This is a genomic window from Nostoc sp. (assembly GCF_036917155.1).
Lineage (GTDB): Bacteria > Cyanobacteriota > Cyanobacteriia > Cyanobacteriales > Nostocaceae > Nostoc.
Genome location: NZ_JBALDZ010000113.1, coordinates 1 through 57671 on the forward strand (window position 1 = coordinate 1; position 57671 = coordinate 57671).

At 42.6% G+C, this 57671-nt stretch carries 51 protein-coding genes, 1 tRNA gene and 2 pseudogenes (1 of these 54 running past the window's edge); 27 read left to right on the top strand and 27 right to left on the bottom strand.

Annotated features, from left to right (window positions below):
- Nucleotides 1-666 (bottom strand): Rpn family recombination-promoting nuclease/putative transposase (locus V7K67_RS15905; RefSeq protein ID WP_335167358.1); only part of this gene is annotated, 666 nt, incomplete at its 3' end.
- Between the two features lie 527 nt (nt 667-1193).
- Between V7K67_RS15905 and V7K67_RS15910 the strand changes: the two genes are divergently transcribed.
- Together V7K67_RS15910 and V7K67_RS15915 are read left to right on the top strand one after the other, a co-directional pair.
- Nucleotides 1194-1466 (top strand): toxin HicA, encoded by a 273-nt coding sequence (locus V7K67_RS15910; protein WP_334729231.1) that lies wholly within the window; start codon nt 1194-1196, stop codon nt 1464-1466.
- A complete protein-coding gene (locus V7K67_RS15915; protein ID WP_334729232.1) occupies nt 1459-1785 on the top strand; it encodes a type II toxin-antitoxin system HicB family antitoxin in 327 nt (108 codons plus the stop codon). The genes V7K67_RS15910 and V7K67_RS15915 overlap by 8 nt, the downstream gene beginning before the upstream one ends.
- Nucleotides 1786-2058: 273 nt before the next feature.
- Here the strand turns inward: V7K67_RS15915 and V7K67_RS15920 are convergent, their stop codons facing one another.
- Together V7K67_RS15920 and V7K67_RS15925 are read right to left on the bottom strand one after the other, a co-directional pair.
- A complete protein-coding gene (locus tag V7K67_RS15920) occupies nt 2059-3783 on the bottom strand; it encodes a serine/threonine-protein kinase (RefSeq protein ID WP_335167424.1) in 1725 nt (574 codons plus the stop codon).
- Between the two features lie 207 nt (nt 3784-3990).
- Nucleotides 3991-4827 carry an alpha/beta fold hydrolase gene (locus V7K67_RS15925; RefSeq protein ID WP_334711979.1) on the bottom strand — a complete coding sequence of 279 codons (837 nt, stop codon included), beginning with the start codon at nt 4825-4827 and terminating at the stop codon, nt 3991-3993.
- A 312-nt stretch (nt 4828-5139) separates the two neighbouring features.
- On the opposite strand from V7K67_RS15925, the gene V7K67_RS15930 reads away from it, so the two are divergent.
- The 3 genes from V7K67_RS15930 (at nt 5140) to V7K67_RS15940 (ending at nt 11156) form a co-directional block, all read left to right on the top strand.
- Entirely contained in the window at nt 5140-6672 is a 1533-nt protein-coding gene (locus V7K67_RS15930) for a SagB/ThcOx family dehydrogenase (protein WP_335167425.1), read from the top strand.
- A gap of 625 nt (nt 6673-7297) precedes the next feature.
- Nucleotides 7298-9622 carry a PAS domain S-box protein gene (locus V7K67_RS15935; protein WP_334729234.1) on the top strand — a complete coding sequence of 775 codons (2325 nt, stop codon included), beginning with the start codon at nt 7298-7300 and terminating at the stop codon, nt 9620-9622.
- Between the two features lie 10 nt (nt 9623-9632).
- Nucleotides 9633-11156, top strand: a complete 1524-nt coding sequence (locus V7K67_RS15940) for a hybrid sensor histidine kinase/response regulator (RefSeq protein ID WP_334729235.1) — start codon at nt 9633-9635, stop codon at nt 11154-11156.
- Between the two features lie 8 nt (nt 11157-11164).
- Here the strand turns inward: V7K67_RS15940 and trhO are convergent, their stop codons facing one another.
- Complete coding sequence (gene trhO / locus V7K67_RS15945; protein WP_334729236.1) at nt 11165-12079, bottom strand: oxygen-dependent tRNA uridine(34) hydroxylase TrhO; 915 nt, start codon at nt 12077-12079, stop codon at nt 11165-11167.
- 71 nt (nt 12080-12150) lie between these two features.
- On the opposite strand from trhO, the gene V7K67_RS15950 reads away from it, so the two are divergent.
- Nucleotides 12151-12223: transfer RNA gene (locus V7K67_RS15950), tRNA-Ala, on the top strand.
- A 68-nt stretch (nt 12224-12291) separates the two neighbouring features.
- On the opposite strand, the gene V7K67_RS15955 is transcribed toward V7K67_RS15950, so the two are convergent.
- A complete protein-coding gene (locus V7K67_RS15955) occupies nt 12292-13011 on the bottom strand; it encodes a response regulator transcription factor (protein WP_334729237.1) in 720 nt (239 codons plus the stop codon).
- 366 nt (nt 13012-13377) lie between these two features.
- Here V7K67_RS15955 and V7K67_RS15960 point away from each other — a divergent pair, with 366 nt between their 5' ends.
- Both V7K67_RS15960 and V7K67_RS15965 read left to right on the top strand, forming a co-directional pair.
- A complete protein-coding gene (locus V7K67_RS15960; RefSeq protein WP_334729238.1) occupies nt 13378-15741 on the top strand; it encodes an NACHT domain-containing protein in 2364 nt (787 codons plus the stop codon).
- 193 nt (nt 15742-15934) lie between these two features.
- Nucleotides 15935-16381 (top strand): annotated as a pseudogene (locus V7K67_RS15965) (rhodanese-like domain-containing protein); the annotation flags it as partial.
- Between the two features lie 629 nt (nt 16382-17010).
- On the opposite strand, the gene V7K67_RS15970 reads toward V7K67_RS15965, so the two are convergent.
- A complete protein-coding gene (locus V7K67_RS15970) occupies nt 17011-17640 on the bottom strand; it encodes a ribonuclease H-like domain-containing protein (protein ID WP_334729239.1) in 630 nt (209 codons plus the stop codon).
- 70 nt (nt 17641-17710) lie between these two features.
- Here V7K67_RS15970 and V7K67_RS15975 point away from each other — a divergent pair, with 70 nt between their 5' ends.
- Nucleotides 17711-17833: a hypothetical protein gene (locus V7K67_RS15975; protein WP_334711952.1), complete on the top strand. Its 123-nt coding sequence runs from the start codon at nt 17711-17713 to the stop codon at nt 17831-17833.
- 2 nt (nt 17834-17835) lie between these two features.
- Here the strand turns inward: V7K67_RS15975 and V7K67_RS15980 are convergent, their stop codons facing one another.
- The 5 genes and pseudogenes from V7K67_RS15980 to trpB form a co-directional block, all read right to left on the bottom strand.
- Nucleotides 17836-18384, bottom strand: a complete 549-nt coding sequence (locus V7K67_RS15980; protein ID WP_335167362.1) for a CAP domain-containing protein — start codon at nt 18382-18384, stop codon at nt 17836-17838.
- A 293-nt stretch (nt 18385-18677) separates the two neighbouring features.
- Nucleotides 18678-19052 (bottom strand): annotated as a pseudogene (locus tag V7K67_RS15985) (CAP domain-containing protein); the annotation flags it as partial.
- A gap of 32 nt (nt 19053-19084) precedes the next feature.
- A complete protein-coding gene (locus tag V7K67_RS15990) occupies nt 19085-19372 on the bottom strand; it encodes a hypothetical protein (protein ID WP_335167364.1) in 288 nt (95 codons plus the stop codon).
- A 116-nt stretch (nt 19373-19488) separates the two neighbouring features.
- Nucleotides 19489-20646, bottom strand: coding sequence for a class I SAM-dependent methyltransferase (locus V7K67_RS15995; RefSeq protein ID WP_335167366.1), 1158 nt, complete (start codon nt 20644-20646; stop codon nt 19489-19491).
- Nucleotides 20647-20678: 32 nt separating this feature from the next.
- The gene (gene trpB / locus V7K67_RS16000; RefSeq protein ID WP_334711957.1) at nt 20679-21914 is read right to left on the bottom strand and encodes a tryptophan synthase subunit beta; all 1236 of its coding nucleotides are present in this window, start codon (nt 21912-21914) and stop codon (nt 20679-20681) included.
- Nucleotides 21915-22125: 211 nt separating this feature from the next.
- Here trpB and V7K67_RS16005 point away from each other — a divergent pair, with 211 nt between their 5' ends.
- Nucleotides 22126-22473, top strand: coding sequence for a translation initiation factor (locus V7K67_RS16005; RefSeq protein WP_334696878.1), 348 nt, complete (start codon nt 22126-22128; stop codon nt 22471-22473).
- Between the two features lie 141 nt (nt 22474-22614).
- Nucleotides 22615-22773, top strand: coding sequence for a YqaE/Pmp3 family membrane protein (locus V7K67_RS16010; protein ID WP_179065728.1), 159 nt, complete (start codon nt 22615-22617; stop codon nt 22771-22773).
- Nucleotides 22774-23133: 360 nt separating this feature from the next.
- Here the strand turns inward: V7K67_RS16010 and V7K67_RS16015 are convergent, their stop codons facing one another.
- From V7K67_RS16015 to lpdA, 4 genes are all read right to left on the bottom strand, one after another.
- Complete coding sequence (locus tag V7K67_RS16015; protein WP_334711958.1) at nt 23134-23802, bottom strand: carbonic anhydrase; 669 nt, start codon at nt 23800-23802, stop codon at nt 23134-23136.
- Nucleotides 23803-24058: 256 nt separating this feature from the next.
- A complete protein-coding gene (locus tag V7K67_RS16020) occupies nt 24059-24310 on the bottom strand; it encodes a DUF5340 domain-containing protein (protein WP_179069134.1) in 252 nt (83 codons plus the stop codon).
- Between the two features lie 243 nt (nt 24311-24553).
- Complete coding sequence (trpC, locus tag V7K67_RS16025) at nt 24554-25444, bottom strand: indole-3-glycerol phosphate synthase TrpC (RefSeq protein WP_334729243.1); 891 nt, start codon at nt 25442-25444, stop codon at nt 24554-24556.
- Between the two features lie 258 nt (nt 25445-25702).
- On the bottom strand, nt 25703-27133 hold the full coding sequence (gene lpdA / locus V7K67_RS16030; RefSeq protein ID WP_334729244.1) for a dihydrolipoyl dehydrogenase: 1431 nt from the start codon (nt 27131-27133) through the stop codon (nt 25703-25705).
- A gap of 536 nt (nt 27134-27669) precedes the next feature.
- Here lpdA and V7K67_RS16035 point away from each other — a divergent pair.
- Nucleotides 27670-29445, top strand: a complete 1776-nt coding sequence (locus V7K67_RS16035) for an SWIM zinc finger family protein (protein ID WP_334729245.1) — start codon at nt 27670-27672, stop codon at nt 29443-29445.
- Between the two features lie 214 nt (nt 29446-29659).
- On the opposite strand, the gene V7K67_RS16040 is transcribed toward V7K67_RS16035, so the two are convergent.
- The gene (locus V7K67_RS16040) at nt 29660-30046 is read right to left on the bottom strand and encodes a WG repeat-containing protein (protein ID WP_334729246.1); all 387 of its coding nucleotides are present in this window, start codon (nt 30044-30046) and stop codon (nt 29660-29662) included.
- 515 nt (nt 30047-30561) lie between these two features.
- On the opposite strand from V7K67_RS16040, the gene V7K67_RS16045 reads away from it, so the two are divergent.
- Both V7K67_RS16045 and V7K67_RS16050 read left to right on the top strand, forming a co-directional pair.
- Nucleotides 30562-32349 carry a ShlB/FhaC/HecB family hemolysin secretion/activation protein gene (locus V7K67_RS16045; RefSeq protein WP_334729269.1) on the top strand — a complete coding sequence of 596 codons (1788 nt, stop codon included), beginning with the start codon at nt 30562-30564 and terminating at the stop codon, nt 32347-32349.
- A 600-nt stretch (nt 32350-32949) separates the two neighbouring features.
- The gene (locus tag V7K67_RS16050; protein ID WP_334729249.1) at nt 32950-35586 is read left to right on the top strand and encodes an EAL domain-containing protein; all 2637 of its coding nucleotides are present in this window, start codon (nt 32950-32952) and stop codon (nt 35584-35586) included.
- 109 nt (nt 35587-35695) lie between these two features.
- Here V7K67_RS16050 and V7K67_RS16055 read toward each other — a convergent pair whose 3' ends face one another.
- On the bottom strand, nt 35696-36658 hold the full coding sequence (locus tag V7K67_RS16055) for an SGNH/GDSL hydrolase family protein (RefSeq protein ID WP_335167370.1): 963 nt from the start codon (nt 36656-36658) through the stop codon (nt 35696-35698).
- 1363 nt (nt 36659-38021) lie between these two features.
- Between V7K67_RS16055 and V7K67_RS16060 the strand changes: the two genes are divergently transcribed.
- Nucleotides 38022-40925, top strand: a complete 2904-nt coding sequence (locus V7K67_RS16060) for a glycerol-3-phosphate acyltransferase (RefSeq protein ID WP_335167372.1) — start codon at nt 38022-38024, stop codon at nt 40923-40925.
- An 82-nt stretch (nt 40926-41007) separates the two neighbouring features.
- Entirely contained in the window at nt 41008-41394 is a 387-nt protein-coding gene (locus V7K67_RS16065; RefSeq protein ID WP_335167374.1) for a hypothetical protein, read from the top strand.
- A gap of 221 nt (nt 41395-41615) precedes the next feature.
- On the opposite strand, the gene V7K67_RS16070 is transcribed toward V7K67_RS16065, so the two are convergent.
- The 8 genes from V7K67_RS16070 to V7K67_RS16105 all read right to left on the bottom strand — a co-directional run bounded on the left by V7K67_RS16070 (nt 41616) and on the right by V7K67_RS16105 (nt 48896).
- Nucleotides 41616-43841 carry an FdhF/YdeP family oxidoreductase gene (locus tag V7K67_RS16070; protein WP_335167376.1) on the bottom strand — a complete coding sequence of 742 codons (2226 nt, stop codon included), beginning with the start codon at nt 43839-43841 and terminating at the stop codon, nt 41616-41618.
- A gap of 75 nt (nt 43842-43916) precedes the next feature.
- Nucleotides 43917-45131, bottom strand: a complete 1215-nt coding sequence (locus V7K67_RS16075) for a tyrosine-type recombinase/integrase (RefSeq protein ID WP_335167379.1) — start codon at nt 45129-45131, stop codon at nt 43917-43919.
- Nucleotides 45091-45486, bottom strand: coding sequence for a hypothetical protein (locus V7K67_RS16080; RefSeq protein ID WP_335167381.1), 396 nt, complete (start codon nt 45484-45486; stop codon nt 45091-45093). Before V7K67_RS16080 ends, V7K67_RS16075 begins: the two co-directional genes overlap by 41 nt.
- 610 nt (nt 45487-46096) lie before the next feature.
- Nucleotides 46097-47344, bottom strand: coding sequence for a hypothetical protein (locus V7K67_RS16085; RefSeq protein ID WP_335167383.1), 1248 nt, complete (start codon nt 47342-47344; stop codon nt 46097-46099).
- Nucleotides 47341-47703 (bottom strand): hypothetical protein, encoded by a 363-nt coding sequence (locus tag V7K67_RS16090; protein ID WP_335167385.1) that lies wholly within the window; start codon nt 47701-47703, stop codon nt 47341-47343. The genes V7K67_RS16085 and V7K67_RS16090 overlap by 4 nt, the downstream gene beginning before the upstream one ends.
- A gap of 111 nt (nt 47704-47814) precedes the next feature.
- A complete protein-coding gene (locus tag V7K67_RS16095; protein WP_335167387.1) occupies nt 47815-48069 on the bottom strand; it encodes a hypothetical protein in 255 nt (84 codons plus the stop codon).
- Between the two features lie 24 nt (nt 48070-48093).
- Nucleotides 48094-48462 carry a hypothetical protein gene (locus tag V7K67_RS16100; protein ID WP_335167389.1) on the bottom strand — a complete coding sequence of 123 codons (369 nt, stop codon included), beginning with the start codon at nt 48460-48462 and terminating at the stop codon, nt 48094-48096.
- An 83-nt stretch (nt 48463-48545) separates the two neighbouring features.
- Entirely contained in the window at nt 48546-48896 is a 351-nt protein-coding gene (locus V7K67_RS16105; protein ID WP_335167391.1) for a hypothetical protein, read from the bottom strand.
- Between V7K67_RS16105 and V7K67_RS16110 the strand changes: the two genes are divergently transcribed.
- From V7K67_RS16110 to V7K67_RS16130, 6 genes are all read left to right on the top strand, one after another.
- Complete coding sequence (locus tag V7K67_RS16110) at nt 48889-49077, top strand: hypothetical protein (RefSeq protein ID WP_335167394.1); 189 nt, start codon at nt 48889-48891, stop codon at nt 49075-49077. The genes V7K67_RS16105 and V7K67_RS16110 overlap by 8 nt on opposite strands.
- A 251-nt stretch (nt 49078-49328) precedes the next feature.
- A complete protein-coding gene (locus V7K67_RS34415) occupies nt 49329-49520 on the top strand; it encodes a CopG family transcriptional regulator (RefSeq protein ID WP_100901749.1) in 192 nt (63 codons plus the stop codon).
- Nucleotides 49517-49663, top strand: coding sequence for a hypothetical protein (locus V7K67_RS34420; RefSeq protein WP_442943845.1), 147 nt, complete (start codon nt 49517-49519; stop codon nt 49661-49663). Before V7K67_RS34415 ends, V7K67_RS34420 begins: the two co-directional genes overlap by 4 nt.
- 131 nt (nt 49664-49794) lie before the next feature.
- Nucleotides 49795-49968, top strand: a complete 174-nt coding sequence (locus V7K67_RS16120; RefSeq protein ID WP_335167396.1) for a hypothetical protein — start codon at nt 49795-49797, stop codon at nt 49966-49968.
- A gap of 185 nt (nt 49969-50153) precedes the next feature.
- On the top strand, nt 50154-50441 hold the full coding sequence (locus V7K67_RS16125; protein WP_335167398.1) for a hypothetical protein: 288 nt from the start codon (nt 50154-50156) through the stop codon (nt 50439-50441).
- A gap of 128 nt (nt 50442-50569) precedes the next feature.
- Complete coding sequence (locus V7K67_RS16130; protein WP_335167400.1) at nt 50570-53467, top strand: DUF3854 domain-containing protein; 2898 nt, start codon at nt 50570-50572, stop codon at nt 53465-53467.
- 77 nt (nt 53468-53544) lie between these two features.
- Here V7K67_RS16130 and V7K67_RS16135 read toward each other — a convergent pair whose 3' ends face one another.
- Nucleotides 53545-53748, bottom strand: a complete 204-nt coding sequence (locus tag V7K67_RS16135; protein WP_335167402.1) for a hypothetical protein — start codon at nt 53746-53748, stop codon at nt 53545-53547.
- 184 nt (nt 53749-53932) lie between these two features.
- Nucleotides 53933-54094, bottom strand: coding sequence for a hypothetical protein (locus tag V7K67_RS16140; protein WP_335167404.1), 162 nt, complete (start codon nt 54092-54094; stop codon nt 53933-53935).
- Between the two features lie 63 nt (nt 54095-54157).
- Between V7K67_RS16140 and V7K67_RS16145 the strand changes: the two genes are divergently transcribed.
- The 5 genes in view from V7K67_RS16145 to V7K67_RS16165 are tightly spaced (at most 43 nt apart) and all read left to right on the top strand, a layout consistent with a single transcriptional unit that may run on beyond the window.
- Complete coding sequence (locus V7K67_RS16145) at nt 54158-54487, top strand: hypothetical protein (protein WP_335167406.1); 330 nt, start codon at nt 54158-54160, stop codon at nt 54485-54487.
- A complete protein-coding gene (locus tag V7K67_RS16150) occupies nt 54488-54829 on the top strand; it encodes a hypothetical protein (RefSeq protein WP_335167408.1) in 342 nt (113 codons plus the stop codon).
- Entirely contained in the window at nt 54819-56126 is a 1308-nt protein-coding gene (locus V7K67_RS16155) for a hypothetical protein (protein ID WP_335167410.1), read from the top strand. Before V7K67_RS16150 ends, V7K67_RS16155 begins: the two co-directional genes overlap by 11 nt.
- A gap of 43 nt (nt 56127-56169) precedes the next feature.
- Nucleotides 56170-56745, top strand: a complete 576-nt coding sequence (locus V7K67_RS16160) for a hypothetical protein (protein ID WP_335167411.1) — start codon at nt 56170-56172, stop codon at nt 56743-56745.
- Nucleotides 56738-57671, top strand: partial view of a collagen-like triple helix repeat-containing protein gene (locus V7K67_RS16165; protein ID WP_335167413.1) — the 5' end (the start) only. Its footprint extends 1487 nt past the window's final position; 934 of the gene's 2421 nt are visible here — the first part of the coding sequence; its start codon is at nt 56738-56740; its stop codon lies beyond the right edge, outside the window. Before V7K67_RS16160 ends, V7K67_RS16165 begins: the two co-directional genes overlap by 8 nt.

Genomic DNA, 57671 nt, shown 5'->3' on the forward strand with positions numbered 1-57671 from the left:
TACGTTGGCGCGTAGCGCCAACGTACCGATGCACGCGATCGCATCAATTGAGTGGTAACAAGCACAGATCAGTCGATAACCCGCAACTTGGGTTAATACGAAGGTAGCAAAAAAAGCCATAACGGTTTCTAACTGGCTCAATTGCTCATCGGCGCGGAGAATTTGCAATGCCCGTTGCACAGTCGATTCTTCTGCACCTCCCTTGAGAATTGGAACAAAGGGAAGCAAGCAGGGAACAGGTTGAGTAAAAGCAATTTCCACATCGACTTCCCAGAGGTTAATAACATGGTAGTCTTGACGCGCCTGTAAACCTGCAAATTGCGATTCGTAGCTGGTGGGTATTTCAACATCACTTTCTTTGAGGATGTTAACTAGTACCGGATAGGTAGGCAAATTGTATTTTTCTTCTGCCAGTGCTGTATAAGCCCGCATCCGTTTGGGCATTTCAGGTTTGTAGCGTAATTGTAACTCGTTAAGTACGATAAATTCGCCATATTGGGGACTTGTGGCGCGGACTAATACATCACTCTCACGGCTAATCCACTGGAATTCAGAGTTGAGAATTTCACCAGATACAATATCGGGAATCTGTGTTACCCATTTTACCCAATTTTCGGGTGCGAGGCTAATTAATCGCTTGGTGCTAATATCTGCTGCTTTAGCCATAAGAGAATGTAGATGACTATAGTTGTAGTTTATGGCTCCAGGTTCGCCCATTTTAAATTGAGTTAGAAAAAAGCTGAACTATTTAATAGGGGTTCCACCCTGTAATACTAATGTGCTCTCGTGCTGACTTTGCGCGTAGTTTACCGCCGTAGGCATCGCATAAAAATAGAGTTTTTAGAGCTGGGTGGTAGTTCAAAGTAAATTTAGGGAAATTGCTAAAACCATTACTCCACCTAGATTTTCTGTTTTTCGGCAATTTCTCGAACTCCAAAAAAAATCAGCGAACCGGGAGTAATGAAGTACAAGAAAGCAAAATCTCTCTTTTTCATCAGAGAGTATTTGGCAATGAATAGGCTGAAACCTATATGTAGAAAGGATTTTTCAACCATTGACACTAAAATAGTCATCATGCTTGACATAGTATCAATATTGATACTATTATTAATTTAACGCTAAAACCAAGTTGCTTTTAATCTGTCATTTCGTAGACACGTTCTACTCATTGACTACAACTTGGTATAAAACGTATGTCACAAATAGAAAAACTCGTTGCCAAATTAAAGAAAAATCCTAAGAATGTAAACTTTACCGATTTAATGAAGGTTTGCAATCACTACTTTGGAGAACCCAGACAACAAGGAACGAGCCATTGTGTCTATAAAATGCCCTGGTCTGGAGATCCGCGTATAAACATTCAAGAAAAGAATGGAAAAGCTAAGGATTATCAAGTTAAGCAGGTTATAGACGCAATTGAAAAATTAGAAGCGATTGAAAAATTTGAGGAAACGAAAGATGGTTAACTACGACCACTACACCTATAAAGTTACTTGGTCAAGCGAAGATGAAGAATTTGTAGGATTGTGCGCTGAATTTCCTAGTCTATCTTTTCTCGATAAAAATCGTAATACAGCACTCGAAGGTATTACAGACTTAGTAAAAGATGTAGTAGCTGATATGGGAGCAAATAATGAAACTATTCCAGAACCCATTTCAGAAAAAAATTACAGTGGTAAATTTGTAGTTCGTATATCTCCAGAACATCATCGTAGACTAGCTATAGGAGCAGCAGAGCAAAAAGTTAGCTTAAATCGCTATGTAAGCCTTAAACTTGCGTGTTAAAGTTTTCGCTTTATTTATCCCAACGCCCTACAGCCCGTCATATCCAATCAATCGACCCCAATATGTTGCAAAAAAATTGTAGGTTGGGGAGCCACTGCGTTGCGCGGGTTAAGAGCGTTGTAGCAAGTGGCGTTGGAGGCTTTGCCAAAGCCAACATCCTGATATATGTTGGGTTGCGCTCCGCTCCACCCAACCTACATCTAATGTACAATTTTTTTGCTTGCCATGCCACTACAAGACTACTAAGATTTTTTCAGAAATCAAATATGATTCCTATAGATTGCTCGGTATTGTCTTAAACTTCTGTGCCGAACCCAAAGAATAATCTTCTAGCTTAAAATCAGCAAAAGGCTTCTTTTCTAACCTATTTCGTAGCGCCTCGTCAAGAATCACACCTGCTGATTTTTTTTTGACGCCAATGATTACAACATTTCTCTGATATGCAGTTAAATCCTGACTTGTTTGACAATTACTTCGCTGAAATTGACCCAAATTCAATAAGCGATATTTTTTGACATTTGGTGTATTAGTAAATATTTTTTTCACTAAAAGTTGTATTTGCTTAGAACGTTCTAAAGCTACACGTTCTTGAACTGCTATATCACTTTTACAAGAAGCTGTGCCTACAGAGATGATTTCGCTAGGAGCTTCCATTATTTTTTCTATACCTTCTTGCTCTAGGTTCAATTTTAAAAGGTCAAGACTAATAATTTCATCATTATATTTTATTTGAAAGTTACTATCTAAAAGCCATTTATATTCTGGTGATAAGACTGCTATATTAAACTCAGCTATCCTTCCCTGACTATCTCTACCTTCTTGATAAGAGAAATAATCTATGTTACCTTTTTTTTCTGGATATTGTCTATAATTTGAGGCTTCAGAGCCTTCTGAATCTCGCATTGCTAAAGCTAGTATACTCAGTAATCCTAACACTAATAGCAGTGCTGCAAAAAATGCTATTAGTGACACTTTTTCTGGTTGCTTATTTGGAATTAATAATTTGTTATTAATCGGTACAGGTAAACTTTCAATCTCAGAAAATTCTCGTATATTAGTATTTGTAGGATTATTTTTTATTAGCTGGCTTTCAATTTCTTCTAGGTAATGCAAAATTTCCTGGGCATTAACAGGGCGTTTTTCTATATTAGTTGCTGTTAGCCAATCAATTAAATTCAATAGTAAAGGTGAAATATGGATGGCATGATTTTGCCAGTGTAATAAATTGTGCTGGACATCATACATTTCTAAAGGATGGTATCCTGTAAGCAAAAATACAAAGGTGCGTCCTAAAGCAAAAAAATCTGATTGCGGTACTGCTTGACCATTCATTTGTTCTGGGGCGCTGTAGCCAGATGACATCAGTGCTGTCATCTTGTCGCCGTTGCTAAGTTGGTCTTGGTAGGTTTTAGTAATTTCACTGGCAGTGCCAAAATCAATCAGTACTAGATTTCCCCAACTCTTCTCATGGGAGGATCTAATGATGATGTTAGATGGCTTAATATCTCGATGTAGGTACTGTTTGCTATGTACTACATTCAAAATTTCTATTAACTGTCTTAACCAGTCTATGGCTTGTTCTTGGGATATGGGGCTATTTTGCTGCTGCTTTAGCCACTGTTCTAAGTTGTAGCCATCGATTTTTTCCATTGCGATGCAATGCAGTACTAAACCATTTCGGGTTTGATACTGGAAGTAACTATCTTCTTTGGGAATGCCGGGATGTTGGAATTGTCCCAACACGGTTACTTCTTGCTGAAATAGTTCTACTGCTTTGGCGTCGCCTGATAAATCCTCTTTGAGTATCTTGAGAATTTTGGGGGTATCTTTTTCGTATGCCTCATAAACTTTACTAAAACCTGTTTTGTCACTCAACAGACACGTCACCCGATAACGCCCTAGCAATTCCAGATGGGAACCACAACTTTGACAAAAACGGTTTTGATGATTATTCGGGTGATTTGGTTTGGGGCAAACGGGATTGATACAAAAGCTCATGAGTGGGGAATGGGGATTTGGGAGTGGAGGAGATGGGGGAGATGGGGGAGATGAGGGAGATGAGGGAGATGGGGGAGATGAGGGAGATGGGGGAGATGAGGGAGTGAGAAGAATTAATAATGCCCCATACCCCATACCCCATGCCCAATGCCCCTATTAATTCTTCTGTTGGTGTATGATAATCCCGTCCAATAATGATGAGATTTTTTATCTGTGTTCTGCTAAGAAAGCTGCCACTGTTTGATTAAATGCCTCTGGTTGTGTCAAAAATGGCCAATGATTGCCGGGAACTTGGCAGATACGTAAGTTTTGAAGATAGGTTTTGTAGGGTTGGATTTGCCAATTTTGGCGGTTCAGTCCTTGTTTTGGCTGGACGAATAGGGCAGGGGTGTCAAGGGGAATTGTAAAACCGGGCACTTGCATTACTGCCTCAAAAATCCCGTCGCGGGCGGCTATGGTAAATTTGCTGCCCCAACTCCCATCGGGTTTTTGTTCTATTCCTGCTTGGAAGACTTGCTGCTGTAAGGAACTCCATCCTTCATATTGCTTTAACTGCCGTGCTTGTTGTTCGGCTTCTTCATGACTGGCAAAGGGACCCATGCTTTTGAGAAAAGGCAAGAAGCGATACAACATTGGAAAAGTTACCCTAAGAAGACTGGGCATTTTCCAGATGAAAATCGGATCGACTAGAATTATACTCCGTAAACGCTTTGGGTTTTGTCTTGCCCAGATGGCGGCTAATTTGCCTGTCCACGAGTGACTTACAATGTGAGCAAAATTCCATCCAAGATGATCCATGAGTGCTTCAAGGTCTGCGATCGCACTCTCAAAGCTATAATCTATTTCTGGTTTAGTACTTTGGCCATGTCCGCGCATATCTGGCGCAACGATGTGGTAGTCTGCCGCCAAGTAATCTCCTAAACTAGACCATACCAGAGCATGGTCGCCTAAGCCATGTAACAGCAATAAAGGTTCTTGACCTTGATTCCACTCCAAATAAGAAAGTTGGATATCAGGCTTTGATAAAGTTTGACGTACAGGCATCATTGCACATTTAGCCGTAGATAGTTTTGCGCTTATATGGTACTGCGGAAGATGGGACTGGGAACTGGGGACTGGGGACTGGGGACTGGGGACTTGGAACTTGGAACTTGGAACTTGGAACTTGGGAGTGGGGACTGGGAGACAAGGGAGAATAACTAATCCCCAATCCCCAATCCCTAATCCCCAATCCCCAATCCAATTGTTACCAAATACCACTTTATGACTCTGAGGATTGTACCAATTGACACGAAACAATGAGGCTAATGAATGCCAAGATCAAGAAAAGGATGGCCCAAGGATATTAAAAGTACTATGCCAGAATTACACCAATCAATTGCCCAGCATTATCACGAACGGACTAAATACAACCCTGAGACTCTCGCCTCTAAAAGTCAGCGGTTAGACTGGACTAAGCAGCCAGTGCCCTTTAAAGAGTACAAAATTGGCTCTACTTTTGATCTCAAACCCTATATCCAAGAAAAACCAGAGGCTTATGCTAATAACCCGGATGCTCAATGGTGGCAAAGACTTTCGCGGCTGTTGTTTCGCAGCTATGGATTAACGGCGAAAATGCCTTCTATGGGTAGTGCGGTGTATTTACGTGCTGCTCCCAGTGCAGGCGGATTATACCCTGCTGAGGTGTATGTGGTTTCCCGTGGTACGTCGTTATTGCCACCTGGTCTGTATAACTACCAGTGTCGGACTCATTCTCTCATGCATTATTGGGAAAATGATGTTTGGCAAAATCTCCAAGCAGCTTGTTTCTGGCATCCTTCTTTAGAAAATACCCAATTAGCAATTATTGTGACTGCGGTTTTCTATCGTTCTGCGTGGCGCTATGAAGATCGAGCTTACCGTCGAATTTTTCTGGATACGGGACACCTGTTGGGTAATATCGAATTGGCTGGTGCGATTACTGACTATCGCCCTCATCTAATTGGTGGCTTTGTTGATCAATCAGTCAACGATCTGCTTTATGTTGATCCGCAACAAGAAGGTGCGATCGCTGTCTTACCTCTAGCAGACTTGTTAGATATTAATCAAAATTTACCATTGGGATGTACTGCTTTACCTTCCGCTACCGAAACTAGTTATCCCCAAATCCCCGATGGCGAACTACTAACATATTTCCATCGACACACTCATATCCAATCAGGTGTAACTGGCAATCTCAATCTACCAACTATTAAACAAGAAAAATCTTTGGAGGATAAATACAATTTTCCTTTCTGTTTAAAAATTCCCACCAATACTGCACCTATAGATTGGGGACAAAAGCTGTCAGAACTGGAAATCACTATGTACAAGCGACGCTCTACCCGCGCTTACAATGGTGATGATTTAAACTTCGATGAATTGAAAAGTTTACTCGATTTCACTTACCAGCCACAAAATTACATCGACCAAAGTTTAGATATTTCTCCAGACTACTTTGATCTAAATTTAATCGAAACATTCATTGCTGTTTGCGGAGTCAAAGGATTGGAGGCAGGTTGTTATTATTATGCACCGAAAGCCCAAGAATTACGCCAAATTCGGTTTAAAAACTTTCGCCGAGAGTTACATTTTCTCTGTTTAGGACAAGAATTAGGGCGAGATGCAGCAGCAGTATTGTTTCATACAGCCGATTTGAAATCTGCGATCGCACAATATGGCGATCGCGTTTACCGTTACTTACACATGGATGCCGGTCATTTGGGGCAACGCCTGAATTTAGCAGCAATGCACCTGAATGTAGGCGTTAGTGGCATCGGTGGATTCTTTGACGATCAAGTAAATGAAGTCTTGGGTATTCCTACTGATGAAGCCGTTTTATATATCACTACGTTGGGACGGACTAGATAAAAGATCGCGCAGGCTACCGCAAATAACACAAAGTCCACAAAGATTCTTTGCGTTTTTCTTTGCGAGAAGCTGTGCGTAGCTTCTCCGGAAGAGTATGCGCTATTTGCATTTTTTCAATCGATAAGGTTGCAAAAACTGCCCATAGTTTGCTAAGAATACTGATGATGAATATAATTTTTCTTTAAAACCCACCCTTAAGCAACCCCAAGTACTCATTCAAATGGAGTAAATTTTTCCTACGAAAAAATAAATATCTTAACAATCTCACAGAGTAAAAACATTGGTTAATTTCAGTCTATGCTTTAGAGCAATTCTTTGTGAAACTTTACAATATCAGGCTTGATGAGACAAGTTACTTAAGCAACCTGTTCTATGGAACATCACAGGTAATCGGTACTAGTACAAGAAGGCAAAAGTCAAAAGAAAGAATGCTTATTTTGTAAGCTTTCTGGCTCTTTTGAGTGGGTGGTTTATTTACGCCGTGTTGTACTAGCTAATCTAATGTTGTATTACAAACGTTAAGAGAAATACGATTTTTATTTTGCAGATTTTACAAAAACTCAATTTTTTAAATTTCAACAAATTAAATCTGGCATTTAACAAAAATTTTGTCACAGAATCACCAATGCTATTTCCTGAGAATGAAAGTCAAAAGAGTTTTAATCTTCTTTTCTCTAAAAATCCTAACCCAATGTGGGTATATGACGAGAATAATCTGCAATTTTTAGATGTAAATGAAGCTGCTGTTCTCCATTATGGCTACTCACGAGAAGAGTTTTCGCAAATGCGAATAACTGACATTCGCCCTTCAGAAGATGTCTCTCTCTTGCTGGAATATTTAGGACAAAATCACTCTAACTTACATTTTGCGAAACAATGGCGACATCGGCGAAAAGACGGACAGATTATTGATGTTGAAATTTTCACACAGACAATAGACTATAGCACTTATAATGCTCGTTTAGTTAATATACGAGACATCACAGAACACAAACAAATAGAAAAAACTCTTCAAGAAAGTGAAGCTAGGTTTCGAGTTATTTCTGAAGCTATTCCTGTTCCATTCACTATTTCGCGTGTGTCTGATGGATTGATATTATACGCTAATACACAATTGCTTCAAACATTTCGGCTTTCTCCAGAGTATTTAGTTAATCGTAAATCTTTTTTAGAATTATATCATGATTTGGCAGATTTAGAAGCAGTTTCAAAGATTCTTAATCAACAGGGTTTTATTCATAATTATGAACTCCAATTAAAAAGGGTAGATGGGACTAATTTTTGGGCGATCGCTTCATTACAATATTTAACCTTTAATAATGAATCAGCAATTTTAACAGTATTTAATGATATTAATGACCGCAAAAATGTTGAGACAAAACTCCAAGAGCAAAATGAATTTTTACGGATAATTTTTGAGAGTATACCTTTAATGATTGCCCTTTTTGATGCTAATGGTAAACTTCAGTGGGTAAACCAAGAATGGGAAAATATTCTTGGTTGGAAATTTCAAGATTTCCAAAGCCGTGATGTCTTGGAAGTGTTATATCCTAATCCTGAATATCGACAGTATGTAATTAATTTTATTCAGTCTGCACAACGTAATTGGGGTGACTTTAAAACTCAGGTGCGCGATGGTCGTTTACTAGATACATCTTGGACTAATGTTTACCTTTTAAATGGTCAAATTATCAGTATTGGACAAGATATCACAGAACGTAAGCAAACTGAACTAGCTCTAAAAGCCCAAGCCGAGCGGGAGCAATTGATGCGAACTGTTGCTCAACGAATTCGTCAATCTTTGAATCTTCAAGATATTCTGAATGCAACAGTTCAAGAAGTACGAGATTTACTTGGTGTTGATCGAGTAGTAGTTTATCAATTTGACTCAGAGATGATCGGCACAATTATGGCGGAATCGGTGGAAGATGGATGGACAGTTTCTTTGGGCGTAGAGATTCATGATACGTGTTTTCAGACAGATACAGGAGTAGAGTATTATCAGGGAGGTAAGCGAGCGATCGCTAATATTTATGAAGCTGGACTAACTGATTGCCATATTCGCCTGTTAGAACGGTTTGAGGTGAAAGCAAATTTAGTTGTGCCTATTTTACTAGAAGCAGGCTCTCAAAACCCTGGTTCTCACCTTTGGGGTTTACTGGTTGCTCACCAATGCTCTGGTTTTCGTGAGTGGGAAGAAAATCAATTAGATTTGCTCGATCATCTCACAGTCCAATTAGCGATCGCAATTCAACAATCTAGCATCTTAGAGCAAGCTCAAACTGAACTTGTTCAAAGACAAAAAGCTCAAGTCAAGTTAAAAGCTGCCTTAGCTGAAAAAGAAGTTCTCTTAAAAGAAGTTCATCATCGAGTTAAAAATAATTTGCAAATTGTCTCTAGTTTATTACAGCTTCAGTCACAAACACTCAAAGATCCAGAAGTCATCAAAGTTCTGCGAGAAAGTCAAAATCGAATTGAGTCAATATCTCTAATTCATAAAAATTTGTATACTTCAGCAAATATTGGAAAAATTGATGTTGCTGATTATATCCACAATTTGGCTGCAAGCTTACTAATTTCCTATCAAATATGGCCTAATAGAATTGCTTTAGAAACTGATATAGATCCATTGAGTTTGAATGTTGACCAAGCTATTGCCTGTGGATTGGTGATTAACGAATTAATCTCCAATGCTCTCAAGCACGCTTTTCCCGATCAACAAGTAGGCACAATCAGTATTGCTTTACGTAATGCTGGCAATAGTATCGAAATGACTATCCGAGACAATGGAATTGGTTTACCAGATAATTTAGATTGGAGAAATACTGATTCTTTGGGTCTATCGTTAGTACATGACTTGGTTACAGAACAACTGGAAGGCGATATCACTCTAGAACGCAATCATGGAACAGTATTCAAAATCAAATTCACGCAGTTAACTTTGCATTAGTAAATATCAAATGGGTCAAGCTAGGATTTTAGTCGTTGAAGATGAAGTGATTGTGGCTAGAACTATTGCTAGCCAACTTAGTCAACTAGGATACATTGTTACAGGTACCGCCTCATCTGGAAAAGTTGCCATTGCTAAAGCATCAGAAACTCAACCAGAACTAGTATTAATGGATATTATTCTTAAAGGTGAGATGGATGGGATTGCTACTGCTATTCAGATTCGCGAGCAGTTAGATGTACCTGTAATTTATTTAACTGCTTATGGCGATGAGCATACTTTAGAAAGAGCGAAAATTACCCAACCTTTCGGATACATCGTTAAACCATTTACTACAAAAGATTTAAGAATAGCGATCGAAATCGGTCTTTTAAAACACCAGTTAGAACGCGAACTACGGGAGAATCGAGATCAGTTAGCAACCCTTTTAAACTCAATGAGTGATGCTGTAATTGCCGCAAATGAGCAGGGAAGAGTAACATTTATGAATCCTGCGGCTGAGGCACTGACTGGCTGGCAGCAAAAAGATGCTTTAGGAAATGAGGCAGCGAAAATTTTTCATATTGTCGATGAAGTGACAGAGACTACATTAGAAAGCCCCGTGACAAAAGTGCTGCGCGAGCAACAGGTTGTTTATTTAGGGGAGTTCACATCTCTAATTACAAAAAACGGCAAAAGAGTTCCAATTGGTGATAGTGCTTCACCACTGAAGGGACGATCTGACCAGATAAATGGTGTAGTAGTTGTTTTCTGGGATCTTAGCGAACGACGGCAAACCAAATTGCTAGAGCAAGCATTGCAGAAGGAGCAAGAACTTAACCGTCTCAAGTCCTTGTTTATCTCCACTGTATCTCATGAGTTTCGTAATCCTCTGACTGTTGTTCAAACGGCAGTAGAACTCATAGAAATGCAAGGAGCAAATTTGACCAATGCAAAAAGAGACATTTATTTAAAGCGAATTCAAGGTGCTGTGCAATCTATGGAAAAGCTCATGGAAGAAGTGCTGTTTATGGGTCGAGCGGAAGCAGAAAAACTCATATACAACCCTACTCCCCTTAATTTAGAGCAATTCTGTCTAGACTTAATTGAAGATTTTTCAATTATTGAAAGCAATGTGTATGAAATTATTTTTACCTGTCATAGCGAGAATACGTCCGCTGTCATGGATGAAGTACTCTTACATTACCTGTTTGCAAATCTTCTCTCAAACGCGCTTAAATATTCTCCCAGAGGTGGCAAAATTCAGTTTGATTTAATATGCGACCCAATTGAGAAAGCAGCAATTTTCCATATTCAAGATCAAGGTATGGGAATTCCTGAAGCAGACCAAGCTCGAATTTTTGAATCATTCTACCGAGCATCAAATGTTAAATCAATTAAGGGTACTGGATTAGGATTAGTAATCGTTAAAAGGTGCGTTGATGCCCATAGGGGTCAAATCAGTGTCACCAGTCAAGTTGAAATCGGTACTATATTTACAGTAATTTTGCCTTTAAATTCCGAATTATCCTTGACGGAAACTTCTGAATTATGAATTATTCTTCAACTCAAATCCTGATTTTTGTTACCAATTTGGGTTTGGTAATGACGCCATTTTGCCTGCTGACGCGTTCTTTTCTCTTCGGTGAGACTATCGAAACAATAGGGACAAGAGATACCTTGCTCATATTTGGGAGACGCTTTATCTTCCTCAGAAATCGGACGCCCACAACAGAAGCAGCGCTCACAACTCCCTTCCTCTAACCCATGACTCACAGCTACCCGCTCATCAAAAACAAAACATTCCCCTTCCCATAAACTTTCTTGTGCTGGAACTTCCTCCAAATACTTCAGAATGCCACCTTTGAGATGATAGACTTCTGCAAAACCTTGGGCAAGCATGAAAGATGAGGCTTTTTCACAGCGAATGCCCCCTGTACAAAACAGAGCAACCTTTTTGTGTTTAGTTGGGTCGAGATTATTTAGCACATAATCGGGAAATTCCCGGAATAATTCAGTTTGGGGATTTTCCGCCCCTTGGAAAGTACCGATATTCACCTCATAATCATTGCGGGTGTCAATCACGGTTACTTCTGGGTCAGAAATTAAATCATTCCATTCTTGGGGATTGACATAAATCCCAACTTGCTCATTTGGGTCAATTTCCGGCAACCCCAAAGTCACAATTTCTTGCTTTAACCGCACCTTCATCCGCTCAAAGGGTGGGGTTTCGGTATAGGACTCTTTGGATTCTATATCTGCTAGACGAGGGTCAGAACGCAGAAACCAGAGAACAGAGTCAATGGCCTGACGCGAACCAGCAATTGTACCATTAATTCCCTCCAATGCCAGCAAAATCGTCCCCTTGACACCTTGCCCTTGGCAGTAAGATAGTAGAGGATCTCGTTTCTCGGCAAAATCTGGCAGTTTGACAAATTTATACAGTGTTGCGACAACTTGGATATTTTCTGGCTTCATCCCTTTGGTAATTGCACAATATAAGTTAGAATAGCAACGACAATAAAAGTTATCTACTATTTTAATTTTATGGGGGTTTAGCTCAGTTGGTAGAGCGCCTGCTTTGCAAGCAGGATGTCAGCGGTTCGAGTCCGCTAACCTCCATTGGAAATGTTTGATTCAAATGTGCGGTGCTTGTGCGACAACAAGCATAAGTTGTCCAAGGAGCATCATTACGAATTAGTAATATCATCGGGTGCTTCAAACTTGTAACCATAGCCCCGCACAGTTTTAATAAACTCCGGTACGCTGGTATCGACTTCCATCTTCTTACGCAATTGACCAATATGTACATCAACCACCCGTCCATCTCCTATGTAGTCGCAACCCCAGATTTTTTGGATTAGCTGTGGGCGACTCCAAGCTTGATTAGGATGACTTGCAAGAAAATGTAAGATATTAAATTCCAACGCTGTTAAGGCGAGAGGTTTATCGTTAAGTGTTACCTCCCGACCCTCTGGATTAATTGCTAACTGTTTGAAAATAATGCGTTGTATTGGGGAAGGGTTGATGTAGCGTATCCGCCTCAAAAGAGCTTCGACTCTAACTTCAACTTCTGCAAGACTAAATGGTTTAGTCATGAAGTCATCGGCACCCGCGCTTAAGATTTTAATTTTATCAGCCTCGTCAGTCCTACTAGTTAGTATCAGCACTAAAACATTAGTACGACTCTGCATTTCTTGGCAGAGGCTATAACCAGTAACATCCGGCAAATTCCAATCCAGAATCACTAAAGCTGGGTTAAATTGCTCAAATAACGATAAAGCAGTCTTACCATCTGCTGCCGACTCTATTTGATATTTACGACTTAAAAAACGATAGACGAGATTTCGCACACCGAAGTCGTCATCAACAATCAGAATTTTGGGAGTAGTAGCGGGAACCATAACCATAATGCTGCCTATTGTGGATTCTGCTATTTGCTGTTATGCCAGTTTGGCTTTACGTGTTTTTGTTGAGAGTGTATTCACGCGCATCTCTGCTGAGTGCGAACGCTACTGTAGTACTTGTGTACAATTAATTTTCCATGAAGTTTATAAAAACTTCAGCCATTATAATGCTGATAAAATGTATAACTGTTGTATGATTTTTGTATGATCTTGAATTTATTTTGTATAGCTGTAAAGCTTAATACTTAAGTCTAAGTATAATCATAAACTATCTCCGTAACCGCAAATATTCTAAAGACACATCCAAAAGCGACGGTAATTACTACAACTTTAAAAAAGCAACATAACTACAAATTTCAGCCTGAGACTATGATCAGCCAAGGACTGAGAGCATCACCAGAAGGTATAAGGGCAGCAAAAACAGCTTTAACAGACAAAACTTGGAGTCAGCATAAATTAGCAACAACTTTAGGCATTACACGTCAACCAGTTTCCAAATTTTTTGCAGGTGAGTCGATTTCCCGCTCTTGTTTTGTACAAATTTGCCAACAGCTAGGGTTGTCTTGGCAAAAGGTTGCTGGTTTACCTGAAGATGTGGCATTTGAGACAACTCCTAAAACGCAATTCAAAAGTGCTGATCTTGATACACTGGTGCGGGAAGTGCGTCAAAAACGCCAAGACAAAATTCAAGATCAGTGCAGCACCTTGCAAATATTGGATATTGCCCAGACAGTCCAACTGATAGATATTTACACTGATATTAATGTTTTAGAGAAGATAACTAACCTGCAATGGCGAGAAATTTCTGACCTGTTGAAAGACTTCAAATCTGAATCAAATTTTAATCAACTTCCAGGATACAAGGGTAACAGAAAATTACCAGGCTTAGAAGTGGTATTGCGGCACTCAAAACTAATGGTGCTGGGTAAACCAGGATCGGGTAAAACCACATTTTTACAATATTTAGCGATTGAGTGTAACAAAGGCAAGTTTCAGCCAAACCGCATTGCAATTTTTATTAGGATGAAAGAATTTGCTGAAGATGCTAAAAGTGACAGCCAATTGAATCTATTGAACTACATCATTCAAGAATTTATCAATTGCAGTATTGAACAAGAATCAACCAAAATTCTGCTAGCTGAGGGAAAACTGCTGATTTTGCTAGATGGATTAGATGAAGTACCAGTAGAAAAAGTAGATAAAGTCACAATAGAAATTCGTAGATTGGCTCAGATATTTTACAGAAATCAGTTTGTTATTAGTTGTCGGATTGCTGCCCATAAATACAGATTTCAGGGATTTATTGAAGTTGAGGTGGCAGACTTTGACCAAGAGCAAGTAGAAATTTTTGCCAAAAATTGGTTTGTTGCAGTTGCTTTTAATTCCAGGGAAGATGGGGAAGTCATAGGAAATTTATTTATTAATCAGCTGCATCTACCAGAAAATCAGCATATCCGAGAATTAGCAGTTACTCCAATACTGTTGCATTGGATTTGCCTAGTGTTCCAAGTAAAAGATGGATTCTCCTTAAACTCAGCGAAGTTATATGAACAAGCACTGAACATTTTGATGTTCAGATGGGATGAAATTAGAGGTATTAAACGCGATCGCGTTGGTTATAATTTGACTCTAGTCAGCAAAAAAAAGCTACTTTATCAACTTGCAGCTATAACTTTTGAGCATGGAGATTACTTTTTTGAGAAAGAAAAGATTCTGCAACTTATTGCTGAGTATCTGGATACTTTCGCCGGAATTCATTCAGAAGCAACTCAATTGCAGCTAGTTCAAGATGCAGTTCTGAAAGAGATTGAAGTCCAAAATGGTTTATTAGTGCAAAGGGCACAAGAAATTTACTCCTTTTCTCATTTGACGCTCCAAAAGTATTTTACAGCTAGAAAATTTGTTGAATTTCCTCAAGTCCCAACTTGGAATAATTTGGTTAATCATATAACTGAAAAGCGCTGGCAGGAAGTATTTTTATTAACTGTTGGGATGTTGCCAAATTCTGACGAAATTCTACAGATTATGAAGAAAAAAATTGATTTACTAGTAGCTGAAGACGAGAGATTACAGTATTTTCTAACCTGGCTGCACCAAAAATCTAGTTCTGTATCTACCCAATACAAAGCAGCAGCCGTTCGTGCTTTTTACCTGGTTTGCGTTGAGCAAAGCTCACATCGCGCCTTTGTTTATCCTTCTGGTTATGACCTTGAGTACGCCCTTGTTGGTAACATAGCTTTTGACCCTGATCTTGCTCTTGATGAGTTTCTATTTAGTACTATTGCCTGTATTAACGAACTTGATTTTGCCTTTGAGCATAGTCTCAATGATGCCCTCGATCATGCTCATGCCTTTGCCATTGCCTTTGATGAGACTGTTGATCTTGTTGTTAATCCGAAATTGAAGCAAGTGTTGCAAAAACTTAAAAAACAACTGCCATCTATAGACAGCAATCCAGAGAAGTTTAGGGAATGGTGGCAAGCTAAGGGGAAAGTCTGGGGTGAACAATTAAGAGATATACTGATTAAGTATCGTAATATTGGTTACAATTGGCAATTCAATGAACATCAAAAAGAATTGCTTCAACAATATTACGATGTGAATAAATTGTTGGTAGATTGCCTTAATAGTGCTGCTGATGTAACTTCAAGAGTGCGAGAGGAGATTGAGGAGACATTATTATTAGCGATCGCAGATATTGAAAAGTTACGCAATTCCGATACTAATAGCTGAATATTTTGCATTTCAAACTAATATTTTTCTCAACTCATTAGGCATCTTCAAGAAGTCGGGGATATTTTTGTTCGTAACTCTGCACAGATTGCTATATCTGAGGAAAGGGTTAGAGGAGATTCATACCAGCGAAAGAGCAATTAAATATGTCGAGCCGTTAAATTGCTATTAATATCGTCAGCAAGGAACAATTATGACAAATAATTTAGTAGGCGGCATCATTCCCCCACAGCCACCAATAGCAGCACAATCTGATGCTCATGCCCTGAAGAGTCGGCTGGAATGGGGCGAACCAGCTTTTACAATATTGGATGTGCGCGATCGCACGACCTACAACCAAGGTCACATTCTGGGGGCGATACCAACACCAATAGATGAATTGGTAGAGCGTGCAATATCTTCTTTGGATAAAAGCCGTGATATTTACGTTTACGGCGCTAATGAGCAAGAAACTGCCGAAGCCGCACAAAAACTACGTTCTAATGGATTTGAGCATGTCTCCCAACTCAAAGGTGGTCTTACCGGATGGAAGGAGATTGGTGGCCCAACAGAAGGGATTGTTGAATCAAGAACTCCCCCAGGTGCAGATGATTACAATGTTGTAGCCCGGCTACAAAATCACCAAGAAAATCTCCAAAAGGGTGGTAGTAGCACCACGGAAGCCATTAAGAAGGGAGTCAGTAACCTCAAAGAAGATATTCAAGAGGGAGCTAGTAACCTCAAGGAAGGCATTCAAGAGGGAGTCAGTAACCTCAAGGAAGGTATTCAAGAAGGAGCCAGTAACCTCAAGGAAGGCATTCAAGAGGGAGCCAGTAACCTCAAGGAAAATCTTGATGAATCTAAAACTCCTAGAGACACTGATGATTCCAACTTTGGCTCTTAGGCAAAAAATAACCTAGCATGAGGGTTTGTAGTAAGCACTAAAGTGCTTACTATAGCGGTTTCCACTCAGATGCGGTACAAAATTATATCGCAAGGTGTAGGGGCAATTCATGAATTGCCCCTACGGGTGTACCGCTATACAAACTTACCTATCAATTTCAATTTGACATCTCACTAATGGTTTGTCCCATTAAATTTGAGGATTTAAGAGAACGAACCGCATTCGCGCAGCGTCTCCCCTTGGGAGAAGGACGCAAAGAGCGCAAAGGAAGAAGGAAAGAAGAGAAATTGAAATTTGATTCACCTATCAGAATTAATGGGACAGACTACTAGCCTGGATGACAAGCAATAAGAATTTCTTGTCCCTACTCCCCATTCCCTATTTGATCAATGTTCAAACAAATCCTTAAATTGCCACAAATCTAGGGAAACTATCGTTGGTAGAAATTCAAAGCATTCTTGAGCAACTTGCCAACGTTCTTCTCGTTTGAGCATTTCGATTAGCTTCTGTTGCACGCTAAGTAAGTAGCGCACATCATTGGCAGCATAACTTAGTTGAGCTTCAGATAAGCTAGCGGCGTTACCCCAATCAGAACTTTGAGAGCTTTTATCTAGTTCCACTTGCTCTAACTCTTGCACCACATCTTTAAGTCCGTGGCGATTTGTGTAAGTACGGGCTAATTTACTAGCAATTTTAGTGCAAAAAACAGGACTAACCTGAATCCCCAGATTGGCTCGCAAAGTGGCTAAGTCAAATCGAGCAAAGTGAAACACTTTTACGACATTGACTGCTTCTAAAAGTTTTTTTAAGTTGGGGGCGTCAGTTTGTCCTTTAGCTATACGGATTACAGCAACTTTCCCTTCTGGATTGCATAGTTGGACGAGACACAAGCGATCGCGCAACGGTGATAATCCCATTGTCTCTGTATCAACTGCGATCGCTGTCGATTCTAAATACTGGCTAAGGGCTGCGTCACTGAGATCGCGATCGCTCACCTGAAAATCTTGTAATGTCATCAATCTTTCAATAATAATGTAGTGTCCAGCAAACAAAAGTCTTGTCAGACACTACATTATTATAAGGAATATGCCGAAAACCCTTGAGGAACAGGCGCATAGCGCCGTATGTCGTGCTGATGGTTACTATGCCCAATTTGCCATTGATGTTCAAATTAAAGTTGAAACACTGTGTAGAAAAATCAGAAATTAAATCTACCTAGTGCGAAAAAACATTTGTGTCAGGTAGACTTCACCTTGATTATTAGTAGCAACGCCGATTCCAGTGAGGTTGTAATTTCCTTTCAAATTCTTTAGATGCCCAGGACTTTTGATCCAACCAGTAACAGCTTCCTCTACAGGGTTGCTATATCCCCGATTGAAAGCAACATTTTCTGCCGCACTGTTGTAGCGAATAGGGATAGCCTTGACTCGTCCTTCAAATCCCTGATGACTAAACGGGGTTTTACCTTTAGCCATATTTTGACTATGAATTCTTGCCTGTCGAGTTAAATTTGCATTTAAGACCAACTTTGGTAGCCCTTTAGAAGCCCGATATCGATTAATTTGGTTAAATACTGATTTTTCTAGCTCAGTAGTTTTAAAAGTAGGAGTCGATATTGCAACCTGACTAGAAAAAAGCGACAACAGCTTATTACGGGTGGATGTATTCGTAGAAGTATGATTTGGTATCGGAACAGCCGTTAATCCACTAGCAAGGACAAGCGCACTTAAAGCGATGCCAAAAGCAGTTTGTCGGAACATGGAGAATTGCGTAATGTGTAGAGATATAAGACTTATACTTTAGCTCATTGTTGCGACGATATGCACCACAATACTATTAAGGATTGATGAATTTCGGCAATTTGGCTACATCCTTTACAAGGAACACAAACAATTATTTGTAATTGTCAATACTTCAATAGTCAACTTCATGAAAATCACGGTTAATTTTGCTGAAAATTTGAAATTTTCAGGAATTAATATGAGATATGCAAATTAGATGTAGTTTACATTAACAGAGAATTTCAGAAAAAACCTCAATTTTGCCAAACCGATCAGCGAAGGAAAATTTGTGTGAAGTAGATTTCGCCTCCGCTGTTACTAGCGACACCAATTCCTGTCCAATCGTAATTACCTCTAATATTGGCAAGATGCCCTGGACTTTCAAGCCATCCTTGAACAGCTATTTTGGCAGGATCGCTATATCCCTGATTAAAAGCGACATTTTCACTAGCGGCTCTGTAAGAAATACCGATTGCTATAACCCGTTGCGAAAATCCCGTATGTCCAAAGGTAACTGTGCCATTAGCCATGTTTTGGCTGTGAATCCTAACTTGATTATCGATGGCAGCATTACGAGTCAGCGTTGGTAGTCCTTGAGAAACTCTGTAGCTATTAATTTGGTTGAAAATTGACTGTTCTAGAGCAGCAATATCGATGCTAGATTTTACCATCTGAAAGACTAGCTTTGGTTAAGGGTTTCCAACTCTTCCTGCAACACGCGTAACACCCTAGCAATATATTCTGCCCGCCACTGTTCCCGTTCCTGAGTTACTGTCGTATCCGGCTCATAAGCTTCAATCTCAGTAACCGATAAAATTCCTTTAACTTCTAGCAACCTTTCAATGGTGTCCAGCCGCTCATGCAGCACAGATACCTCGCCAGCCAAAGCCATAACGATCGCTAACAATTTATCAGTTTGCGGATTTTCTAAGTAAACAGGTCGTTTACCCTTAGCTATTTTTGCCATTCTAATACCAATTCTCCAAAAATAAGACTACACACAAAAAAGCCGGAAACCCAGAGAAAATCCGACTTCCTCAATTACGAATTACGTTAGCGACTTAGGAGTGCCATTACCAATACTTACTTAGTCGCAGCAACTACAAACCAAGTGCCTTGGCTGCCTGAGTTACCATTTTTAAACAGCCCATTCGTTACCTTGGCTTTCCACGCTCCATTTGGGACAAATTTCTCGAATATCTTATCTGCTGCAAAACCAGCCTTAGTAACTAGCGATACCAAATCCAAATCGCGTGCAGCACTCCAGAAGGGTTCGTTGTTGTTAGCGGTTTCCCAATCATAAATAAACTGCGTATAAACATCCATGTGACGATAAAGGGGTGCTTCTACATGGATCATCATGCCGCCAGGAGCCAGTAGACGATAAGACTCTTGCATAACTTTACGGATGGCTGGCGGGGGAATTTCATGCAGCAAAATGTGAGAAACCACTAAATCAAATGATTCATCGGGGAAGTTAGTGCGTTCGGCATTTTGCTGAGAGAAGTGTACCCGTTTGCCCAAAGCTTCGGCTCTTGCATGAGCGTAACGCAGCATAGATGCACCCACATCTATAGCATGGACTTCTGCATCTGGGAAACCATCTACATAAGGTAATGTACTATTGCCGACAGAACATCCCATATCAAGGATTTTTCTCGGTCGAAAGTCAGAATGCTCTGATAGTAAGTAGTTTTGAACTATAGATAGCCCCATATCATCGTTCAGGGGCCCCAACCAACCTAGACCATAAACATAAACGCCGCGATCGTAGGTTGCGCCGGCAGTGACATCATCAGCGGTGAATTCACTGTGATATCCTCCAGGCATACAGTGAATGTCTACAGCCTTTTGATGAGTAGGTATTTCAAAATTTGAGTCAAGGGTTAAAGTACCCAGTTCACCACCTTTATCTTTGGCACGTTCAATCAACTCTGGTAGTTGTCTGTCAACGTTGGCATTTACAGCATCCCATAACATTTCCTGGTTGATGCGCTTGAGGGCACTAGTCCAGCGGTAGTAGGGTTCGTGCTGCATTATTTCCCGAATTTCATAACGATTCTGGGGAGGACGCTGATGTTCTTGTTCAAACCTCGGCTTGCCTAGTTTTTCATAAACTACCTTATTACCAGCAGAGATATTCCTGAAAATGTGCATTTTCAGACTTTGCACAAAGTTTTGGCGTGCCAACTCGTCGTGAGTGGGTTGCGGTAGCATCGCGTGTTTGAATTGTTGATCCATATATTGCTTTTTTCCCAATATTTTACGTAGATTTACTCTGGATATAATAACTTGGCTACTGTTTGTACATCTTTATCACCGCGTCCAGAGCAGTTAATGACAATCCGAGGACTACCAGTTAGTTGAGGACAGAGGGTTTCCAGGTAGGCGATCGCATGGGCTGTTTCTAATGCCGGGATAATCCCTTCCAATTTCGATAATCGCTGGAATGCCTCTAAAGCCTCTGCATCCGTCACACTATAATATTCGGCGCGACCAGTATCTTTCAAATAACTATGTTCTGGGCCCACACCGGGATAATCTAACCCAGCACTAATTGAGTGTGCCTCAATGATTTGCCCATCTTCATCTTGCAGCAGGTAGCTCATTGCTCCATGCAATACACCAACTCGTCCTTTTGTCAAGGTTGCTGCGTGTTTTTGAGTATTGACACCTTCTCCGGCTGCCTCAACCCCAATTAATCGTATAGAAGACTCATTAATAAACTCATAAAATAGTCCCATTGCATTGGAACCACCACCCACACAAGCTAAGAGAATATCAGGCAATGCACCCCACTTTTCTATTGCTTGGGCGCGAGTTTCTTCACCGATAACTGCATGGAAATCACGTACCATCATTGGGTAAGGATGTGGTCCTGCAACTGAACCTAGTATGTAGTGAGTACTTTCTACATTTGTCACCCAATCCCGAATTGCTTCAGAAGTAGCATCCTTCAAAGTTCCGGTTCCCGCCTCTACCGGACGCACTTCTGCCCCCATCAGCCGCATTCTGAACACATTTAAAGCTTGGCGTTCCATATCCTGAACGCCCATGTAGATTACGCATTCCAGCCCAAAACGAGCGCAAACCGTAGCAGTAGCAACTCCATGTTGTCCCGCACCCGTTTCGGCAATAATCCGCTGCTTACCCATGCGTTTTGCCAACAATACCTGACCCAGAGCATTATTGATTTTGTGAGCGCCAGTATGATTTAAATCTTCACGTTTTAAGTAAATTTGTGGCCCTGTGCGATCGGGTCGGGCATAATTAGCAGTTAGGCGTTCAGCAAAATACAATGGTGTCGCACGTCCTACATAGTCCCGTAACAACTGCTGTAGTTCTGCTTGAAAACTGGGGTCATTGCGGTATTGCTGATAAGCTGTTTCTAACTCAGCAAGGGCAGGCATGAGCGTTTCAGGTACATACTTACCGCCAAAGCGTCCAAAGCGGCCTAGCGTATCTGGAACTTGAGCAATTGAACTTGGAGATAGGGGAGTGGTAGTCACAGGCTGTTTTTGATGACGGGAATGACTTAATTATTATAGAAAGTCTGGGGCATATCTGGAGAATGGGGCATTCCCCAGATATGCCCAATGCCCAATTACTTTGAATCCCTTGCAATGGATTTGTGATGTTAGCCTAGAAATTGACATCCCAGCAGAATGGTTACGTAGAAGTTTCCACTGCCTTTGAAATTTTTCTTAAACATTCATTTTTATGTCTTCTTCCAATCCCAAATCTTCCGACAAAGGCTTTGTCTACCGCGAATTTGGCAATGACAACTCAGCCGCCACAGAAAGACCAATTCCAGAACTGCCCCCACAACAACAAAATCTTAAAGTACAAGCTTCCCGCAAAGGACGCAAAGGGAAAACCGTCACAGTGGTTAGTGGTTTTCAAGTCAAACCGGAAACCTTGGCAGATTTGGTGAAGCAGTTGAAAACCCAGTGTGGCACTGGTGGGACAGTTAAAGATAACGAAATTGAAATTCAGGGCGAACACAAGCAGAAAATTGTCGAGATTTTGACCAAGCTAGGTTACAAAGCCAAAATTAGCGGTGGCTAATGTTAAGTGCGGTTTCCCGCATCTTAAGCATGACCTAGATTAACAGAGAGAATGTTATCTTTGAAGGGTACAAGTATGCTTGAAAAGTGGTAAATTACTTTGCCAACAAGCTGTTTTTTGTGAGATGAACAGGAGGTTTAAATGGATTTAGTTCGGATTCTGTGTGCCATTTTCCTGCCGCCTTTGGGAGTTTTTTTACAAGTAGGTTTTGGGATAGATTTTTGGATTAACATACTTTTGACGCTTTTTGGTTACATTCCTGGGATTATTCATGCAGTGTGGATAATTGCTAAAAAATAATTCTTTGTAAAAGATAGGTTGAGTGTACCAATATTGGCTTTACTGATTCTGAGGAATGTCGGTTGGTGTAGAGGCAATTCATGAATTGCCTCTATAAAAAAGGTTATGAGATTAACTATTTTATAGTTCAATACGCTTGGGTTAAGAGCTACCGGCAATAATTTTGGGTTTCCGAGACGCGATAAATCGCCGTCTCTACAAGGGTTTTGTGCTCATTCTGAACTGTATTGTTTTATCAGGGCTAGCGCGTCTCAAACCCTATATTTACTACCTAATAAAATCCAATATCTAAATAAAAGTTGTAAAAATAGTATTTATCAAGTTTCAAATTTAGGCTTTTTTGTGGCGGGAAATGCTGAATTAGCTCTCATTCTTTAACATCGCATACAGTCTAAACTCTAGAAGCAAGGGACAGATGTGCAATTGCCATTGCACAGTTGATACGTTCAAATCTTTGATTAACCCAGTGCGTATATTTAGTACCCAGCCGTGAACCATAGGTGCTTTTCGCTGATGGAGTACCTGACGCATGATGGAAGTTTGGTAAAGATTCTTCACTTGTGCCACAACATTGATTTCCGCCAAACGATTCAGACGTTCTTCTCTTGTTGGCAAGGCATCAATTTCTTCTTGTTTCTCTAAATACAGTTCCCGAATCGGATTTACCCAGTTATCAAGAATTCCGATGGTTCTTCCTTCTAAAGCAGCCTTAATTCCTCCACAATCATAGTGACCACAAACGATCACGTGTTCCACTTTCAGATGTAAAATTGCGTATTCTAAAACGGCTAAAAAGTTTATGTCCGTCAGAGAAACTTGATTGGCAATATTACGATGTACAAATAACTCTCCTGGTTCTGTACGGGTAAAGCTTGTTAATGCCAGACGACTATCAGAACACCCAATGTATAGAAAAGGTGGTGTTTGTCCGTTAGATAATTCTTCAAAGTAAGTTGGGTCTATAGCTAGTTTCTCGGCAACCCAAGCCTGATTATTTCTGAAGAGTTCATCAATGCTGTTATATTTCATCTTTCGTCAAATTCGAGAGAGCATCTCATCAATATTTTAACTGATCTACAGTTTTCTTGAAATCAAGATTAACTTTTTCAGAGCTAAAATATTATCAAGATGAAAATTATTTTCTACAGCATTAATATTATTTTTGTATAAATTGTCAAAAGCTATAGCGTTTATCGAGTAAGTGCGGTGTAACTTGTAAGTACTGACTCCTTCAATACACAGAGAAACTTTCTGATGATAGCTAAGATAACTTCACAAAGAATCTTCAATCGGGGGCAACAACTTTGTTATCGTGATGATGGTTGATTGACCAACGGTGATCAATAGTTACAGAGGAAAACTCACAAATTTCTTCTAGTCGCTTTTGCTGTACAGCAGCTTTACGGAGAGTAATAATTAGCTGATTCACCTGATGCCGTAAATCTGGATTATCATTTACTGCTAACATAGTTTGTCTTTCTAAGAGTTGAAGTATAAGTTCGTAATGAATAGGTGAAGGTAGAGGGATTTGCTCCATGAAGTTAAACTTTGATTTCATATTTGGTATTTTTTATCAGTCAGAGTTTGTCTCTTATTAATGAATTGTTACATAAGAAATAACTAGTTGTTTATGGCTTTAATTTGATTAGCAATGAAGATTTGGCAAAGATATTGATGATATTTAATGGCAAAGTGCTGCGTATCTACGCATAGTATGCCCAATTGCCAACTATTTTGTGCAGTTGCCCTGCGCCTTTTAGGGCAGGGAAGGTGTAACTTTTCAGAAATTCCTCGGTAATATATGGGCGATCGCAGCGCCGGGATCTGGTTGTTTTACCAAAGATTCTCCAATGAGTACAGCAGATGCACCTGCTGTCAGCACCAAATTCAAATCATCTGGGTTGTGTAGTCCTGACTCGCTGACAACCAGGATGTTTTTCTCCTGCAATTGGCTACCCCTTGCAGCTAAAAGTTGGCAAGTAGTTTGCAGATCAACAGAGAAATCTTCCAAATTGCGATTATTGATTCCTACCAAGGAGACTCCATCCAAGGCTAACACACGGTCAAGTTCTGCCAAGCTATGGACTTCAATCAAGGCTGCCATTTTCAGGTTGTTAGCAATTTTCAGGAAGTATTTCAAATCTTGATCGCTCAGGATAGCTGCAATTAACAAAATAGCGTCTGCACCCTGAATACGCGCTAAGTATATCTGGTAGGCATAAATAATAAACTCTTTGCATAGTAGGGGCAAATCTACGGCAGTTCGAACCTTGGCTAAGTTGTCAAAGCTGCCTTGAAAAAACTTGACATCTGTTAGCACTGAAAGACAACTAGCACCACCTTGTTGATAAGAAAGGGCGATCGCTACTGGGTCAAAATCTGCTCGTAAAACGCCTTTGCTAGGTGAAGCTTTTTTAACTTCGGCAATCAATGCTGGTTTAGTCCTGCCTTGACGCAAAGCGGCGACAAAATCACGGGTTGGCGGCGCAGTGAGTACCTGTTTCAGCAATTCTTGCAAAGGAACCTTTTCCCGCATTTGGTCATATTCTACTTCTTTCTGCCAGACAATCTCTTCCAAAATGTTGTTTGGCGCTGCATCAGGCACGGCAGCCTGATAACGTAATATTGATACATCAATAGCTGGGTTAGGTGAACGACGACGGATTTGCATGATTGAGGACTGGGGACTGGGGACTGGGGACTGGGGATTGGGGACTGGGGACTGGGGAATAGGGAATAGGGATTAGGGAATAGGGATTAGGGATTAGGGAATAGGGAATAGGGATTAGGGAATAGGGATTAGGGAATAGGGATTAGGGAATAGGGATTAGGGAATAGGGTACAGATTATTCCCTATCACCTGCCACTTCTCCCTTAATCCCAATACCCAATACCCAATACCCAATACCCAGTCCCTAACCCCCAATCCCTAAATTGCGATCGCTCGTTTATAAGCTTCGTCTAAGACTTCCGAGAGTGTCGGGTGGGCGTGAACTAGATGTGCCAAGCTTTGGACAGATTGACGGTTGGCGATCGCAGCTGACGCTTCATGAATTAAGTCTGAGGCGTGTAGTCCGAAAATGTGAACGCCCAAGACTTCTCCGGTGTCTTTGCGATATATCACTTTGGCAATACCGTCGGCTTCATTTTCTGCTAAAGCTTTGGAATTTCCTTTGAAATAACTCCTACTTGTGGCGATTTCAAACCCTTCGGCTTGTCCCAACTCCTTAGCAGCTGTTTCTGTGAAGCCCACATAGCTGACTTCTGGGTGAGTAAACGCCGCTGCGGGGATGCTGCGATAGTCTACTATTCTTTCCCTCCCAACTATGTTTTCTACCGCAATGATGCCTTGAGTAGAAGCCGCATGTGCTAACATCATCTTCCCATTAGCATCGCCAATTGCCCACAAATGCGGCACTACTTCACCTGCTGATAGCACTGCCATGCGATCGTCAACTGAAATAAAATTCCGCCGATCGAGTTCTACACCCACAGACTCTAAACCCAGATTTTTAGTCGCTGGGATGCGTCCGGTAGCTACTAAGCAAGCATCTACTTCGATGACATCTACATCTTCTTTGGTTTTGAAATCTGCTAACTCAATTACCACAGGTGAACCTGGGATAACTTTTTTGGCGTATATCCCGACTTTCGTTTCAATATCGCGGGGAGTAATTAGCACCCGTTCAGCAAGTTTAGCAATATCGCGGTCAAATCCTGGCATTAACTGATCTAGGGCTTCAATTAAGGTGATTTCACAACCCAAAGCTGAGTAAATATCAGAAAATTCCAAGCCGATGTAACCACTACCAATAATTGCCACCCAGTCTGGTAGCGACTCTAATTTGACACCTTGATCGCTGGTAAAGACAGTTTTGCCGTCTATTTCAATCCCTGGAGGCACAAAAGGAATTGAACCAGGTGAAAGAATGATGTCTTTGGCTGTGATGGTTTTTTCACCGCCGTCTCCAGAGATCGAGACTTTTTGCGCCCCAGCGATTTTTCCCCAACCTCGGATGATATCGACTCCTAGACGTTTGAGGCTGTTGGTTAAGTCGCCTTGAATTTTCGAGACGAGATTGGTAGCATGATTGGCGATCGCTTGGCGATCAAATTCCACGCTACCAATTTGAATTCCCAGTGACTTGAGGTGGTGGGCATTGCGTAACTCCCGCACACGTCCAGATGCCGCCAGCAGCGCTTTAGAAGGAATACAGCCCCGATTAACACAGGTTCCTCCCATATCAGCAGCTTCAATAATTGCTGTTTTCAAACCACAACTTACGGCGTGTAAGGCTGCACCATGTCCGCCTACACCAGCGCCGATAATTACTAAATCGTAATCATATCCTTGACTCACGTTAGTTTCCCCGTCTGCTTCGCCTATTTATTCTCAACTTGACCGACAATCAGCGCAACCCTTTTAACAGTTATCAGTTTTATCGCTGAACTTTAAATCCCTCACCTTACATTACCCTGACTGTTTACTGCTGACTGTTCACTGATTTCAGGTTTGGGTGTTGTTAACTCAAATTATGATTCACTCACTTCTGGCGAAAATATGGATATTTTCATTATATGGTTTGGTTTTCCCAGAAAAGCGACAATAAATTAGGTGAGTATTTGCAGGGTAATAAAGCTGATTTCAGTTCTGAGCTAGTTAATAGACATCTCCGAAAAAGAATGTAGAGACGTAGCACTGCTACGTCTCTACAAGGGTTATGGGTAACGCATCTTTAATTTCTGGAGATGTCTAATGAATAAAAATTGCATTCTCATCCCGATTCCCAATGCCCAATGCCCAATACCCATACCTTTTTTTTCTTTACAGCACGTTAGCCTAACACTAAGCTGGATTTAGGATTCATCCAGAGGATTTACACAGGCGATCGCTCGATGTCTATTCCCCAAATTAGTGAATTTACTATCCGCCGTCATGCCAACGCCAAATCTTTCCAGCGGGGTGAGGCATATTATGAGGCTGGTGCTGTTAATGCCGTTATCCAACGTGGTCATCTGCTTCAGGCGGATGTTACAGGCACTCAAGCTAGACCTTATCATGTCAATCTGAGTTTCGATAGCAGTGGCTTAACTTCAGTAAAATGCACCTGTGCCTACGACTTGGAAGGGTGGTGCAAACACATTGTCGCGACGATGCTTGTCTGTGCGCGTAACTCAGAAAATATTGAGCAGCGCCCCACCCTAGAAGAACTACTAAATCGCATAGATTATATCCAAACTCAAAGGCTGCTGCAAGAGTTAGTCGCAGAATACTCACCACTAATTGAGGCAATTGACCGTCATGTAAGTTGGATGACGAATCGTGCTGACAACCAAACAAACATCAAACCTCTGCGCCGCAGGACTATTGACCCGACTCCCTTTCGGCGGCAAGTACGGCAGATTCTCAAGGATACCGTGCGCTACTTTGAGGAAGGATATGAAGAAGACCCCATTGGCGAAGATTTGCTGAGTGTGGTGCAAACTGCGGTAGATTTTAGCGAACGGGGAGAGGGTGAAAATGCGATCGCTATTTTGGAAGCGATTACCTCTACCTGTGTGGAAAATTGGGATGATGTTGCCGAATATGGCGCTGAAAACGATGAAATTGTCGAGGAATTAAATAGTGCTTGGTGTGAAGCAATTCTCAGCACCGAACTTACCCCAGAAGAAAAAGTTGATATTCAAATCAATTTAGAAGCATGGCAGGATGAGTGGAATGCTGATTTTGGTCTAGTTATGGAAGCTTTACGCCAAGGTTGGGATTATCCACCATTGCTACAAGTTCTCCAAGGTAATTTTACGGAAAGAGGAGCTTGGGAAGAAGATGTGCCAGATTATGCAGATGATTTGGCATTAATTCGACTGAAAATCCTCGAACGTCAAGAACGTTATCAAGAATACCTGTATTTAGCAGAAGCGGAAGGGCAAACTCAGCAATATCTGACCATGTTGGGGCGTTTAGGCAGGGTGGAAGAAGCGATTGATGCGGCTCAAACCCAGATGAACTCAATGGAAGAGGCTTTTGCCCTAGCGAAAACACTCAGCATTCAGGGAGCATTACAGCAAGCTCTAGATATAGCCCAAAGTGGGTTAAGTTTACCAGGTAATTGTCAGTACGAATTGGGAATTTGGACAAGTGATTTAGCTAGTGAGTTGGGTAATAGTGAAACTGCTTTATTAGCAATCAAGGCAGCTTTTCAAGTCAAGCCCTCCTTTCTGGACTACCAAAAGATGGCAGAATTGGCTGGAGAAAACTGGGAAAGTGTCAAAACAGACCTGTTGAGAATTGTTCGTACTTATAGTGGTTGGGGAACAGAATCAGCCAAGTTGGACATATTCTTGCATGAGGGGCTAATTGATGATGCAATTGCGATCGCTAGTGAACTCAGTTCTTATCATTCAGAGTTAATTTACCGAGTCATGGATGCTGCTATCCCTCATAATCCTAGTTGGGTGATTGCGAATGCTCGTCACCGTGCCGAAAAGATTATGGATGCAGGTAAAGCCGAATACTACTACTACGCGGTTGAATGGTTGAAAAAGGCGCGTAATGCCTACTTGGAATCTGGAAAGAAAGCTGACTGGTTAAGCTATCGGGAAAACTTGATGCAAACCCACGCTCGTAAACGTAAATTGATGGGAATGTTTCAGCAAAGGGGTATGGAATAAGGATTATTGTGATTAAAAAACTTATTAGAGGTTTAAGAAGCTAGATGATCTAAGAGGCTGTTTGAAAAGTCTAATTTAATACCAGCCCTGGCGATTAGAAATCGCGGCTATACAGACAAAACTCACCTCCGTGGGTTGAAGAACTTGATTTTGTGTTAGTCCGCGGAGGCGGACAACGCCAGTGTAGTAGCGAATTATATTCTCCCAAAACTTTTCAAACATCTTCTAAGATGAAATCAGTTTTGTCGATAAATTCAGAGTTAGCATAATCAAATTGGGGATTAATAACTATCTTTCCAGCTTTGTCGATATAGCCCCACTTCTTCTCAAGTTCAACTGCTATCAGTCCTTCAGAAAACTTCCTACTAGCATCATCAAACTGTGGATTAATAACTATCTTCCCCTCCTTGTCAATATAGCCCCACTTCCCACCAACTTTTATCGCTGCTAATCCTTCAGAGAAATGAAATGCATTCTTGTATTGAGGAGAAACTACAAATTTACCATCTTTATCAATAAAGCTTTTATAAAATACATATTTGAAGAGAAATGATATAGAAATTAGAAATAAAATATAATCAGAAAAACACTTATCTCCCAATCATTAATAATTGTGAGTCAAGCATTTTTTTGCTAAAAATTATATTTATATCTGCCTTTAATTATGTATTGGGAGCAGCTTTAAGATAATATGAGGGTACTATGAGTTTTTTGATAATTATTTTGGTAAGATTCTGCGATCGCTTTAGGTCTATTTCTCCCGCAGCCGTAGATAATTTAAACATATCTGCTAAGAGCGGGCATCATCACTGCTTTTAAGTCTGCAATAACCAGATAATTTAACTTTCCAACGGGTCACGCCATTCCTCCCCAACTTCGGCGCAGCAAGTCGGGGAGGAATGGCGCTCCGGGACTAGGGACTAGGGACTAGGAAGAGTTTTCTTATCTACGAGACGAGTGGTCTGAATCCCCGAACAATTTTCCCAGTCCCCAGCCCCCAGTCCCTAATCCCCAGCCCAAAATATCAACTTTAGCGACAAAAGATGAAGTAAGATTCACATCTAAAGCAGTCACCGTATAATTCCATAGTTACTGACAAAAAAATAGCCCAGTGTGATGATTGATAAATATCCCCAGAATCTTATAGTGTCTTGCTTACCGCTGAGTATGCTTCTATTACTCGGCAGCATATATTCTAGTCCACTAAAAGCTCAGACTGTTGATACTACACAATTACCAACTAGTAATTTCATCCTGTCACAACAACAACTCCCACCACCACAGGATGTCCAACCACCTTCATCTTTACCACTTCCTGTACCTGAATTGCCACAGCCACTCCCCCCACCAGCAGAACTATTTTCCCCATCTGCCCCAACTCCCACACCAGAGGAACCAATTCCTGGCAACTTTCCTCAAACTATTGTTGTTGAACGGTTTGAAGTTGTTGGTAGCACAGTTTTTAGTGCCCAAGAGTTAGCCAAAGCCACTGCTGAATTTACTAAACGACCGATCTCGCTGACCGAAGTGTATCAAGCACGTTCTAAAATCACTGATCTATACGTCAAAAATGGTTATATTACTTCTGGTGCATATATTCCACCTCAAACAATTCAATCCGGTGTTGTCAAAATTCAGGTGGTCGAAGGTAAATTAGAGGATATCCAGGTAACTGGGACTCGACGGTTGAATCCGAATTATGTCCGCAGCCGACTAGCAATAGCGACATCACCGCCTCTGAATCGCCAGCGTCTATTAAAGGCACTGCAACTTTTGCAACTTAATCCTTTGATTCAAAACGTGACTGCTGAACTCTCAGCAGGATCGCGAACGGGTACGAGTCTCTTAGAAGTCAAGATCAGTGAGGCAAAAACCTTTAGTAGCCAAATAGTTATTGATAATGGGCGATCGCCTAGTGTTGGCAGTTTCCGCCGCCGATTACAATTGAATGAAGCCAACTTATTGGGACTGGGAGATTCTCTGGGTATAGCTTACACTAATACCGATGGTAGCAACTCTCTTGATGCCAGCTATACATTACCAGTCAATCCTAAGAACGGAACCCTCAGCTTTAACTATGGCACTACGTCGAGTAATGTCATTGAACCTCCTTTCAACGTTTTAGATATCCAATCGGCTTCTCGCTATTACGAACTGACATTTCGCCAGCCTATAGTTCAAACTCCTACGCAAGAATTCGCCTTGGGGTTGACAGCCTCGCGACGGGAAAGTGAAGCCTCCTATATCAAAGGAGTACAACTACCTTTCCCCGGTTTAGGCGCTGATAACCAGGGACGCACCAAGGTATCTGCGTTGCGATTTTTTCAAGAATGGACTTCTCGTAACAGCCGTGAAGTTATCGCCCTACGCTCTCAATTTAGCTTAGGTATCGATGTGTTAAATCCCACCATTAATCAAGAGCCTCCCGATGGCCGCTTTTTTGCTTGGCAAGGGCAAGGACAGTGGGTACGCCTTTTAGCTCCTGAAACCTTACTATTACTTCGTTTAAATACACAACTCGCGTCCAGAACACTTTTACCCTTAGAGCAATTTGGCTTAGGTGGGCAGGATAGCATTCGAGGCTACCGTCAAGATTACCTGCTAACGGATAATGGCACTTTTGTTTCTGCGGAAGTTCAAGTACCGATTCTGCGTTTACCCCAGATAAATAGCACTTTACAGGTTGTCCCCTTTGTGGATTTTGGTGTGGGCTGGAATAGTTCGGGCAGAGACAATCCCAATCCTAATACTTTAGCTGCTGTTGGTTTCGGGTTGCGTTGGTCACAGGGCGATCGCTTCACCGTTCGTCTTGACTGGGGTATTCCTCTAATATCTGTTAACTCAAATGACAGAACATTACAAGAAAACGGTCTGTATTTTAGTTTACTTTATAATCCTTTTTAAAATTTAGGGGTCATTCTCTTGACCACCTCAACGAGAAGCTTTGCCAATAGAGGGTTCCCGCCATTAAAGCGACTGGCGTGCAATTATCCAAAGGTCAGATGTTTCTATCTAATTCGCAAAATTCCGTGAGGCAGAACTATTTAACCGATTAAAAAATAAAAATCAGACGTTTAAGACCCTTTGTTTTGAAATCTCCTGATCTAGCTTTCTTCTTTACCAGAGGCTACGCCAACAATTTTGAATGCGTGAATTTTGAATTGTTAATCTGGGTATCCTAACAAAGACAAGGTTGAATGATATAGACGAAGGGAAAAAGTTTATAACTTATGTATGAGTGGAGAAATCAGCTAGAACTTCTACCGCAAAAACTGATTGAACAATTAGCCATCTCATTCTAGAAGGTTAATTATGAAGGTAAAGGCTGGTTTGCACCCTCATACCAATTTTGGGATGCTTGGGTTGGGCTACGCCTACGCAGACGGTGAGAACTTTTATTGAGAAAATTTTCCCAGAAGTGTAGCCTGAAAGCCTTAACTTCGGGAAGTAGTATTTTTCAGATTAAGACATAGAAATAAAGGTATGAGGATTTGAGGAACAGACATGCTAGAAAATGAGCGGGAAAAAATACGCCATCTGTTGGTTATTCAAGACCTGCAAGGGCGGCGAACTATCCCCTTGCGAGAAAATACTTATTCGCTGGGGCGGCATCCCGCAAACACTATTGTCTTGGCTTCCCGGTCAGTATCAATGCAACATGCAATTTTATTGCGAGTAACTGTTCCAGAGACTGACCAATATGGCTTCCAGATAATTGATGGCAACTACAAGGGCAAAGGAAGTACTAATGGCTTATTTGTGAATGGCACTAAATGCTATTCTCATAATCTTAGACATGGCGATATTATTGCCTTTGGCAGCAATCAAGCTCAAGCTAAATATTACGCTATTTCCAACATTTCAGAAAAAGCTTTTTCTGAATCTTTTGATGTTGAAGACTTATCTGGTTTCCTCTCCGGGCAAGCTAGTCCTGCCAATCCTTTTCAAACTTTAGCTGTCGATCCCAGCTTTGAAGCAGCTAGTGAATCCGCCTTAGCTCGTCTAGCATCCTTCCCTGAACTTATTCCCAATCCGATTATTGAGATGGATTTCGAGGGAACAGTTACTTATCTCAATCCAGCCGCAGCTCTTAAGTTTCCTAAACTTCGGGAAGTTGGCATAGAACATCCAATTTTAACAGGACTCCTGAGCGGAGTTAACAATCTAGAACAAAATTCTTTTGTGCGGGAGGTGGAAGTAGGCGCAGAAGTTTTTGAACAATCCGTACTCTACCTTCCTGAAAGTGATTTAATTAGAACTTTTATTGTTAGGGATATTACAGAGCAAAAGCAAGCTACAGCCGAACTGCGCCAGCGCGATCGCTTGCTACAGGCAGTTGCAGAAGCTGCCAATTATTTGCTAGGAGAAATGAATTACGAAACTGGTATTACTCTAGCTCTAGATGTACTGGGTAAAGCTGCCCAGGCAGATCGTGCCTATCTGTTTCAGAACCATCCCCATCCTGCTACAGGGGAAATAGCCGTCAGCTTACGGTTTGAATGGACGCACTCTTTTATTGAATCTACCGACCACCATTGGCAGAATCAGCCTTATCAAGCTTCTGGATTAGACCGTTGGTACAAAGTTCTCTCTAGCGGCCAGTCGATTAGTGGACTCACCCAAAAATTTCCTGTCGCCGAGCAAGAATTCCTAATTCGAGATGGCATTAAATCCCTTCTCCTAGTGCCTCTCCGCTTGGAACATGAGTTCTGGGGGTATCTTGGCTTGGCAGACTGCAACTTTGAGCGTCATTGGTCTAGGCATGAAGAATCTACCCTTTTGACCATGGCCGCCAGTATCATTGGTACGCAGCAGCGTCAGCAAGTAGAAGAAAAGATTCGCTATCAAGCCCTCCATGACGTGCTGACAGGATTGCCCAATCGCCTACTATTTAACGAACTGCTCACTAAAACTCTGCCCAACGCTACTCGCAATGGCGAAAGTTTAGCTGTAATCTTCCTTGACCTGGATCGCTTTAAGGTGATTAATGATACTCTGGGGCACACTCTGGGAGATCAATTGTTACAAAGCGTCTCTCAAAGATTAAAAGACTCACTCAGAGGTGGAGACACTGTAGCCCGTTGGGGAGGCGATGAGTTCACTATTTTACTCCCACGAGTCAATAATATTGAAGAGGTAACTTTGGTGGCGTGCAGAATATTACAAGCCTTAGAGGATGCTTTTCATCTCCAAGGGCATGAACTTTATGTAACTGCCAGCCTCGGTATTGCGTTACTTGATAACAATAGCCCTGATACTGAAACCCTAATCCAGCACGCCGATGCTGCTTTGTACTACGCCAAAGACAAAGGACGGAATAACTACCAATTCTACAGTGTTTCCCTGAGTGCTAAAAATCCTGAACTCCTGACTTTAGAAAAGAGCTTGCGCTATGCCCTAGAACGCAATGAATTTACGCTGTACTATCAGCCTCGCGTGAACATTGCTACAGGAGAAATTACTGGTATGGAAGCTCTGTTGCGTTGGCAGCACCCAGAAATGGGATTGGTCGCCCCCAGTGTCTTTATTCCCTTGGTCGAAGAAAGTGGATTAATTGTCCCGATTGGTGAATGGGTGCTACGGACAGCCTGTAGCCAAAATAAAGCATGGCAAGATGCAGGATTAGCACCAATGACGATCGCTGTTAATCTTTCTCTGAAGCAGTTCCGTCAACCTAAATTGGTGGAGACTATAGCCGAAGTTTTAGCAAAAACGGGGCTGGAGCCGCGCTTTTTAGAATTAGAAATTACCGAAACCACAGCTATTGAGGATTTAGATTTTACCAGAACGGTCTTAGAGAATATCCAGCAGATGGGTATTTACATCTCTATTGATGATTTTGGTACAGGTCATTCCTCGCTTTCCCGCCTACAGCTTTTGCCACTGCACAATCTGAAAATAGATAAGTCTTTTATTCAAGATTTGACGCGCGATATTAAAGTAGCTCATATCATCAAAGCCATAGTTGGCTTGGGACAGAGCTTGGGATTGAAGTTGACAGCCGAAGGGGTAGAGAATGAAGAAGAATTGGAGTTTTTGAAATCTATCAACTGTGAAGATGTACAAGGCTTTTTATTCTACCGGCCGCTTTCTGCTCAAAAAGCCACAGAAATCCTCGAAAGTAAACGACCAAAACTTTAGTGCAAGAGACAAACTCAGTACGCGTCTATTCCCTTCTTCCCTGTTCTCTCCACAATTAAGTTCAGTAATCAAATCGGATTCCTGTACAAGAATTGTGGATAACGTATATTTAATGTTTGGAGATGTTTAACGTTTCCAAAAGCGATCGCTCTATAACTTCACTGACAAATTTATTTCCCTGCAAGTTGAGGTGAATATGATCGTGAAACAAACCTTGCGGGTTGGTAGTTGAATTGAAGTTCGGCAAAAAGTCTATATAGTTAATTTGCTGTGCTTTGGTAAAATCGCTCAAGCGCTGACGTGCTTTAATTTCGTAATCGCGGGGGCCCGGTTCACCAATTTCTCGTAGTAAGGGAGTCATGACTAATAGAAATTGGCTGTTGCTTTGGCGAGTCAAGGCTTGAATTTTAGCGATCGCCTCCAAATTAATTCCCACGCGATCGCCTGGTTCATTTTGCACGGCTTGTAGTTCGGAAATTGGCTTTTGTTTAAGGATATAACGCTGCCACACTTCTGCTAACGCCAGAGGAGGTTTACGATCTGGATAGTTGGGATCGCGTCCTACCGGTAAAGAAGTCGGATGAGTAGCAAACAAATCATCGGTATTAATTAATAACACCACTGCTTGTGCGTTAAAATTGCCAAATTTCTCTAAATAAGCTAATTCGTTCCTTGGCCCCCAAGAGTTAGCTGAAGCATTTAGGACTTCTACTTCGTGGTAATTACTATTATTAGTGGATAATACTAGAGAACGCATCATCAAACTAGATATTGTATTCGTCTGATCTGTCCACCAGCCACCATTAGCGATAGAATCACCTAATAGTAGAATTCGCAGCCCAGAAGGTGCAGATATCTTTTCGATCGGACTACCTCGCATAGAATATTCATTAATTTCAATGCGATTACCAAAACGGCGAGTACGCTGGTTAGGAGCCAACAAATAACCAATCTGCTCATCACCAATATAAATCAGGGGATTACCAAAACCGAAGAGCGATCGCAGTCCGATCTCAACTACCACAAACAATCCCACAACCACCGCCGAAATTACGATCAGTGCTATTTTCACCTACTCACACCCTCTTATACCAAGTTGCTTTTCAATGATACTGGGGGATTGGGGATTGGGGATTGGGGATTGGGTATGGTTATTTTCCTTGTCCCCTTGTCTCCCTCATCCCCCAGTACCCAGTTCCCAGGGGAGCATCCCAAATGTGTAAAAACATAATTTGTCATTGCGAGTGGAACGCAGTGAAGCAAAGCGATCACAACATCTGTAGTTTGGGGAGCATCCCAAATGTGTAAAAACATAATTTGTCATTGCGAGTGGAACGCAGTGAAGCAAAGCGATCACAACATCTGTAGTTTGCGATTGCTTTATTCCGCTCCGCTTCATTCGCAATGACAAGTAACGATTTTGGTAAATTTACAAAATTGGGATCTTCCCGTCCCCAGTCCCCAGTCCCCAGTCCCCAGTCCCCAGTCCCCAGTCCCCAGTCCCCAGTCCCCAGTCCTAAATTCTTAGAATGAATTTAACATCATCAGCAAAGAGAAGGACTACAATCAAAACGGACAAATGTTTCATGCTCCAACAACAGAGGATTACAAAGCTATGTCCGACTTAAATCGAGGAATTATGAAATTTGAGGGTGCAGATTCCCCAAAAGTAGTCACTATCTCTACCGTGTTGCTTCTGGGATCAATCGCTGCTCTTATCATCTGGGCGCTGCAAGCGGCCTATGCGCTAAACTAAAACCATTAGTAGTCTAGAAGGACACTGGCAAAAACGGTTTCCGTCTTAGCCAAGTGTCCATTTAGCAACTAGTAATTGAAGAAGAATACAGAATCCAGAATCCAGAATCCAGAATGCTTTTCCTTGGGGGATTCAAACCACTAGCTGATTCTAGACCTCTAAATCTATAATTTGGATTGTTTTTTAACATATCGCGGAAGTCCCCACCCTCAACTCTTAGTAGGGTGGGGATTGTGAGCGGGGGGTGAGGATTGCTGATTTTTTGCACAGCAAAAACAAATATCAGATGTATGACGAATCCCCAACATTTTCTGGTAAAATTAGCTTATGTCTTGACCATCAATGCCATAAGCGAAAACCAAGCTAATAGGTATATGTTGCAAGAAAAAAATTTGGGTCTTGGGAACCAGGACTCCTGCCCTTGGAGGGAATGTAAGACCAATAGAACTACGCAGTTCTGCAGGCTATTCCTGATGAATTGGGAAGCCCCGTCCGTCTTAGGTTGGGGTAGTTCACCTCCTGTGTTCATGCCCTAGCTATCATTCTGAATTCTGACTCCTGACTCCTGAATTCTTTCTATAAAAAGCCCCCTAATAACCATCAAAAATTTCAGCAAAACTTTAGATTTTAGATTTGAGGTTTTAGATGGAAAATTTAAATCTAAAATCCAAAATCCAGAATGTTTGAACCTTGGGGTGTCTTAGTTATTTTAATTATCTGCCCCCTCTTGGGCGGATTGCCCCTGATTGAATGGATTACTTACGCCCTCAAGCGGAAGCGATTATCACAAGTTGGTACAAGAAATATCAGTGTATCGGCTGCATTCTATCATGGTGGTAAATTTGTCGGCATTCTGGCAGTCTTGTCAGAAGCTTTTAAAGGAGTTGCGGCAGTTTTACTCACCCGCATTTTCTTTCCTGATGGATCGTCTTGGGAATTGGTTGCCCTGATTGCTCTAGTAATTGGTAGATACTGGATCGGTAGAGGGGCAGGTACGACAAATGTTGTCTGGGGATTTGTCGTACACGATCCACTAGTGGCAATGTTTGTGTCTTTCTTTGCAGGTATTAGTTTTACAATTCTGCAATCAAGAAAGGTAGTCAAATTCGGGGTTTTGCTTCTTTTCCCTCTGTTTGTGGCAATTCTGCACTTTAGCGATATTCCCAGAATACTTGTTGCTGTTGCCTTAGCAGGTTTAATGGGCTGGATTTATAGCAAAATTCCTGATGATATGAAACTGCCAGCCCAAGAGGCACAAACAGAATCGCAAGCAATGTTGGAATTTTTACGCGGCGATGTCTACGACGGGCTACGCCAACGCACAATGGTTTCTTTAGATGAAGAGTTAGATGCTGCCATTGTCGGAGAAAAGGCGGCGACGTTATCTCAAATTAAGCGCTGGGGCTATCCAGTACCGAAGGGATGGGTACTCGCGCCAATCGATAATCCCGAACTGTTGACAGAATTTCTCCAGCCATCAGAATTATCTCCTTTGGTGGTGCGTTCCTCTGCGATTGGAGAAGATTCTGAACGCGCTTCCGCCGCCGGACAGTATCAAACAGTTTTAAATGTTACCAATGTGGAGATATTGCAACAAGCGATCGCTCAAGTTCAAGCTTCCTACAATCATCCATCTGCTATCCAATATCGGCGCGATCGCGGCTTAAATGATACAGCAATGGCTGTGTTGATTCAACAACAAGTCCAGAGTGTGTATTCTGGTGTTGCTTTCAGCCGCGATCCCATTACCCAGCAAGGTGATGCAATTATCATTGAAGCCCTTCCAGGCAGCCCGACGCAAGTCGTTTCGGGAAAAGTCACACCAGAACAATATCGCGCTTTTGTTATTGAAACAGAAAATTCTTACTCTGTACAATTAGAGGGTCAAGGACGAGTCCCACAAGCATTAATCAAACAAGTTGCATACTTAGCCTACCGACTCGAAAAACGCTATCATGGCACTCCTCAAGATATTGAGTGGAGTTATGATGGTCAAACGCTTTGGGTATTGCAATCTCGACCAATCACTACTCTGCTGCCCATCTGGACACGCAAAATCGCCGCCGAAGTGATTCCCGGAGTCATTCACCCCTTAACATGGTCGATTAATCGTCCCTTAACTTGTGGAGTTTGGGGAGAATTTTTTACCTTAGTTTTGGGCGATCGCGCCTTGGGGTTAGATTTCACCGAAACAGCAAGTCTGCATTACTCCAGAGCCTATTTTAATGCCTCCCTCTTAGGAGATATTTTTCTCCGTATGGGATTGCCACCGGAAAGTCTGGAATTTTTAACCAGAGGAGCTAAATTAAGTAAACCATCCTTGCAGTCAACTTGGGAAAATTTGCCAGGACTAGGGAAGTTGCTGAAGCGGGAATTGAGTTTAGAAAAAGACTTCAAGGAGGATTATTATAAACAGTTCATTCCTGGGTTGTCGCAGCTGGCACACGAAAACGTAGATAACTTGGATGGTTCCAAGCTGTTAGCAAGAATTGATTTTATTCTGGAGTTGTTGCACCGGGGAACATATTACAGCATTTTAGCTCCCTTGAGTGCTGCTCTGAGACAGGCGATTTTTCGGGTAAAGGATAGGCAAATTGATCATAGCGTCACCCCAGAGATCGCAGCATTACGATCGCTCAGTGCGATCGCAACCGATGCCAAGCAGATATTGCTTGAGTTTGAGCCACAGCAGGTATTTGAGCAATTGAAGCAAACCCCAGAGGGTGAAAAAATCCTCCAAGAATTTAACGAATTGCTTCAGGATTACGGCTACTTAAGTGAAGTGGGAACTGATATCTCCGTTCCCACTTGGCGGGAAAATCCCCAGATGATTCAGCAGATGTTTGTGCAGTTAATGCAGGGGAACGAACCACAATCAGGCGCTAAAGATGCAATTAATAGTATCTTTGCCAGTAAGCGCAAACGTGGATTTGTCCAGCGGCGTGTAGATATTAAAGGACGAGTCACCGAAGTTTATTCGCGGCTTTTAGCTGAATTGCGTTGGAGTTTTGTGGCTTTAGAGAAAATTTGGTTAGAGTCTGGTTTACTGAGAAAAACAGGCGATATCTTTTTTCTAGAGTTTGATGAAGTGCGGCGTTTATTTGTAGGTGAAGATTCCAACTTAAATGAGTTAGTGGAATTTAGGCGATCGCAATTCCTGCAAGATAGTGAGATTATTCAAGTACCTCTTTTAGTCTACGGCAATACACCTCCTCACCCCTTAGCCCCCTCTGAGGTTTACTCTGACCAAATTTTACAAGGTATTGGAGCCAGTCATGGGCAAGCTGAAGGGAGAGTGAAGGTGTTGCGAAATTTACAAGACGTGCCGGAAATTAACCGAGATACAATTCTGGTAGTACCTTACACAGATTCCGGCTGGGCACCATTGTTATTGAGGGCTGGCGGATTAATTGCCGAAGCTGGTGGAAGACTTTCTCATGGTGCGATCGTTGCTCGTGAGTATGGAATTCCCGCTGTGATGGATGTTCGCGGTGCTACATGGCTTCTGCAAGATGGTCAACGAGTCAGGATTGATGGGTCTAGGGGTATTGTGGAATTATCTAATGATTTAAGACCCGAATGATTACCACTTCCCTCAAAGACTTGCCTGAAGAATCTGTTTCTCACAATGCCGCAATCAAGAAAAAGGTGATGACCCATTAATTTTGGTAAATTTGCAGAGAGGGGAATTTACTGAGCGTTGGAAAGCTATATTGGATGGCTATCGTCATCCTTTACCGCATTACGGTGCGACAGAAGAAGAAGTATTAACAGAATTACAAGCGCAAGGTGCTACTTTATCCACCGGAATCGCTGCCCAATGGCGAGTTGAAGATACTGTGGGCAAATTGCTAGAAAACCAAGAAAACAAAATCCAAAGTGCAGCTTGGACTATTCCTGATGATATCTTTGCTCGTGCCGTTCAAGACTTGCGGGAATGGGCTTTGCAACGCTGTGGTTCACTGGATTATATTTTGCCCCAAGAACGTCAGTTCAAAATTGTTGTGGTACGCAATTGGTCGCTCCTACGAACTGTTATTAAAAACAGTTGATAGAGAACCATCAGATTTAGGTATTCGTAAAGGACTAGACGAGTTTGATCAGGGTGCAGGAATTCCTGCTGAAGAAGCCTTGGCAAGCGTAGCAGTTGGAAAGCATTAATGCAGTAGATTTCAAGTTGTGGGATACACAAGCTAAGTCTGTTACCCAGGTATAAAGCGTGTTTTCCTCCTGTTAGCGCAGCGGGGCGTAGCACATTCTGAATTGTGCTGTATTAGGTTTGCTTTTCTAAGCGTACTACTGCATTATAATCAAGTACACCTTCTAGCGATCGCTTACTTTTATCTAATAGCACATTCCCTTCTGGCCAATGTACTTGCAAGTTTCCTGACTGAATTGGGGCAATGTAGACTTGACAGAACAACTCGCCTAAATCATTCTTAAGAATAACGCGATCGCGATCTTTTAAACCCAACTTTGTTGCATCATCAGCATTCATTAGCACCGCCTCTCGCACTGCCCCAGTAATTGCATCCTTCCGTTCCTGCACCATACTATTAAATTGTTTGCCTCGGCGCGTTGCTAATAAAAAATAACCTTCTGGTAATTCTCTTTGGCGTGGCAATAATACGCCAAAGTGTGCTTTACCATCCGCCGTCAGGAAATTCCAACCAAAGCATAAATGTGAGCCACCATATTGAAACTGATCGCCAGCCTGCTGTAAGTGTTGAATACCAGCATATTGGGGAACGACTTGAGCAATTTCTTGACGGATAGCAGCTGTGTCAACAAAAGCCAGTTTATCTGCTAAATCTGGTTTTACCCGCCTTGCCAATTCTAAAAATACTTCCCATTCTGGACGTGCTTCCCCAATGCGCGGCCCCAGAATTTCTGGACTGAAAATTACTCGGCGTTCGGTGTTAGTTTCTGTAACTCCTCCTGGTATTTCGTAGCGAGTCGTCGCAGGTAAAAGCACCACAGTATCAGCAGGTTCGACCAACATTTGGCTAGAGAGAACAATATCAATATGTACCCGCAATGGTATTTGCTTCAGCGCCGCTTCTACATAATCTGGTTCTGGCAGCACTTCTAAAAAATTCCCGCCTACAGAAAACAACACATCTAAATCCCCCTGATGTGCGGCGCTAATCATTTCTGGGGCAATTAAACCTTTACTTGCTGGTACTTCAAAGCCCCAATGCTGACTCAATTGGGCAGCATTTTCTGGGGTGATAGATTTACCACCAGGAAATACTGTCGCGTAACATCCCATCTCTGCACCACCCTGCACCCCAGAGTGACCGCGAATTGGCATTAAACCGCAGCCTTCCCGACCGACAAAACCTTTGGTGAGAGCTAAGTTGATGATACTTCGCACATTATCTTCGCCGCATTCATGCTGAGTAATGCCCATACTCCAAACAAATACGGCTTTATTCGCTTCTTTGACCATTTTGGCAAAGGCGTACATTTCTTTGCGGGATGTACCAGAAAGCCGCTCTAATTCTTCCCAAGATTGACTTTCTAAGGATGCTTTGAGTTCAGCAAAGCCAACTGTGTGCAAATCTATAAATGACTGGTCAACCCAGTTGTTAGCAATTATATATTTAATAGTGCCATTTAAAAATGCTATATCCCCGCCCATGTTAATTAAGAAGAAGTCTTCGGCAAACTTTGTACCGAAAAGGGCACTTTCGACAATTGAGGGTACCCAGTAGCGCTCCATTCCCGGCTCACGGTAAGTGTTAATAACTACAATCTTAGTGCCAGCTTTCTTGGCGTAATGGAGATACTTGACGGTAACAGGCTGATTATTAGCAACATTGGAGCCAATAAAGACTAATAAATCAGTACCAATCCAGTCTTTATAAGAACAGGTGGTAGCCGCAGCACCGAGAGCAGCTTTCAACCCTGCCGTACTAGGAGAATGGCAAATACGGGCAGCATTATCAATATTATTACTTCCCATTGCCCGTACAGCTTTTTGGGTAGCGTAATAAGTTTCGTTGACAGTCCCGCGACTGGTAATATAGAAACTTAGGCGGTCTGGTGTAGTAGAGCGGATGCGATCGCTAATTACCTCTAAAACTTCATCCCAGCTAACACGGCGAAACCCTTTTTCTCCTCGTTGACGAATCATCGGGTAAGGAAGCCGTCCCAAGTCCCGTAATTGGGCACTTTTTTGCTTTTGTAACTGTGAAATATCCTCTAGTAGCACAGGGTCAAAAGCTGGCATTGTATTCATCCGCAACAGCCGTAACCGGACATTGCAGAGATGGATACCATCTAAAGTCCAATCCTTCATTCCGGTTGTTCCAAGAGCGCAACCATCGCAGACACCTTTATCAAGAATATTCCACGCATAAGGTAGTTTGTCACGAGACAGCCAAATGGCCCGAAATACCTCCCAGTAGTTATTGGGATACTGTTCGCCAATGCCAAAAGGCTTCCAACTTGCCCAGTGCTGGGGTGTCCAACTTTTCTTGGGTTTTGGCAACATTGACATCCCCCCTGTCAGGTGATCTGGTGATTCTTCTACACTACCGTTTTAAGTAGCATTTAAGTAGCATGATTCTTAAAAGTCTGGACACTCAGCACTCACTATTTCTGGATGGCAGTAGTAAGTTAATACCGTCTCGACGGTATCGCCAATCCACAACGCCACTTTGTCGGGTGAGACTCCACTGCTAATGGCCCAAGTAGCGAAAGTGTGACGAGTAGCGTAGGGCTTGAGGTAAGGTGTCTTTTTAGCGATCGCCAATTCTTTAACTACCCCAAAGTGTTTGTACCCATTGCAAGATTTCCACTCATTCCAAAAACTAAATACAATGCCGCTAGTCATTGGTCGTCCGGTCTTGCTGACGAAAACTAAATTGTCAGTCTGGCAGTCTGCTGGACAAATGCTCAAAAGTAAATTTTGCAGCTTTGATCCACTCTGACAGGGAAACACTCGCTTTTTACCATTTTTGGTTCCTTTTTTGATTCGATGAGTATTGCAGGACTTGTCAATATAAATTCGACAACAGTCGGCACTGATATCACCCCAAGTCAGGGCAAAAGCTTCCCCAGGACGGCAACCAGTCCAAAATAAAAACTTCACCAAGGCGGCGTAGTGGGCGTACAAAGAACTCTGTTCAAAGCTTTGAATAATTAAATCCCTTTGTTCCAGGGTAAATGCTTTGTAATAATCGTCTGTAGACTTATTTTTAGGTTTGGGAATTTTGAGTTTTAAAAATGGGTTCGATGGGATTAAGCCTGAATCAATTGACCAATCACAGCAGCAACTCAAGTTATTTAAAGTCTCCCACGCCATGTAATGCGTCAGGTTCTCTAAAATCCAATCTCGAATCACTGGGGCATCTTCTAGCGATTGGGTAGGCAGCCGCTGAATGTATCTAGCAATTGTCCGGTATTTCTGTAAAATTGTGGTTTGTTCGATTTGACTAGTTTTAAATTGGGTAAATAACTCCCAAAGCTGTTGTAGACTGCACCCGGTCGGGGCTTGAGACTCTTTGAGCGCGACTGCTGCGGCTTCTTTAGTGGACTGAGATTGGTAACTCCCAAGCGTCGAGTCGAAGCGGTCGAGCACAATGTCATTAGCGATCGCGTCTCTCTTGCTCCTCACAATCTCCCGGTTGCGTTTGGTATCCTTCAGCCCAGTGCTGATAAAAAATTGCTTGGGAAATCCTTTCACCCAGAAACGAATAACCAGCTTTTTTGTTCGCGGATCGACGTTGATCCATTTGTCTTCATTCTTCACTTCCAACGACACAGAAATCGCCCTCCTCATCACGGTCAAGTTGCAGGTAAATGGTGCGGAGGTCAGGCGCTACGCTCTTGTCAACCTCCTCATCCTCGTCACCAGAACTAACAGCCACCCACGCTTTAACCGTTACAGAATATTCCCCGGTTTCGTCGTTGCGATCGTCAATTTCGCTGCTTTCAATTTTGCAAGAAACAATTTCCCACCATGAGTAATGGTCAGCATCACTGGGGGGACATTCACCGCATACAATATCTCCGTCTAAATCGTCACTGCGATAGTCTTTTTCCTCCCAGGCATAGCTACAATTGCCAACGCGGTAGTAAGCATTTTCTATGTAGTCTTCAGCTAGTGAACAAAGCTGTTTATCTAATTCGCTCATAACTGTAATGCTCGCAAGCTGGACAATATAGAAAATAACTAACGAAATTCCATTCCAAAAAACGGTAGCCGCAATGGGAACACCCAAATAAAAAGTCTGGGTCGTCTTCGTCATTGACCCAGGCAGTAAAACAGCTTGAGCATTTGTAATACCCAAAAATCGGATCTAGGGTAATACTAGACGAGCTGCATTTGGGGCAGATTAGTAGTTCGTCGTAATCTGGATCGTCAACGTCAACCGCCCAGACGTGACCGCAGTCAAGGCACTCCCAGTAACCATAATTTTCTTGGTATTGCAGCGTCGTGCAATCACATCGAGGACAAGTTGTTGGAGTCATTGCAGATTTAAAAATTATTTCGATTTTTGAAGTTTTTTAAACCCCAGGAATTTTGTCTACAATCGCTAAAATCGGCTTTGGGAGCAGATTTCGGCTGTAGACGGCGAGTTTTTGGGGCTGAAAAATTGTAGACGCTGTAGACGCACTATTGAGCAATTAGCGGCGAGGTGGTGAGCGATCGCATTTCCACCCAAGTACTGGCTACTTAATGGGTAATTTACCTATAAAGCTTTGCCTACAGCCTGTAGACGGACTGTAGGCAAACTGTAGACATTACTTTGACCACCTCCAACCGAGCTTGGCTCCACTTCCCTCTACTTCCCCCAATCCCACGTCAGCCATAGCAACGAAGATGATCCTAATCTCGTCCGGCTGCATATTATCAAATAGCCGCGTAGCCCGACTGAGCATCCCAGCCTTTAATATTTCACCTGGGTGCTGTTGACCCCAGTCAAATATAAATTGCTCATACTCGTTCATGGGTTTGGGCGATCGCACCTCCTCATTACCCCTGGTGTCGGTTGCCCCCTGTTCCCTGCTAAGAGTTCCCCAGTTGCTCAGGTCAAGTTCACAAGGGCAGTCATCAACCATGAACCGCCTTTTACCACCTGCCTTTAACCACTGCTCTAGTTGAGGATCTTTGAGTTTAGTCCTGGCGTAATCACGCCCGAACTGTCCCAGACGCACCAACACGAAGCAGCTGTAAAGTGTGTCCTTGTCTCCCTGTAACCCAAAGTTTTCGGCGGTGTCGTTTTGGGCTAGCGCACAAATAAACTGTTTATATCGTCGTCCACGCTTGGCATGACGCTTGATCCAGTTGGTAGCGTTGTCACACTCGTCCACCAAAATCGGGAATTCCTCAGCAATTAGGAATCTTTCACGACCTGCGATCGCGTTATCTCCCCCCTCTCCCCGCAATTCTACAAGCTCCTCTAAGCTTTTGAGGTCGTTCCCCATTGCGGTGTCGATGGCTTTGAAGTTGCCTTTTCTGCCGATGACATCGGTTTGATCCAGCCATGCCCAATCATCGGGTTTGGCATCGGAATCATAGACAACGACACGTCCACCGATTTTTGATGATAAGTACTGGGTGAAAGTCGATTTCCCGTCACCAGTCCCGCCAACTAAAGCAACGTGCTTTTGTTTTTTCTGGATGTACTCAACCGGGTCGGTGATTAAGTTTTCTGGTTTCCAGTTGGCATCAATAGTACCAAAGGAGAGCGCTAACTGTGCTGTGGGTTGGGTGTTGGCGCGGGCCCACGCTTGGAAGTTGAGCCGTGACGCTCGGTCGATGTCGCCTAGCGATTCTTGGAGTCGTTTGGCTGTTTGGCGATGTCTGCGACCGACTTCGAGAGTGGCGACGGATGCACCCAACACCCACGGCTTATACTCCGGTTTTTGAGTTGCCCCCAGGAACAGCAACCCCATGCTGATCGCTAAGGAGCCGCAGTATGACCACTTGGCCCGCTCGTACATCTGCAAGTGTTGGTGTAACTGGGAAGGGTGTAAATCACTGCTCATATTCCTAGCAACACCCCCACAGCAATCAACCCAACACGGAGTAGGAGAATATCTTTGACCTCTGGCACGGCTTGCCGCAAGTACAGGGCGACAATCCCAGCGATCGCTAAAACGGACAACGCCCCCAGGCGGATAAACCAAGGCATGGGTATACTTACCCAACAGCTACTTAATAAAGCGGGAATCGTCACTGAGGAGGCAAGGGTATAAGCCATGTCCGCCAGATTGTCTGGCAGTGCGATCACGCTTATCCACCCTTTTTTAAATTCCTCCAACTTGGACAATTGGGGACTGGGGACTGGGGAATAGCCACCCCGATCGCTCGGAACCTCAACGATGATTTTTTGCTCATCTACCATACTGCACCTCGATTTTGAGGTAGAAGGGGCGATTACTCTCCTGTTTGCAGAGCGCGATGATCGCAATGATTAGGGCGGCTGCGGTGCAAGTAAGAATCATTACTTGATTCACTATTGCCCCCCTAGTAGTTTGTCGGCAGCGTCCAGTACTTTCTGCCGCTGCTCTGGGGTTAGCTTGTCGTTACCATCACAGGGAATTACTTCCATCTGCGTGCCGGCACGGTAGAGAGCGTTATTTTGCAAGTCCTCGTTATCGGTTGATTTGGCTTTGTCAACGTAGCGCTGGACGTAGGATTTGTTGATGTCTTCTGTCATAATTTTGAATGTGTGGTTTACTTGGTAGCCGCACGACGACGGCGATCGCAAATCTGATGCGGAAAGCGATCGCCTTTAAAAATCGGCTTTAGTTGCAGTGGTGCTGTTGAAAATGGTCACGACCCAGCAAGGCAAGGTCTTTCGCCTCGTTGGACTAACTTCGATGGGCTGACGAGTGTCAAGGCAAACTGCTCGACCGTCGTTGAGTTTGACGTAAAGGGTCTTCCCGGTTTTTGTTCTAGAGAATAGTTGCCCAGGGGATAAGGTTTCAAATATTACCTGAGTTTTCCCGACTACGTATTCAGCTTGGTGAGAATCGAACCCCTCGGAGAGCGGATCGTCTGCCATTTCTTTCCACTGTCTTGGTCTTCTGGCTTTAGCCTCGGTCTGAGTGGCTAATTTGCCGTTAGTAGTGGCTCGATCTGTGGTTTGTTGGTCGGACATAGTGGGTGATGTGTGCCTCAATAGCGGGTGATGTGTGCTTCATTAGTTAGTCGATAGTCGGTCACGAGTTAATCACAAGTGCGTCAATAGTCGCTCAATAGCGGGGTGTTAACTTTTGCCTCAATCTCTTGCATAGCAATAATTTGAGCGTTTGTTGGCTCGACCGCAGCGGCAATAATTTCGTCTAATAAGCCGGCTGTAATCTCTTCTGCCAGTTGAATCAGTCCACATTCTTCGAGAGAATCGCACCAGCTAACGATCTGTTCGGGGATATCTTCAAAGCCCCATTCCTTTCTCTGGTAGGCGACGGTGGTCTGCTCCCTCAGCGATAGGAAAATCAGGCAATTCAAACCGGTGGCTTGGGTGCGGTTAAAGTTCTGCTCAATATGGGTGATGATGTCAATTGGGTTGACGTCTGTTAACCTGTTGGTCAATTTAATCTCCTTTCAGATAAGCTTTGATTTTCTGGCGATCGCTCGTGTCTGGGCTATCGCCTTTTTGCTTCTTGGAACCGCTAACCCCGCGATCGCTACGACTTATGGGTTAATGCAGTTGCAATTAGTACTTCAGTCTGGATGGAAGCTACGTGTTGTTGTTTTTGGTTGTCCTTTGTAAGTCTTCGTGTTTGTTTTCAGTTGCCATCTGTAAGTTTTCGCTTCCCCTAGCAGGTCTTTGGTATTTGCTCAGTGCTGGCAGGCTGCTATCTCTGCCTGGTTTGGGGTCGGGTTTGTTTCTCTAGCGAGTTTGCAAGTTGCTTGTCAAAAATAGTTCTACCCTGGTACAACTGTAAATACTCTAATACTGCCAGGGTTAAATGTAAAGATAGTACAGGGGTAGAATTAAAATGTTGTACACGGGTAGAAAAGATGCGAAAACCACTGCATGGGCAGAGGAAAAAAGATTTGACATTAACTCTCTCTCCAGAAGGGGTAGAAAAATTAGAGGCCAAGGCAAAGGCATTGGGTGTCAGCAAGAGCGAGTTAGTGGAACAGATGGCCAGAGATCAAATGTCCTCTTTAGCGGAGCAGGAACTCCTGGGGGAACAATTGACCACTTGATTGGTGAATATTCTGATCAGGTGGCGATTAAGGAGCAAGAAAATCAACGAATTGAAGACGAGATAGGTCGTCTAAAGTCAAAGATAGAAGAACTTAAAGCATTAAAAGAGGAATTAAAAACTACAGCAGAAGCGAAAGTTTAAGCCGTCCTACCAACTGGTAGAACGGCTTTATGCATGGATATGTCGCCTACTACCTATTAGCAGGCGACGCATCTGTGACTATTCGGGGTTGAGTTGCGATCGCAGATCATCTAGATCATCTAAAAGTGACTGTGGCTTCTCTTCTTTCGGAGCGGACTCTGGTAAAAGCCCCTTGCTGGGACGCAGCAGGTGGATTCCCTGATGAGCTAGCAGCCCTACGGCAATCAGCTAATTCAATTTCTAGCGTTAGGGACATTAACCAGTGGATTAATGCCTGCTTTGAAATTGCGATCGACCCTTTTTAAAACCGAACTTGAAAGTGCGTAGCTTGCCGCCGTAGGCATCGCAGTAGCGTAAAAAATTGGCTAATAATGGCTTTACCCGTCACCACCTTACACAGCAAGGATTCTGACCCGTCACCTCACCCGTCACCTCACCCGTCACCAACCCGTCACCAACCCGTCACCAACCCGTCACCAACCCGTCACCAATGAAAAAAGCAAATCCAACAGCGATAATTTTGAGATTTTGGCAGTGGGGAGCGATGCACTCACCCCACTTCAATCGCTTCAGATTGGAGATTGAAACAGCACGCCTCAACCTAGTGATTTGCTTGCCAAAATGGGCACACGAATTACCCATAATCCGATTGTCATTTGTTTTCCCCAAAAGCATAGCTACAGATGCCCCTCATGCTGCCATTCATGACTTTATCAATTACATGAAAATACAAGGAATCGAAGTAGACCAAAGCATCATTGATGGCATCCCTTTTTAAGTACACCAATATCATTTACTAGGAGAAAGATATGAAAAAAGCCCAAAAAATACTGAGTGAATGTAACAGCATTCCTCAGCAAAAACAAATATCAAATTTAGTAAATTATAGCATATTTGGAGGGAGAAATGATTAACACAACTCTCTCACAGCAAGCATCTCCGGCGCTAAATGCTGAATATCAGCAGGCTAATACCAGAAATAGATTCCAATCCTTTAACGAGTTTAAAGAGTTTGTCGAAACCAACTTTATAGATGGCAGTGGTATTGATTCAAAGCTATTTAAACACTGCATCGAATTTCATGAAGACCAGGAATTCGACTATGGCGGTGAAGTTACTACCCCCATACATGAGGCATTAAATTGGACGTTCAGGCGATTTACCCAACAAGTCAGAGAACCAATGTACGCCGCTTTCTTCATGAACGAAGATGGCACAGTCTGGCAAGCCATCGTCTCCCTTTGGGACGAAGACAAACAGCGACCTTACCGTTATTTAGCTCCCGATGGCAACGGCGATCGCGTTCATCTCCCCCCAGTTCCGCCATCCACTAGAAAACGCATTGCTTCCCGGTATGGGACAGAAGTGCCAATGGATGGGAGCTTTTGGGAATGGTTTGAAACCGCCCCAATTCCCCGAATTATCGGCGAAGGGGGCAAAAAGGGATTAGCCATGCTCTCTCAGGGTTACGTCCCCCTACCTCTCTATGGCTGTAGCTCCGGCGGCAGAGAAAAGTTAATCCCTGACTTGAAACGATTCAACCAGGAAGATGCTATTTGGCTGTTTGCCCTAGACCGTGACAGCAAAGAAAAAACCAGACATCGGGTTAACGCTGCCAAACGAGATTTAGGAAATGTCCTAGACAGGGATGGATTTAAGACCTACAGAGAAGATATTGTCTGGTCATCATCTGATGGCAAAGGAGTAGACGACCTGATGGTAAACAAGGGATTTGGGGCTTTTGACTCAGCTTACAATCGTGCTATAGCTCGACTAGAGAAGCAATTTCACTCTAGTAACAGCACCTCTGACTCCAAGGAAGAGAAACACAAAAACCCGCCCCCTGACCAGATGGCGAAAAAAATAGCCGAAGATTACCGCCAACTACTGTCATTTGATAATGAAACCAAGCAATGGCGAAGGTATGCGGCTGACTTCGATGGAGTTTGGTCTAATGAATCACCGGAATATGTGGAATCAATTGTTTACAAGATTATCGGCAATGAAGGTGCTTACAATTTTGGGCCAGATTATGTCACTGGTGTAGTAAAGATACTCCGCCACGAACTCATTGAACGCCAGTGGAATCAAGTTTCATCCCTGAAATTCTTGCCCTTTCTCAATGGGGTAGCAGAAATTAGCACAGGGGAACTGTTGCCACACTCACCTCAATATCGCCTTACCTGGTGTCTCCCAAGAAATTATTCTGCTCTTGCTGGAAGTTGGGAAAATATCAACACATTTCTAGAACACCTTGCAGCAGGTAACGCTGATATCAAAGAACTACTAATTTGTTACTGCAACGCCGTCATCAAGGGACGGTACGACTTACAGAAATTTCTTCACCTAATTGGATTGGGTGGAACAGGTAAGGGGACATTCACCAGGTTGCTTACTGAATTGATTGGCAAGCAAAACGTTTTAGTAACCAATCTTCCCATCTGGTGTACAAACCAATTCGAGGGAGCGAACGCCTTTGGTAAGCGGCTGGTGATATTCCCCGACGAAGATCCTTACAGGGGAACCATAGGCAGATTCCTCAGCTTGACTGGTGAAGACCAAGTGAGGGCTGAGGAGAAGCGGAAGAAATCTTTCAACTTTGATTACCAGGGAATGACCTTAGTAGTTTCAAACTTCCCTGTTTTCAGCGGCGGCAGTAGTAGCCGCGCTAAACGCAGAACCATCACTGTTCCCTGTAACAACACAGTCCCGGAAGCGAAGCGCCAACAGCTATCTAATGTTTTTGAGCCAGAATTAGCTGCATTCACTAACTACTTGCTTTCTCTTAGTGACGATCACGTTACCGCAGTCCTCAGAGGTAAAAAAGAAATTCCAGAATGTACCTTAGAATTCTGGAACAACCAAATGAAGGGCGATTCAGTCGCATCTTGGATCAACGACAAAGTTATTTATGATGTCAACGCTGTTACGCCAATCGGGAACGACAGAAACGAGGGTGCAAACGGTGAACAGGTTTACACCTTATTTGGCTCTTATGTTCGCCATTGCCAAGCTTCCGGGGACTTGCCGAAGAGTAGCAAGGTTTTTACCCCCGATTTAATAGAGCTTTGTCACACTATTCTGAAATGGCCAGTACTGAAACACCATACCAAAACTGGCAAGTTTATTAAGGGAATACGGTTAAGGAGTAGCTTAGATAACGAAATACCGACATACGATTACTTACTCATAGAACGGGTGACGGGTGGTGACGGGTCAGGTGACGGGTCAGGTGACGGGTCAGGTGACGGGTCAGGTGACGGGTCAGAAGCCTTACTAGATAAGGAGGTGACGGGTAACGTTGAAGTAACCCCAACTTTTATAGAGGAAAAAACTGAGATCGAAGATCAGGTTTTGATGACTGATGAACCAATCCCAACACCCAATACCATTAGTTCCAAAAAAGATTTCGATTTCTGGCTAATAAACCCAACACCTCTTAGCCTTCACATCGCTACCCACCTTGGAGACATAATCTGTACTGCCAAACCAGAATCAACCATTTTGAATGTAGCCAAGTCCCCTACTGGTTACGAATGTTCTATGACGTGGGTTTGGCCTACTGGAGGACAAGCCACTATTAAAGTAGGACTTACTCAAGCGGGTGATTTTGAGGAAGGTGCCAAGAAAATAGCTAAAGAATGGCTTGAAAAACAGGAGCCGTGGCAACCTCAAGTAAACAAAGATGCTATGTACGGCGGGGAACTGGTAAAAATCGTTGGACGCTGGGATAGAAAATGGCAAATAGAATTAGCTCCAGGGCGATTCCTGAACGTGAGAGCTAATCAGCTAAGTCAGCCATGACTAAGAGTAAAATGCGATCGCACTTCTACCTAGAGAGCGATCGCAAAAAAAACTTGAAAGGGGATAGCTAGCCAATTTTAAGCTGGTTCTTCGTCGCTATCCTCATCGTCGTCACCGTCCTCGGAGATGATGATCTTCACTCCGTCAGACCCACCTTCAAAGCCAACGATCACAAATGTCTCACCATAGCCATCTCTGAGGGTGACTGGTGCATCTTGTGGAAGGCTTTGCAATTGTTGGATCAGGTCGGTAACTGTAGTTTCTTTAATTTCGGTAGGCATCTTTTTTCTCCGATTTAAATTTAAAAATGCGATCGACTCTTGGAAAAAGCGATCGCGGTCGCTGCATATATCAGCGCTGTGAATAGGTGTACCGGTTTCAGCCTATTCTCTCAAAGTGGTTTTGTCCTCTGGTTTTTGTAAATATTTGTATAATTTATCTCTTGAATAGATTCAGTACAGCTACTCATGCTAACTGAATCGGATTTTGCATAAGTTCCTCTTTTACCCAGCTATAAGGTAAAACAGGTACATTTTTGTTGTGTACATAAGTAAAGTTGCTGTAATCGTCTCTAGGTAAGGCTTGTGAGATTGTGAAAAGTACTGCTTTTACATAAAAGTAGAACATTTACACAATTTTTATTAGGGCATACAACGGATTTATTCACTTCTATTAATCCGGTTTTTTTGCATGGCAGCAGCAACCCTTCAACAAGTATTCGGCACTAACGCCACACAAGACGCGACAACTGTCACAATTCACAAAGCTGATTTCTCTAGTGTGAGTTTCACCCCATCGGCTAACAATACTGCTGATAGCATTCTTGCGGCTATTGTCGCTTTCGCCGAAACCAATATCCCTGATAGCGCTGTAACTGGCGGTGACACTACGAGGACGGTTGGTATTGCCGATGGCTATCAAACTATTACGACCGTCGGCACGACTCAACTTTTGGTGCTACCAAAAACCATTAACTTTTATTCACCATTCAACGGGACTTTTGACCCAGACAACTACTAGATGTCACAACTGAGTTTCGGGCAAGTTTTTGGCGTAAACGTGGTGGAGACATCCACCACTATTACTATCACCAAGGCAGATTTATTAGGCTTGACACCACTAGCGAATAATACTGCTGATAGCATTCTCGCTGGCATCGTCAACACGGTTCATCAACAATTTGAAGGGAATCTAACAGATCCAAGTGGAAATAATATTACTGACCAAAATGGAGTAATTTTAACTTACGACAATCACCTTTATTACAGCACCACATGGGTACAATTTGGCGGGTATTATTTCCCACGTAATCTACTAAATACTTGCTTCCTTTATTCACAGATTGAACCGTATGAAAATTAGCGATTATCCGGCGATAACGACAATTTCGGGTAATGACTTACTATTAGCAGAAACTATAAGCGATGGAGCATACAAGTCACTTACCTTACAGTCATTATCTTCTTTGCTTCCGCCCGGTGCTACTGGTGCAGCAGGTGCATCCGCGACAGTAGCTATCGGAAGTATTACTACTTTAGCCCCAGGTACATCAGCAACAGTAACTAATGTAGGGACACCTACAGCAGCCATACTCAACTTTGGGATTCCACAGGGTAGTACTGGTGCTACCGGAGCATCTGGGACGGCAGGTGCATCCGCGAGTAGCCCTATTTGGATATACAAAACTAGCAATTACACTGCCAACGCCGGCGATCAAATCATTGCTGATTGCTCAGTAGGAAGTTTTACTATTACCCTACCAACATCTGTTAGTAACGGGACGTCGGTAACGGTTGGATTGGGCAAGAACAACAGCAGTAATAGCAATATTGTTAGCGTCACTGCACCCAGTGGTTTTCCATACAGTAGTTTTTACATCAACATTCCAAATACTGAAGTGACATTAATTTACTTCAGTGCTAGTGGCTGGAGTGTAATCGGTAGCTATAGCAGCATACCCACAGTGCCAACATTCCCACTTACTCCAAAATATCGCTTTAGCGCAGCACAACAATCGGGATATGTAAATGGCGTTGCTGTACCATCGATTAGTGATAGTAGTGGCAATAACATTACTGCAACGGCATCAGGTACAGCCCAACCAACCTATAAAACCAATATCATCAATGGTTATCCAGCATTGCTATTCAATGGATCTACGAATTACCTAGATTTGGGTAATGCAAACTTGATAGCCGACCCTGGCGATTTTGTAATATTTCAGGTAGTAAACTACGCCGCTAGTGGTGTTATTAGTTTCGGTGATGGTAACGCTAGCTCTGGCAATTGGGGACTGCAATTGGGGCAAGCTAACGATTACAGTGTCGCAGGTGGTTCACTCGTACAAACAAATCTCACAATGTCGCTCAATACCTGGTACATCAAAGCTTTTGCACGACTGAGCAATGTGTGGAAATCTTGGGTAAATGGCGGGGTTAATATTAGCGGTGGCAGCAATAGTGGAGCAATCAGAGGAGTAAGCGGAGGGTACGAAAATCGTGATGTTATTGGTGCGAAATGGGATGGAAGCGCCCAAAATTTCACCAATGGATATATCGCTGAAACTGCAATACTTTTATCTCCAACGCTTGCCAATATCAATTCCATCGGTGCTTACTATTCTTCAATGTATGGGATTACTTGGAGTACCGCGTCGTAACAAAATAGAAACAATTTATCTTTCTTTTCTTAGGAGCATTAATATGGCTTGCGAGGGCAGAAAAAGTGCAACAGTGGAGATAACTTTTGCTGATGGTTCCCGTTTAAACGTGGTTTCACAACATCCAGGCGTTACAGCGACTATTACCCCCGTAGTAGTAAGTGGTAGTGAAACTCTTTTAGTAACAGGTTCGGCTTATGCGGCAGGTTGTGTATTACTTCCGAATCACACAGAGGTATATGGAAGTGTTACCGCTGGCACGAGTGTTGTCTTGTATGAAACTGACAATAACTCTTGCCCTAATGGTGCTTATTATGGACTAATTCCTGGTACCGCTGGTAACGGTACTGTATGGGTAAAAGGAAGCGTCAGTCTATTAGAAAGTGGCACAAACAACGGGTACAGGATAGACGTAGTAGACGCCACAGGAAATATTTTTACTAAAACTGTTGCGGGTAATGCACCAACTTATGAAATAGCTTGCGAGAGTGATTGTCCGGCTGGTAAATGTAAATGCCATAGTGACAGTTACCCTGGCTACTGTTGCAACGACTGCGGTAGCACATCGGCACAAATAAACGCTATCACGCAATTAGTGAAGGCGAAGAATCATGAGTGATAATTGCTCTGATTTATCAGCACAAATAAGCGCCCTGAGATCCCAAATATCAGCACTAAATTTGCTCACTGAAGCGCAAGTAAGGCAGATAGTCGATAGTGTTATTAATCCCAAAATCACGGAAGTAACTTACAAACTCGATGCAGTATCTACAACCGCTGGCAAGGCAGACCAAAGGTCTATAGATGCATTAAATAAGGCTTTTCACGCCGAGAAAGTAGGTAATAACGGACTAGCGATTGCATTCAAAACAGCGCAGGATCAGGCAGCGATAAAGATAGCAGCGGAAAAAGCTCTTAGTACCGCAAATAGATCCGCTGACGTTGCAGACAACGCGCAAAACGTCGCAGGTAACTCCACAAAGGTAGCAAATAATGCCTACAGTGAGGCAGAACAAACAGCAAAAAAAACTGCTTTGCTGCAACAACAAGCTGACGCCGCTTTCACTAAATTAAATCAAGTAGAAGATATAGCAAGAACAGCCTCAAAGGAATCGGATCTCGCACAGTATGTAGCAAATCAATCCAAAACAGAGTCAGGGCAAGCATTTTCTAAAGCCGTGACAGCGGTAGATGATGTTCTCAAAGCTAACAATGACATTACAGGTCTCAGAGGTGGTATTGATTTCCTAAAAACTCGTATCGGTGCTTTAACAGATCAGATCGCAAAAGTGGAAACACTGGCAGGTGATGCAGTAAAAGCAGCCGCGAATGCCGTAGGTATCAGCACGGAAGCGCTAGAGGCTATAGGAAAGTTAACAATTAGAGTAACAGAACTCTTTAACATCATTGGCACTTTTGCAACATTATTCGAGCAACTCAAAACACTTACCACGCTTGGTGAACGCATTGACGCCGTAGAGAGTGAAGTCATAGCAGTTGGTCAAAGCGTATCGGGTATCCTTGGCAAACTCTTGGGCTTACAAA

Bases quoted from the DNA above. Each gene is read 5' to 3' on its own strand.
- V7K67_RS16085 (WP_335167383.1), bottom strand. From the start codon at position 47,344: ATGAGCAGTGATTTACACCCTTCCCAGTTACACCAACACTTGCAGATG.
- V7K67_RS16010 (WP_179065728.1), top strand. From the start codon at position 22,615: ATGGATTTAGTTCGGATTCTGTGTGCCATTTTCCTGCCGCCTTTGGGA.
- V7K67_RS16140 (WP_335167404.1), bottom strand. From the start codon at position 54,094: ATGTTCTACTTTTATGTAAAAGCAGTACTTTTCACAATCTCACAAGCC.
- V7K67_RS16100 (WP_335167389.1), bottom strand. From the start codon at position 48,462: ATGTCCGACCAACAAACCACAGATCGAGCCACTACTAACGGCAAATTA.
- V7K67_RS16005 (WP_334696878.1), top strand. From the start codon at position 22,126: ATGTCTTCTTCCAATCCCAAATCTTCCGACAAAGGCTTTGTCTACCGC.
- V7K67_RS15975 (WP_334711952.1), top strand. From the start codon at position 17,711: ATGCCGAAAACCCTTGAGGAACAGGCGCATAGCGCCGTATGTCGTGCT.
- V7K67_RS16130 (WP_335167400.1), top strand. From the start codon at position 50,570: ATGATTAACACAACTCTCTCACAGCAAGCATCTCCGGCGCTAAATGCT.
- V7K67_RS16090 (WP_335167385.1), bottom strand. From the start codon at position 47,703: ATGGTAGATGAGCAAAAAATCATCGTTGAGGTTCCGAGCGATCGGGGT.
- V7K67_RS16060 (WP_335167372.1), top strand. From the start codon at position 38,022: ATGTTTGAACCTTGGGGTGTCTTAGTTATTTTAATTATCTGCCCCCTC.
- V7K67_RS16150 (WP_335167408.1), top strand. From the start codon at position 54,488: ATGTCACAACTGAGTTTCGGGCAAGTTTTTGGCGTAAACGTGGTGGAG.
- V7K67_RS15970 (WP_334729239.1), bottom strand. From the start codon at position 17,640: ATGACATTACAAGATTTTCAGGTGAGCGATCGCGATCTCAGTGACGCA.
- V7K67_RS15920 (WP_335167424.1), bottom strand. From the start codon at position 3,783: ATGAGCTTTTGTATCAATCCCGTTTGCCCCAAACCAAATCACCCGAAT.
- V7K67_RS16035 (WP_334729245.1), top strand. From the start codon at position 27,670: ATGTCTATTCCCCAAATTAGTGAATTTACTATCCGCCGTCATGCCAAC.
- V7K67_RS16135 (WP_335167402.1), bottom strand. From the start codon at position 53,748: ATGCCTACCGAAATTAAAGAAACTACAGTTACCGACCTGATCCAACAA.
- V7K67_RS16015 (WP_334711958.1), bottom strand. From the start codon at position 23,802: ATGAAATATAACAGCATTGATGAACTCTTCAGAAATAATCAGGCTTGG.
- V7K67_RS15925 (WP_334711979.1), bottom strand. From the start codon at position 4,827: ATGCCTGTACGTCAAACTTTATCAAAGCCTGATATCCAACTTTCTTAT.
- V7K67_RS15940 (WP_334729235.1), top strand. From the start codon at position 9,633: ATGGGTCAAGCTAGGATTTTAGTCGTTGAAGATGAAGTGATTGTGGCT.
- trhO (WP_334729236.1), bottom strand. From the start codon at position 12,079: ATGAAGCCAGAAAATATCCAAGTTGTCGCAACACTGTATAAATTTGTC.
- V7K67_RS15990 (WP_335167364.1), bottom strand. From the start codon at position 19,372: ATGGCAAAAATAGCTAAGGGTAAACGACCTGTTTACTTAGAAAATCCG.
- V7K67_RS15915 (WP_334729232.1), top strand. From the start codon at position 1,459: ATGGTTAACTACGACCACTACACCTATAAAGTTACTTGGTCAAGCGAA.
- V7K67_RS15960 (WP_334729238.1), top strand. From the start codon at position 13,378: ATGATCAGCCAAGGACTGAGAGCATCACCAGAAGGTATAAGGGCAGCA.
- V7K67_RS15930 (WP_335167425.1), top strand. From the start codon at position 5,140: ATGCCAGAATTACACCAATCAATTGCCCAGCATTATCACGAACGGACT.
- V7K67_RS16045 (WP_334729269.1), top strand. From the start codon at position 30,562: ATGATTGATAAATATCCCCAGAATCTTATAGTGTCTTGCTTACCGCTG.
- V7K67_RS15935 (WP_334729234.1), top strand. From the start codon at position 7,298: ATGCTATTTCCTGAGAATGAAAGTCAAAAGAGTTTTAATCTTCTTTTC.
- V7K67_RS15910 (WP_334729231.1), top strand. From the start codon at position 1,194: ATGTCACAAATAGAAAAACTCGTTGCCAAATTAAAGAAAAATCCTAAG.
- V7K67_RS16125 (WP_335167398.1), top strand. From the start codon at position 50,154: ATGAAAAAAGCAAATCCAACAGCGATAATTTTGAGATTTTGGCAGTGG.
- V7K67_RS16145 (WP_335167406.1), top strand. From the start codon at position 54,158: ATGGCAGCAGCAACCCTTCAACAAGTATTCGGCACTAACGCCACACAA.
- V7K67_RS15955 (WP_334729237.1), bottom strand. From the start codon at position 13,011: ATGGTTATGGTTCCCGCTACTACTCCCAAAATTCTGATTGTTGATGAC.
- trpC (WP_334729243.1), bottom strand. From the start codon at position 25,444: ATGCAAATCCGTCGTCGTTCACCTAACCCAGCTATTGATGTATCAATA.
- V7K67_RS15995 (WP_335167366.1), bottom strand. From the start codon at position 20,646: ATGGATCAACAATTCAAACACGCGATGCTACCGCAACCCACTCACGAC.
- V7K67_RS16160 (WP_335167411.1), top strand. From the start codon at position 56,170: ATGGCTTGCGAGGGCAGAAAAAGTGCAACAGTGGAGATAACTTTTGCT.
- V7K67_RS16075 (WP_335167379.1), bottom strand. From the start codon at position 45,131: ATGAGGAGGGCGATTTCTGTGTCGTTGGAAGTGAAGAATGAAGACAAA.
- V7K67_RS16080 (WP_335167381.1), bottom strand. From the start codon at position 45,486: ATGAGCGAATTAGATAAACAGCTTTGTTCACTAGCTGAAGACTACATA.
- V7K67_RS15980 (WP_335167362.1), bottom strand. From the start codon at position 18,384: ATGTTCCGACAAACTGCTTTTGGCATCGCTTTAAGTGCGCTTGTCCTT.
- V7K67_RS16070 (WP_335167376.1), bottom strand. From the start codon at position 43,841: ATGTTGCCAAAACCCAAGAAAAGTTGGACACCCCAGCACTGGGCAAGT.
- V7K67_RS16020 (WP_179069134.1), bottom strand. From the start codon at position 24,310: ATGGAGCAAATCCCTCTACCTTCACCTATTCATTACGAACTTATACTT.
- V7K67_RS34415 (WP_100901749.1), top strand. From the start codon at position 49,329: ATGCGAAAACCACTGCATGGGCAGAGGAAAAAAGATTTGACATTAACT.
- V7K67_RS16155 (WP_335167410.1), top strand. From the start codon at position 54,819: ATGAAAATTAGCGATTATCCGGCGATAACGACAATTTCGGGTAATGAC.
- V7K67_RS16050 (WP_334729249.1), top strand. From the start codon at position 32,950: ATGCTAGAAAATGAGCGGGAAAAAATACGCCATCTGTTGGTTATTCAA.